Genomic DNA, 57671 nt, shown 5'->3' with positions numbered 1-57671 from the left:
CCAATGGGGGCTGTATCCGGTCTGTTCCTGATTGGCTATGGCGCATTCCGTATTATCGTCGAGTTCTTCCGTCAGCCGGATGCGCAGTTTACCGGCGAGTGGGTACAGTACATCAGCATGGGGCAGATCCTCTCCATTCCGATGATTGTCGCGGGTGCCATTATGATGATTTGGGCGTATCGTCGTCGTCCACAGCAACAACTTTCCTGAGGAACCATGAAACAGTATCTTGAATTGATGAAAAAAGTGCTTGATGAGGGCACGCCGAAAAATGACCGCACCGGTACCGGTACGCTCTCCATTTTTGGCCACCAGATGCGCTTCAATCTGCAAGAAGGCTTCCCGCTGGTGACGACAAAGCGCTGCCACCTGCGCTCGATCATTCATGAACTGCTCTGGTTCCTGCAAGGCGATACCAACGTTGCGTATCTGCACGAAAATAACGTCTCCATCTGGGACGAATGGGCAGATGAAAACGGCAACCTGGGCCCGGTTTACGGCAAGCAGTGGCGCGCGTGGCCAACGCCTGACGGCCGCCACATTGACCAGATCACCACCGTGATGAACCAGCTGAAAAACGATCCGGACTCGCGCCGAATCATCGTTTCCGCCTGGAACGTGGGCGAGCTGGATAAAATGGCGCTGGCACCGTGCCACGCGTTCTTCCAGTTCTATGTGGCGGATGGCAAGCTCTCCTGCCAGCTTTATCAGCGTTCTTGCGACGTGTTCCTCGGTCTGCCGTTTAACATCGCCAGCTATGCGCTGTTAGTCCACATGATGGCGCAGCAGTGTGACCTGGAAGTGGGCGATTTCGTCTGGACCGGTGGGGACACCCATCTCTACAGCAACCATATGGAACAGACGCATCTCCAGCTGACGCGCGAACCGCGTGCGCTGCCGAAACTGATTATCAAACGCAAACCGGCGTCAATCTTCGATTACCGCTTTGATGATTTTGAGATTGAAGGTTACGACCCGCACCCTGGCATCAAAGCACCTGTTGCTATCTGATGCGATAAAGCGTGACACAACCGGTGCTTTTTAGCGCCGGTTTTTTTTCGTCTTCATCCCGTTTCCCGAAGCGCTATCCAGAAAGCGTGCAACGCGCTGCAACTCTCCCAATTCTGCGGATAACGCCTCGTAAAACGTTAATTCGCTGCTCGTCATGTCCACGGCGCTTCGCCACACTCCCGGTATGAAAAAAGAGAACGGTTTTACGCTTATCGAAACGCTGGTCGCCATTTCCCTTGTCGTTATCCTGAGCGCCTCAGGACTGTCCGGCTGGGACAGCTGGCAACGGCAGCAGCGGCTGTGGCAAACCGCCTGTCAGGTGCGAGATTACCTGCTGTTTCTGCGCAACCATGCCAACCGGTACAACCGCGACCACCAAATTACCCTTCTGCGGGAGGGGGGAAGAGACTGTCTGGTGAGTTCTGCTGTGCAAGGCTGTGAGAAAGGCAGCCCCTTTGTACTGATCCCGCTCTGGCCTGACGTCAACGTGAGTGAGTCAACGCCGTCTCTCGGGTTCTATGGATTAAGGGATACTGCGTGGGCAGGGCGGATACGCGTTCAAAGCCGGGCAGGAGAATGGCTGGTTATTGTCTCAAACGGAGGGCGCATCAGGATGTGTAAGGTCTCAGAGGGAGGTTTATGTTGAGGAGACAGCGCGGTTTCTCACTGACTGAGGTTCTGATTGCCACGGCGATAAGCAGCCTTTTATTGATAAGCGCATCGCGATTTTTACCCGGACTCCAGCGGGCTGTATTACTGCAATCCGGCCAGCGAGAGCTGGAAGAAGAGGTCTGGCAACGCTTGTTTGCCCTCGGAAAACAGCTTCAGCGCGCGGGATACTGCGCGGGTAACTGTCAGGGACAAGCGCTGGTGACGGCAAGGCAGGGCAGCTGCGTCATTGTGCGGTGGGACGCCAACAGCAACGGCAAATGGGATAGCACAGCATCAGAAAATGACAGCACCGGTTTTCGTCTGGAATCAGGCGCGCTGGAAACCCTGCGTGGCGCAACGTCGTGTGAAGGAAAAGGATGGGAAAAGCTCACTGATCCGGACAGGCTTGCCATCACGCGCTTTGTGGTGAGCAAAGTTGAGCATGCCGGTTTTGCGCCAGAGCTGAATATCGACCTGGCTGCCATTCGTAAAGGCGAACAGGGGGAACCCTGGCAGGCGTGGTACACGGTTACGGGGTACAACCTGTGAACCGACAGCGCGGGATGTCCTCGCTGGCTCTGGTTCTGCTTTTACTGGTGCTCGGTACCCTGATCCTCACCGGACTCAGCCAGCAGCTTACAACGTTTAGTGCGCTCGTTGGCGGTGAGAGTCGCTCGCTTCAGCAACAGGCGTCTGTGCAGTCGGTGCTTGAGTGGGGACGCGTTCAGCGCTGGTCAGCAGAGCCGCAGGTTCAGTGCAAAAAAGCATCTTCGGGGCGGGTCTGTTTGCGGCGACTGAACGAGGCACAGGTGTTACTGATTGCCGGAGACAACGACCTGCAGCTCTGGCGCGCAGGAGAGAGTGTGAACGGGGAAATTCGCTTTTCGCCTCACGGCTGGAGTGATTTTTGTCCACTGAAGGAGAGCGCGTTATGTCAGTTGCCGTAAGCCGAGAAAAGGGGTTTAGCATGGTAGAGGTGCTGCTGGCGATGATGCTGCTGGTGGTGGTCGTGACGGCGCTTTCGGGTTATCACCGGGCGCTGGCAGCGCGGTTTACCGTGTTTAACCAGTATCGCCAGCTCTGGCATCATGCCTGGAATCAGTCACAGCTCTCAACAAATGTTCTCCCCGCAGGCTGGCAGGCCAGTCGGGGGCAGACAACGCACGCCGGATGTGTCAGCATCACGGTTACACTTATTTCTCCTCTGGGGCGGCGCGGTGAGTTAACGCGTCTGCATTGCCCGGTTAGCCAGTAGTCGGGAGCGTCTATGTTAAGGGTTTACCACTCAAATCGTCTGGATGTGCTGGAAGCACTGATGGAATTTATCGTTGAGCGCGAGCGGCTTGACGATCCTTTTGAGCCTGAGATGGTGCTGGTGCAGAGCACCGGTATGGCACAGTGGCTGCAAATGTCGCTCTCCCGTAAATTTAGTATAGCCGCGAATATTGATTTCCCGCTGCCCGCGAGCTTTATCTGGGAGATGTTTGTCCGCGTATTGCCGGACATCCCGGAGCAAAGCGCCTTTAACAAGCAAGGCATGAGCTGGAAGCTTATGGCGCTGCTGCCAGAAATGCTGCAGCATGATGAGTTCGCCATGCTGCGCCACTACCTCAATGACGATACCGATAAACGCAAGCTGTTCCAGCTGGCCTCGCGCACTGCCGATCTATATGACCAGTATCTGGTTTACCGCCCGGAATGGCTGACCCGCTGGGAAGCCGGCGAGCTTGTGGAAGGATTACCGGAAGCGCAGATCTGGCAGGCCCCTCTGTGGAAAGCGCTGGTGGAACATACGGAGAAACTTGGTCAGCCTAAGTGGCACCGTGCCAACCTCTATCAACGGTTTATCTCCATTTTGCAAAACTGCAATGAACGGCCGGCGCGGCTGCCCTCTCGCGTGTTTATTTGCGGTATTTCGGCGTTGCCGCCGGTTTACCTGCAGGCGCTGAATGCGCTGGGTAAGCATATCGACATTCATATTTTATTTACGAATCCATGTCGCCAGTACTGGGGAGATATTCAGGATGGCCGCTGGCTTTCCCGGCTTGTGACCCGCCAGAGGCGACGCCTTTTTGAAGAGCGTACCGTGCCTCTGTTTAAAGACGGAGCCTCTGCCGCGCAGCTGTTCGATGAAAACGGTATCCAGAACCTGCCGAATCCACTGCTTGCCTCATGGGGAAAACTGGGGCGTGATTACATTCACATGCTCTCAGACATTACGTCCTCAGGTGAAGGGGACGTGGATGCCTTTGTCGAGATTGCCCCGGATAGCCTGCTGCACAATATTCAGTTAGATATTCTGGATCTGGAAAACCGTGCCGTCATGGGCGTGACGGCGAACGAGTTTGAACGCAGCGACAGGAAACGGAAGCTGGAGGTTGACGATCGCAGTATCAGCCTCCACGTTTGCCATAGCCCGCAGCGTGAGGTTGAAGTGCTTCACGACCAGCTGCTGGCGATGCTGCAGGATGATCCTGAGCTGACTCCGCGCGATATCGTGGTGATGGTGTCGGATATCGACAGCTACAGCCCCTTCATTCAGGCCGTCTTTGGCAGTGCGACGGGCGAGCGATACCTGCCTTACGCCATTTCGGACCGTCGCGCCCGTCAATCTCATCCGGTATTACAGGCGTTTATCACCTTGCTGTCCCTGCCGGATAGCCGGTTTATCTCCGAGGATGTCCTGGCGTTACTGGATGTTCCCGTGCTGGCCGCCCGCTTCAACATCAACGAAGAAGGGTTGCGCTACCTTCGCCAGTGGGTGAATGAGTCCGGCGTGCGTTGGGGCATTGACGACGATAACGTCCAGGAGTTCGAGCTTCCCCCAACCGGGCAACACACGTGGCGATTTGGCCTGACCCGTATGCTGTTGGGCTACGCCATGGAAAGCAGCCAGGGCGAGTGGAACGAGGTTCTGCCTTACGATGAGTCCAGCGGGTTAATTGCTGAACTGGTTGGGCATTTAGCGTCGCTACTGATGCAGCTTAACCGCTGGCGACGCGAGCTGATGCAGCCGCGCCCGCTTGAAGAGTGGCTCCCGATTTGCAGGGCATTACTCACTGATTTCTTCCTGCCGGACAGCGACACCGAAGCGGCGATGGCGCTCATTGAAACGCAGTGGCAGGCTATCGTCGACGAGGGCGTAAATTCCCACTATCACGAGGCGATTCCTCTGTCGCTGCTGAGAGATGAGCTGACGCAGCGGCTTGACCAGGAGCGAATCAGCCAGCGTTTCCTGGCCGGCCCCATCAATATCTGCACCCTGATGCCAATGCGTTCTATCCCGTTTAAAGTGGTCTGTCTGCTGGGCATGAATGACGGCGTTTATCCACGCGCGCTGGCGCCGCTGGGTTTTGATTTGATGAGCGCAGATCCAAAGCGGGGCGACCGTAGCCGCCGCGATGATGACCGCTACCTCTTCCTTGAAGCGCTCATTTCCGCACAGAACACGCTTTATATCAGCTACATCGGCCGTTCCATTCAGGACAACAGCGAGCGTTTCCCTTCCGTTCTGGTGCAGGAACTGGTGGATTATATCGGCCAGAGCCACTACCTGCCGGGCGATGAAGAGCGCAACTGTGATGAAAGCGAGCAGAGGGTGAAAGCCCATATCACCTGTTTCCACAGCCGCATGCCGTTTGACCCGGTGAACTACGTTGCCAGCGAGCGCCAGAGCTATGCGCAGGAGTGGCTACCGGCGGCGAAAAAAGAGGGGAGCGCGCATACCGATTTCATTCAGGAACTTGACCCGCGGCCGATTGATACCCTGACCTTCGAACAGCTTCAGCGGTTTTGGGCGCATCCGGTGCGCGCTTTCTTCCTGCAACGATTGCAGGTTAACTTCCGTTCTGAAGAAAGCGAAATTCCTGAGGCAGAACCCTTTACGCTGGAAGGGCTGGAGCGCTATCAGTTAAATCTGCAGCTGTTGAATGCGCTGGTTGAAGAGGAAGACGCTGACAAACTCTACCGCCGCTACCGTGCGGCAGGGCAACTGCCGTATGGGGCGTTCGGGGAGATCGTCTGGGAGGCACAGTGCCTGGAGATGACCGCTCTGGCCGAGCGCGTGAGAGAGTGCCGTCAGCCCGGGAAAAGTCTTGAAATCGATCTCATGTGCAACGGTGTACAGCTCACGGGCTGGTTAACCCAGGTTCAGCCGGACGGGCTGCTGCGCTGGCGGCCCTCTATGCTGAGCGTTTCACAGGGGCTGCAACTCTGGCTGGAACATCTTGTCTACAGTGCGGGTGGTCATAAAGGCGAAAGCCGGATTTTCGTGCGCAAAGAGGGCGAGTGGCGCTTCCCGCCGATGGAGGCGGAGCAGGCGTTAAGTTACCTGTCTTTGTACATTGAGGGCTACCGTCAGGGAATGAACAAACCGCTCCTGCTGCTGCCGGAAAGCGGCGGTGCCTGGATAAAAGCCTGTTATGACGCGCAGAATGATGCGATGTTAACGGACGAGGCGTCACTGCAGAAAGCGCGCAGTAAATTTATGCAGGCCTACGAAGGAAACATGATGGTGCGGGGGGAAGGTGAAGATGTCTGGTATCAGCGCTTATGGCGCACGCTTGAGCCAGAGTACTTCGAGACCATCAAGGAAGAGGCGCAACGCTATCTGTTACCGTTGTTCAAATTTAATCAGTCCTGAGTGCTGTATAAAAATTGCGCAGCACAGGGGGTTCATTTATGATGCACTTCTTATCACGGACTGATGTACCCAAAGAAAGAGATGCTGGCGTGTCCAGCACGCAGTTTGTTAATGATGTAGCCGTGATAAAGAGGTCGTAATGCCAGGCAGCACCTTGTTTAAAGCGTTGGTTTTGTTTGTCGCCCTTTGGGCACCTGTCACTCAGGCAGACTCCGGTTGGCAACCCGTTAAGGAAACTATCCGGAAGAGCGAAAAAGATACCCGTCAATATCAGGCTATTCGCCTTGATAATGGGATGACCGTGCTCCTGGTTTCCGACCCACAGGCGGTAAAGTCCCTCTCGGCACTGGTGGTGCCTGTTGGGTCGCTGGAAGATCCTGAAACCCATCCTGGGCTTGCACACTATCTGGAACATATGACGCTGATGGGGTCAAAAAAATACCCGCAGCCAGATAGCCTGTCCGAATTTCTCAAGATGCATGGCGGCAGCCACAATGCCAGTACGGCACCGTACCGCACGGCCTTCTATCTCGAAGTCGAGAACGATGCGCTGGAAGGGGCGGTCGATCGTCTTGCTGACTCCATCGCCGCCCCGTTGCTGGATAAAAAATACGCCGATCGTGAGCGCAATGCGGTGAATGCCGAGCTGACCATGGCCCGCTCGCGGGACGGTATGCGCATGGCGCAGGTGAGCGCCGAAACCATCAACCCTGCGCACCCGGGTTCTCGTTTCTCCGGCGGTAACCTGGAGACATTGAGCGACAAACCGAACAGCCCGGTACTTGATGCGCTGCACGCGTTTCGCGATAAATACTACTCCGCCAACCTGATGAAAGCGGTTATCTACAGTAATAAACCGCTGCCAGAGCTGGCCGGCATGGCGGCCAAAACGTTTGGTCGGGTGCCAAATAAAAATATCGACCAGCCGCAAATAAATATTCCGGTGGTGACGGAGGCGCAGAAAGGCATCGTGATCCACTACGTGCCCGCCCTGCCGCGCAAAGTGCTGCGCGTTGAATTCCGCATTGATAACAACACGGCGCAGTTTCGCAGTAAAACCGATGAGCTGGTGACCTATCTGATTGGTAACCGTAGCCCGGGTACGCTTTCTGACTGGCTGCAAAAACAAGGGCTGGTAGAAGGCATTCGCGCCGACTCCGATCCGGTTGTTAACGGCAATAGCGGCGTGCTGGCGATATCCGCAACCCTCACCGATAAAGGGCTGGCAAACCGTGATGAGGTGGTGGCTGCTATCTTCAGCTATCTCACCCTGCTGCGTGATAAAGGCGTCGACAAGCGCTACTTCGATGAGCTGGCGCACGTGCTGGATCTCGATTTCCGTTATCCGTCTATTACCCGCGATATGGATTACGTGGAGTGGCTGGCGGACACCATGATTCGCGTGCCGGTGGAGCACACCCTTGACGCGGTGAATATTGCTGACCGGTATGATGCCGAGGCGGTAAAAGCGCGCCTGGCGATGATGACGCCGGAGAATGCCCGTATTTGGTACATCAGCCCGGACGAACCGCATAACAAAACGGCTTATTTTGTCGATGCCCCGTATCAGGTGGATAAAATCAGCGCTCAAACCTTCACCGACTGGCAGAAGAAAGCCGGAGAGATAGCGTTGCAGCTGCCTGAGCTGAACCCCTATATCCCGGATGATTTCTCGCTGATCAAAACCACGAAGGACTATCCGCACCCGGCGCTTATCATTGATGAGCCGACGCTGCGCGTGGTGTATACCCCAAGCCGCTATTTCGCCAGCGAGCCAAAAGTCGATGTCAGCGTGGTGCTGCGTAACCCGAAAGCAATGAATAGCGCTAAAAACCAGGTGATGTTTGCGCTCAACGACTATCTCGCCGGTATCGCGCTCGACCAGCTTAGCAACCAGGCGGCCGTAGGGGGAATCAGCTTCTCGACCAATGCCAATAACGGGTTGATGCTCAATGCAAACGGCTACACCCAGCGTCTGCCTCAGCTGTTCCAGGCACTGCTGGAGGGCTATTTCAGCTATACGCCTACGGAAGAACAGTTTGAGCAGGCCAAATCGTGGTATGCGCAAATGATGGACTCTGCGGAGAAGGGCAAAGCTTACGACCTGGCACTCATGCCGGCGCAGATGCTGTCGCAAATTCCCTATTTTCAGCGTGAAGATCGCCGCGCCTTACTGCCCTCTATCACGTTAAAAGACGTGCTCGCTTACCGTGACGCGCTGAAAACCAATACGCGCCCGGAGTTCCTGATTGTCGGTAACATGAGCGAGGAACAGGCCAAAACGCTGGCGGAGAACGTGCGCACTCAGCTCGGCTCGAAAGGCGACGAGTGGTGCCGCAACCAGGACGTACTGGTTGAGAAAAAACAGAATGTGATTTTTGAAAAGGCGGGAAACAGCACGGATTCCGCCCTGGCTGCGGTATTTGTGCCAACGGGGTATGATGAATTCTCCAGTTCAGCGCAGAGTGCCGTGCTGGGCCAAATTATTCAGCCGTGGTTCTATAACCAGTTACGCACGGAAGAGCAGCTTGGCTACGCGGTGTTCGCTTTCTCCATGAATGTCGGTCGTCAGTGGGGGCTGGGTTTCCTGCTGCAAAGCAGCGATAAGCAGCCGGCGTATCTCTGGCAGCGTTATCAGGCCTTCTTCCCGCAGGTGGAAGCAAAACTGCGCGCGATGAAGCCGGAAGAGTTCGCCCAGATCCAGCAGGCCGTTATCGCGCAGGTGATGCAGCCGCCGCAGACGCTGGGTGAAGAAGCCTCACAGCTGAGCAAAGATTTCGATCGCGGTAATCTGAAATTTGATTCGCGTGATAAAGTAGTGGCCGAGATAAAACAGCTGACGCCGCAGAAGGTTGCCGACTTCTTCCATCAGGCGGTGATTAAGCCGCAGGGAATGACCATCCTTTCTCAGGTTTCCGGTAGCCAGAACGGGAAAATGGAGTACGTTAACCCGCATGGCTGGAAAGTCTGGAAGAGCGTCAGCGCGCTGCAGCAATCTATGCCCTGGAGTAAGAAAGAATGACCGATACCGCTGAGTCCCTTGATCCCTTACGTTTACCTCTGCAGGGTGAACGATTGATTGAAGCCTCAGCGGGAACGGGAAAAACCTTCACCATCGCCGCGCTCTATCTGCGCCTGCTGTTAGGGCTCGGTGGCAACGCCGCTTTTCCTCGTCCATTGAGCGTGGAGGAACTGCTTGTGGTGACCTTCACCGAGGCCGCCACCGCAGAGCTGCGCGGCCGTATTCGCGCCAACATCCACGAGCTGCGCATCGCCTGTCTGCGTCAGAGTTCAGATAACCCCCTTTATGCCAGTCTTCTGGAAGAGATTGCCGACAAGCAGCAGGCCGCACAGTGGCTGCTTCTGGCCGAGCGGCAGATGGACGAAGCGTCCGTCTTCACCATTCACGGTTTTTGCCAGCGCATGCTGAGCCTGAATGCGTTTGAGTCCGGCATGCTGTTTGAACAGCAGCTCATTGAAGATGAAACCGTGCTTCGCTATCAGGCCTGTGCGGACTTCTGGCGTCGCCACTGCTACCCGTTACAGCGCGATATCGCCGAAGCGGTACACGCGCTGTGGAAAGGCCCTGAGGCGCTGCTGCGCGCGATCGATCGCTATCTTCAGGGAGAAGCGCCGGTAATCAAATCTCCGCCGCCGGCGGATGAAACCCTGGCGTCACGCCATGAAAAAATCATCGCGCGAATTGTCGACATCAAGCAAAAATGGATTGAGTCAGTCGGCGAAATTGACGCGATCATTGAAAATTCCGGGATTGACCGTCGCAAGTTTAACCGCGGCAATCAGGCGAAATGGATCGACAAGATCAGCGCCTGGGCGCAGGAAGAGACGCGGGGCTACCAGCTCCCGGACGCGCTGGAGAAATTCTCCCGGCGTTTCCTCGTTGAGCGAACCAAACCCGACGGGATTGTGCCCGAGCATCCCCTGTTTGTGGCGATTGAAACCCTGCTGGCTGAGCCCTTAACGCTCAACGATCTGATGATCACTCGTGCCATGACGGAGATCCGCGAAGCCGTCGCCCGCGAGAAACGCCGCCGGGGCGAACTGGGGTTCGACGATATGCTAAGCCGCCTTGATGCAGCGTTGTGCAGTGAAAATGGCGAGGCGCTTGCCGCCGCTATTCGCACCCGCTTCCCGGTGGCGATGATTGATGAATTTCAGGATACCGACCCTCAACAGTACCGTATTTTTCGCCGTATCTGGCGCCAGCAGCCCGGCACCGCGCTGTTGTTAATCGGCGATCCTAAACAGGCCATCTACGCCTTCCGCGGTGCGGATATTTTCACCTACATGAAGGCCCGCAGCGAAGTTGAGGCGCACTACACGCTGGATACCAACTGGCGTTCATCTCCCGGCATGGTGGAAAGCGTCAACGCGCTGTTCAGCCGCATGGATACGGCGTTTATGTTCCGGGAGATCCCGTTCCAGCCGGTAAAGTTTGCTGAGAAAAATGCCTCGTTGCGCTTCGAACTGAACGGCGAGACGCAGCCTGCCATGCGCTTCTGGCTGCTGGATGGGGATGGCTGCGGCGTCGCCGACTATCAAAATGCCATGGCCCAGCACTGTGCCGCGCAAATCCGTGACTGGCTCAGCGCGGGCGCACGCGGCGAGGCGGTACTCTGGAAAGGCCAGAATGCCAACCCCGTAAAGGCATCGGATATCACGGTGCTGGTGCGTAGCCGTCAGGAGGCCTCGCTTATCCGTGATGCCCTGACCTTACTGAATATTCCCTCCGTATACCTTTCAAACCGCGACAGCGTCTTCGAAACGCTGGAAGCGCAGGAGATGCTATGGCTGCTGCAGGCCGTACTTGCCCCGGAGCGGGAAAGCACGCTGCGCAGCGCATTAGCCAGCGCGATGCTCGGGCTGAACGCGCGTGATATCGATGCGCTCAACAATGACGAGGCCGCGTGGGATGCCGTGGTGGAAGAGTTTGTTCGCTACCGGGATAAATGGCAGAAGCGCGGCGTGATGGCAATGGTGCGCGAGCTCATGGCACAGCGCCACATTGCGGAGAATATGCTGGCTACAGCGGGCGGTGAGCGCCGGCTGACCGATATCTTACATATCAGCGAACTCTTGCAGGAAGCGGGCACGCAGCTGGAAAGCGAGCACGCGCTGGTGCGCTGGCTGGCGCAGCAGATTGCCGACCCGAACAGCAATTCGTCCAGCCAGCAGATGCGGCTTGAGAGCGATAAGCATCTGGTGCAGATCGTCACCATTCACAAGTCAAAAGGGCTGGAGTATCCGCTGGTCTGGCTGCCGTTTATCGCTAATTACCGCGTGCAGGATCAGGCTTTTTACCACGATCGCGAGTCGTTCGAGGCGGTGCTCGATCTCAGCAACGCGGAATCCAGCGTTGAGCTGGCAGAGGCCGAGCGTCTGGCGGAAGATTTACGCCTGCTCTACGTGGCGCTGACCCGTTCTGTCTGGCACTGCAGCCTGGGCGTTGCCCCTTTGTTCCGACGTCGTGGCGAAAAAACCGGGGAGAGCGATTTTCACCTGAGCGCGCTGGGGCGGTTAATTCAGCACGGCGAACCCAAAGACGCAGCGGGTCTGCGCCAGTGTATCGAATCCCTTTGTACAGAGCATGTTGCCCTGCATATTCCGGCACAGCCTGATAATAGCCGCTGGCTAATGCCGGACCCGCGTGAGGCAGAGCTGCATGCCCGCCAGGTTGTCCGCACGATTGCCGATGACTGGCGCGTCACCAGCTACTCCGGTTTACAGCAGCACGGACAGAGTATTGCGCTGGATCTGATGCCAAAACTGGACGTGGATGCATCGGGGACCGGTAGCGTTCCCGTTGAGCCGGTGCTAACGCCGCACCAGTTCCCGCGCGGTGCTTCTCCGGGCACGTTTTTGCACAGCCTGTTTGAAGAGCTGGATTTTACCCAGCCTGTCTCTGAAGAGTGGGTGCTGAAGATGTTGCAGAGTGGGGGCTATGACCCTCTATGGGTGCCGGTTCTGCGTGACTGGATCCACGCGGTTCTGCACGCTCCGCTCACGGAGCAGGGGATCGCCCTCAGCCAGTTGACCGCCAAAGATAAACAGGTGGAGATGGAGTTTTACCTCCCCATCGCCAGCCCGCTCAGGGCCGAGGCGCTTGATGCGCTGATCCGCGAGTACGATCCGCTATCCGCGGGCTGCCCGCCGCTGAACTTTCGTCAGGTGCAGGGGATGTTAAAAGGCTTTATTGACCTCGTTTTCCGCCATCAGGGGCGCTATTACCTGCTGGATTACAAATCGAACTGGCTGGGCGAAAACAGCGAAGCCTATACCCAACAGGCGATGGCGTCGGCCATGCAAATGCATCGTTACGATCTGCAGTACCAGCTTTATACCCTGGCGCTGCACCGTTACCTGCGCCATCGCATTGCCGATTACCGTTACGAAGACCATTTTGGCGGCGTAATTTACCTGTTCCTGCGCGGCGTGGATGCGAGCGACCCGCGATCCGGCGTGTTTAGTACGCGGCCTGCTGCGGAACTGATTGAAAAAATGGATAACCTGTTTGCTGCAAGCACGGAGGAGGTGGCATGACGATGCAGGCGCTACTGCTGGAAGCGGTTGAACAACGATTACTGCGCCACCTTGACGTGCAGTTCGCCATGATGGTGGCGGGCGAAGAGCCTGCCGTGATGCTCGCCGCCGCCATTCTGAGTAAAGACGCGGGGGAAGGTCACGTGTGTCTGCCGCTGTCGCGTCTGGCGGTGGACGAGAAAATGGCTCCGGCTTTACAGGCGTGTTTCGCTTTGCTGGGTGAAAACGTGGACTGGGAAGCGATATTGCTAAGTTCGCCTGCTGTTAGCGGAACCGATACCGGGACGCCAATGATCCTTATCGGCGAGCGTTTGTATCTTAACCGGCTGTGGCGTAACGAACTGACGGTGGCGCGCTTCTTCAGCGAGACGAATGCCCCGCTTCCCTGCGATGAAGCGCAGCTTCGGCACGTGCTGGACACGCTGTTTACCTCTGACGATGAAACAGACTGGCAGAAAGTGGCGGCAGCCGTGGCGTTAACGCGACGGATCTCGGTCATTTCTGGCGGCCCTGGCACCGGGAAAACGACCACCGTGGCAAAGCTGCTTGCGGCCCTGATTCAGCTTTCGGGCGAACAAAAGTGTCGTATTCGCCTGGCGGCCCCTACCGGTAAAGCGGCGGCTCGTCTGACGGAGTCGTTAGGCGGGGCGCTGCAAAAACTGCCGCTTACCGGGGAGCACCTTGCGCTTTTCCCCAACGAAGCCAGCACGCTGCACCGGTTGCTTGGCGCGCAGCCGGGCAGCCAGCGTCTGCGTTATCATGCCGGTAACCCCTTGCACCTTGATGTGCTGGTGGTGGATGAAGCGTCGATGATTGACCTGACGATGATGTCGCGTTTGATCGATGCGCTTCCGCCTCACGCGCGCGTCATTTTTCTCGGCGATCGCGACCAGCTTGCCTCCGTGGAAGCGGGCGCCGTACTCGGCGATATCTGCACGTATGCCAGCCTGGGGTACACCGCTGAACGCGCGCAGGAGCTGGCCCGTCTGACCGGATGTTCGCTCGTCTCAGAAAACCATTCCCTTGCGGGTGCGCTGCGCGACAGCTTGTGTCTGCTGCAAAAAAGCTACCGTTTCGGCAGCAGCTCCGGCATCGGCCAGCTTGCGGCAGCGGTGAACCGCGGTGACCGGCACACAACCTGTGCGGTATTTGACGGTACCTTTACGGACATTGAGAAGAAATCGCTGCAAAGCGGAGAAGAGTATCAGGCGATGCTTGATGATGCCCTGCTGGGGTATCAGCACTTCCTGACGGGCGTACAGCAGCAAAGCACGCCGGAGCGGGTGATTGCCGCGTTTGGCGAATACCAGCTGCTCTGTGCGCTGAGGGAAGGGCCATTTGGCGTCAGCGGCCTGAACGACAGACTGGAACAGCTGCTGGCGCAAAAGCGTAAAATATACCGTACCCCGCATTCGCGCTGGTATGAAGGGCGTCCGGTGATGATCTCCCGCAACGACAGCACGCTGGGGTTATTTAACGGGGATATCGGGATTGCGCTCGATCGCGGTCAGGGCCTGCGCGTCTGGTTCCAGATGCCGGACGGCAGCGTGAAGTCTTTCCAGCCCAGCCGTTTGCCCGAGCATGAAACCGCGTGGGCGATGACGGTGCATAAATCCCAGGGCTCCGAGTTTAACCATGCGGCGCTGATCCTGCCCACGCAGCTTTCACCCGTCATTACCCGCGAGCTGATTTATACCGCCATCACGCGCGCGCGTCAGCGCCTGTCGCTGTATACCGACGAGCGCGTGCTGGTGCAGGCGATTGCCACCCGCACGGAACGCCGAAGCGGGCTGAGCGCGATATTTGAGTCCCTCTGAACCACGTCAGAAATGCAGGCCGGGTAAGCGCAGCGCCACCCGGCAAGCGTTGTATTAGCCCAGGTCAGCCATCAGCACTTTTGAGCGGCGCTGATAGTTGTACATCTCTTTCTTCGTTTCCGGCAGAGAGTCAATATCCACAGGCGTAAATCCGCGCTCCTGGAACCAGTGAATGCTGCGCGTCGTCAGAACGAACAGCTTGCTCAGGCCCATCTGGCGCGCCTGTGCTGCCACGCGCTCAAGCAGCATTTCGCCGCGCGATGAGCTTCGGTAATCAGGGTGCACCGCCACGCAGGCCATTTCACCGATCTTCTCTTCCGGGAACGGATAGAGGGCGGCGCAGGCAATAGTCAGGTTATCGCGCTGAATAATAGTGAATTTGTCGATCTCCATCTCCAGCTGCTCGCGCGAGCGACGCACCAGAATTCCCTGCTGTTCGAGCGGGCGGATCAGCTCCAGAATGCCGCCGATGTCATTGATGGTGGCGCGGCGTATCTGCTCCGCGCTCTCCATCACGATCTGGGTGCCGATGCCGTCGCGGGAGAACAGCTCCTGCAGCAGGGCCCCGTCTTCCTGATAGCTGATCAGGTGGCTACGGCGCACGCCGCTGCGGCAGGCCTTCACCGCACCGCGCAAAAAACGCACGGTGCCGGAGTGGTAGTCTCCTTCTTCTTCCAGCGCTTCAACGCGGGCCTGGGCTTCATTCGGGAAGAGTTCCGGCACAATCGCTCCTTCAGCGTTCACGACCCCCTGGGAGGAGCAAAACCCAATCATTTTCTCCGCCTTCAGCTTGATTGCCAGCTGCGTGGCAATCTCTTCTGAGGTGAGGTTAAAGCTTTCACCGGTGACGGAAACTGCCACCGGGCCCATCAGCACGATGGCACCGCTGTCCAGCTGGCGGTGAATGGCTTCTTCATCAATACGACGAATGCGGCCGCTGTGGCAATAGTCGACGCCGTCGTCCACGCCGAGCGGCTGGGCAATGATAAAGTTGCCGCTCACGACGTTGATATGCGCCCCCTGCAGCGGCGTGTTGTTCAGGCTCATCGACAGGCGCGCCGTAATATCCAGCTGCAGCAGACCCGCCGCCTGCTTCACCAGCTCAAGGGTTTTCGCATCGGTAACACGGGTATGTTTGTGGTAAATCGGCTCGTGGTGATGAGCGGCCAGGTTGGCATCAATCTGCGGACGTGCGCCATAGACCACGACCAGGCGGATCCCGAGGCTGTGCAGCAGACCAATGTCATTGACGATGCTGGAAAAATTTTCATGCTCAATGGCTTCGCCGCCAAGCATGATGACAAACGTTTTTCCCCGATGGGCGTTGATATAGGGAACAGAATGGCGGAATCCCTGGACCAGTTCGGTTCTACGTTCCTTCACCATGGCACAACCCTTAATGAATGTTTATTCGTAATTTCTGTATTTTTATTCGATTGTGCGCGCGTGTGCAAGCGCAAATTTTCCGCGACCCACAGAAAATGATAAGTAATCCGTGCGTTAGCGTATGATTGTTTACCCTTTTATAGATGACAGTTTATGCGTCATTCGTTAAAGTTTTCGGTCAATCTGGACATTTTGTATATCAGTCAGTGTTCTTGCTCGGGAGAAGCATGTCGGGATCCAATTCAGCAATAAGCCGCCGCCGTTTGTTAAAAGGGGCCGGGGCAATGTGGTTGCTTAGCGTCAGTCAGGTCGGCCTTGCCGCCACGAGTCAGGTTGTCGCGGTGCGCGTCTGGCCGTCTTCGACCTATACGCGCGTGACGGTCGAATCGAATCGCGTGCTGAAATATAAGCAATTTGCCCTCAGCAACCCTGAACGTGTGGTGGTGGATCTCGAAGGCGTTAACCTCAACTCCGTGCTTAAAGGAATGGCGGCGCAGATCCGCGGCGACGATCCGTTTATTAAATCGGCGCGCGTCGGGCAGTTTGATCCGCAAACCGTACGCATGGTGTTTGAGCTGAAGCAGAACGTTAAGCCGCAGCTGTTTGCCCTTGCGCCTGTCGCCACGTTTAAAGAGCGTCTGGTGATGGATCTCTACCCGGCAAATGCGACGGATATTCAGGATCCGCTGCTTGCGCTGCTGGAGGATTACAACAAAGGCGATCTGCAGCGTCAGGTTCCGCCTGCGCAAAGCGGTCCGCAGCCGGGGAAAGCAGGGCGCGATCGTCCGATTGTGATCATGCTCGATCCAGGCCACGGCGGCGAAGACTCCGGTGCGGTGGGGAAATATCGCACGCGTGAAAAAGACGTGGTGCTGCAAATTGCCCGTCGTCTGAAGGCGTTGATTGATAAAGAAGGCAATATGCGCGCCTATATGACGCGTAATGAAGACATCTTTATTCCGCTCAAGGTTCGGGTGGCGAAGGCGCAGAAGCAGCGCGCAGATTTGTTCGTGTCGATCCATGCGGATGCGTTTACCAGCCGTCAGCCAAGCGGCTCGTCGGTGTTTGCACTCTCAACTAAAGGCGCGACCAGTACCGCCGCGAGATACCTTGCGGACACCCAGAACGCCTCGGACCTTATTGGTGGCGTGAGCAAAAGCGGTGACCGCTACGTCGACCACACCATGTTCGATATGGTGCAGTCGTTGACCATCAACGACAGCCTGAAATTTGGTAAAGCGGTGCTGGGCAAGCTGGGCAACATCAATAAGCTGCATAAAAACAGCGTGGAACAGGCCGGGTTTGCGGTACTTAAGGCACCTGATATCCCGTCTATTCTGGTAGAAACCGCGTTTATCAGTAACGTTGAAGAGGAGCGTAAGCTCAAGACGGCAAAATTCCAGCAGGAGGTAGCGGAGTCGATTCTGGCAGGGATACGTGCGTATTTCTCAGACGGGGCGACGCTGGCGCGACGCGGGTAAATCTTTCAGGCCGGGTGAACGCCCGGCAGTTTCACAAACGACAAAAACAAAAAAACACCCTTGAGGGTGTTTATTGTTTTAGAAGTGTTGGTTGCGGGGGCCGGATTTGAACCGACGACCTTCGGGTTATGAGCCCGACGAGCTACCAGGCTGCTCCACCCCGCGTCCGTCTTTCTACTCTTGTAGAAACTTACTTCTTCAAATTTGATTGGTTGCGGGGGCCGGATTTGAACCGACGACCTTCGGGTTATGAGCCCGACGAGCTACCAGGCTGCTCCACCCCGCGTCCGTCTTTCTACAATCGTAGAAGATACTTCATCAAATTTTAATTGGTTGCGGGGGCCGGATTTGAACCGACGACCTTCGGGTTATGAGCCCGACGAGCTACCAGGCTGCTCCACCCCGCGTCCGTGGATGCGCACTATACTCGGATAGGTTTGTGATGCAACCCCTTTTTCACATAAATCATGATTTTGTATGCAAATTGAACGACATGGCATTGTTTGGGCTATTTTTTGCGCAAAATTTGCCAAAGGGCATGCGATTGCATTTCATTAGCCCTGGCGGTTTGTTATCTTCATCACGCGGAAATGGGCAACTTAAAGACGAGATATAATGAAAGGACGTTGGGCGAAGTATCTGATGACGGGCGCAATGGTAGCCATTCTTGCGGCCTGCTCTTCTAAACCGACCGATCGCGGTCAACAGTATAAAGACGGGAAGTTATCCCAGCCTTTCTCTTTAGTTAATCAACCTGATGCCGTTGGCGCACCGATTAACGCCGGCGATTTCTCCGAGCAGGTTTACCAGATCCGCAACGCGTCGCCGCGTCTGTATGGCTCTCAGAGTAGCGTCTATAGCGCGGTCCAGGACTGGCTGCGGGCGGGCGGTGATACGCGCAATATGCGCCAGTTTGGTATCGATGCCTGGCAGATGGAAGGGGCGGATAACTACGGCAACGTCCAGTTCACCGGGTATTACACGCCTGTGATTCAGGCGCGACACACGCGTCAGGGCGAGTTCCAGTATCCTATTTATCGCATGCCGCCAAAGCGGGGGCGCCTGCCGTCCCGCGCCGAGATTTACTCCGGAGCGCTGAGCGAAAATTACGTTCTGGCCTACAGTAACTCCCTGATGGATAACTTCATCATGGACGTTCAGGGCAGCGGCTACATTGATTTTGGCGATGGTTCGCCGCTTAACTTCTTCAGCTATTCCGGTAAAAACGGCCACGCCTACCGCAGCATCGGCAAGGTGTTGATCGACCGCGGCGAAGTGAAGAAAGAAGACATGTCGATGCAGGCGATCCGCGAGTGGGGAGAAAAACACAGTGAAGCCGAGGTGCGCGAGCTGCTGGAGCAGAACCCGTCGTTCGTCTTCTTCAAACCGCAAAACTTCGCGCCGGTGAAAGGGGCCAGCGCCGTTCCGCTGATTGGCCGGGCGTCGGTGGCATCGGATCGTTCCATTATCCCTGCGGGCACTACGCTGCTGGCGGAAGTGCCTCTGCTGGACAACAACGGCAAATTCAACGGTCAGTATGAGCTGCGTCTGATGGTGGCGCTGGATGTCGGCGGAGCGATTAAAGGCCAGCACTTCGATATCTATCAGGGCATTGGCCCGGATGCCGGCCACCGTGCGGGCTGGTATAACCACTACGGACGCGTATGGGTGCTGAAAGCGGCGCCTGGCGCCGGAAACGTATTCAGCGGCTGATTGTGGTATTCTGAGCGGAATACGGATTACTGTTCAGGGTGAGGAAAACCTCACCCTTTTTACATCTGAGGTTTTATGTCTGTGGTAATCAGCGATGCCTGGCGCCAGCGTTTCGGCGGCACGGCACGTCTCTATGGTGAAAAAGCTCTGCAGCTGTTTGCGGATGCGCACGTCTGCGTCGTGGGCATTGGTGGTGTGGGGTCGTGGGCGGCAGAAGCGCTGGCGAGAACCGGTATTGGCGCCATCACGCTGATTGATATGGATGACGTGTGCGTCACCAACACCAACCGTCAAATCCATGCCCTGCGTGATAGCGTCGGCCTGGCAAAATCTGAGGTCATGGCGGAACGTATTCGCCTGATCAACCCGGAATGTCGGGTCACGGTGATTGATGATTTTGTGACGGCAGATAACGTCGCCGAATACATGAGCAAAGGCTATAGCTATGTGATTGACGCCATCGACAGCGTGCGGCCAAAAGCGGCGCTGATCGCGTACTGTCGTCGTTACAAGGTCCCGCTGGTGACCACCGGCGGCGCGGGTGGGCAAATCGATCCGACGCAGATCCAGGTGGCCGATCTGGCGAAAACCATTCAGGATCCGCTGGCGGCCAAGCTTCGCGAACGCCTGAAGAGCGACTTTAACGTCGTGAAGAACAGCAAAGGCAAGCTGGGCGTTGACTGCGTGTTTTCGACCGAAGCGCTGGTCTACCCGCAGGCGGATGGTTCAGTCTGCGCGATGAAAAGCACGGCGGAAGGACCAAAACGAATGGATTGCGCCTCAGGCTTTGGTGCGGCCACCATGGTGACCGCTTCCTTTGGCTTTGTGGCGGTGTCTCACGCCCTGAAGAAGATGATGGCGAAGGCGGAACGTCAGGCCTGAACCTGACGTGCGGCTTCCTGCACGGCTTCGCTTAGTGCGATAAGGCCCTGGCCGCGCGAGGCGCTCAGCTGCGCGCGCAGTCCCAGCTCATCAAAGAGCGCCAGCGGCGAGCGCGTAAGCAGCTCCGCCGCGCTTTTTCCCTCGATGGCGGTTAACAGTACCGCCAGCAGCCCGCGTACGATACGTCCTTCGCTGTCGCCAAAGAAATGCAGCTTCTCGCCCGTGACGCTTACGCCCAGCCAGACGCGGTTCTCACAGCCCGCGATCTCTTTTGCCTGCGCTTTAAGCTCGTCAGACAGGGTCGGTAGCTGCTTACCGAGAAGAATAAGCTGGCGATATTTATCCTCCCACTGCGAAAGCGGGGCGAAGGTCTGCTTTAAGGTCTCTTCTGTGATGACGGTGCCAAACGGATGTCCGGCTAAATCTGCGTGTGTCATTAATCCACCAGTATTTCAAGGGCGCGATCGACGGCGGCAACCAGCGCGTCGACGTCGCTTGGCGTATTGTAGGGCGCAAACGAGGCGCGCAGCGTACCGCTCACGCCAAGCGCCGCCAGAAGCGGCTGGGCGCAGTGCTGGCCGGCGCGAAGGGCAATGCCATACCCGGCCAGCAGCGTCACCATGTCGCTATGGTGCACGCCCGCAAAATCAAAGGCGAGCAGGCTCGAGTCCTGCACGCGGAACGAGCGGAAACCCGGGCGCTTTTTGAGTTCTTCCTCTGCCAGCGTCGCCAGCCCCCGGCTCCAGCTTTCAGCCTGAACAATGTCTGTTTCAGCCAGCCACTCGAGCGCGGCGCTCAGGCCAATGACGCCGGCCACGTTCGGCGTCCCCGCCTCAAGACGGTAAGGTATTTCCTGAGTTTTAAAGCCCTCGAAGGTCACTTCGGTAATCATTTTGCCGCCGCCGAGCCACGACGTCATTTGCTCCAGCAGTTCCGGTTTACCGTACAGCGCCCCGATACCGGTTGGCCCGTAGAGCTTATGTCCTGAGAAGGCATAAAAATCGATATCAAGCGCCTGCACGTCAGCCGGGAAATGCACCACGCCCTGCGCGCCGTCGACCATCACGACCATGCCGCTGGCATGCGCGATGCGAATGGCCTGCGCCAGGTCCGGGCAGCCGCCGGTAACGTTCGACATCTGCCCGAGCGCCAGAATGCGGCTGCGGGGGGTGATCAACTCTGGTAGGTGGGCCACGTCGGGCAGAAGGTTTGCACCCAGAGGGAGTTTAACCACGCGTGCACCCGTTTGCTCGGCTACCATCAGCCACGGCACCAGGTTTGCGTGATGCTCCGCCTCGCTGACGATGATTTCGTCGCCCGGCTGAAGCAGTGGGCGCGCGTAGCACTGGGCCACCATATTGATGGCCTCGGTCGTGCCGCGCGTCCAGACGATGTTTTTCCCGCTTTCGGCATTGATCAGGCGCGCGACCTGATCGCGTGCGGCTTCATAGCGCGCGGTTAATCGCTGCGCTTCGGCAAACTGGCTGCGATGCACGTTGCCGGCGCTCAGGCTGTAGAACTGCTGCGTCGCCTCAATCACCGCCTGTGGCTTAAGGGCGGTGGCGGCGCTATCAAGGTAAATACCGGCATCGGCCAGCGCCGGAAACTGGGCGCGGAACTGCGCAGGGCTGAAAGCGTTCATGGGATTCCTCGTATCAATAATGCGATCGTCGCGCAATTTCAGCTGCAGGGCAAGGAGGTTGATATCTATCAGAATTGTCTGCTTATCCATATGACCCTGAAAAAGCAGGTTATGCTAAATAGTGTTAGGCGGATGTTTTAGCCTGTTATAAATCGAGGTTTGAATAGCATTAATTGCTAAAGGAGAATAATCATGAATAAGACAGCTGCAATCATTTCTGCCTGTGCGTTTACTTTTGCCCTGAGCGCCTGTTCTGGTAACAACTACGTCATGCACACCAACGATGGTCGTTCCATCGTTTCGGAAGGGAAACCGACAACCGATAACGATACCGGGATGATTTCATACAAAGATGCTAACGGGAACAAGCAGCAGATCAACCGCACGGACGTGAAAGAGATGAAAGAGATCGAGCATTAACAGATCGATAAGCAAAAAAAAGCACCGCAAATTGGCGGTGCTACATTAATCACTATGGACAGACAGGGTAAATGTACAGGAAGTGAAAAATTGGTAGCGTTGCTACCGTGGTCTGAATCGCAGACCAATTGCAAACACAACAACACAACATCACAACCGTAAGCCAAAAGCCCTTCAGAACACGCATTCCGAAAAAAGCTCTTCGTTCCGGCTCAGGAAGTGCCGCCACTATAGGTATTTGCTGGTAGTTCCTCAACGGACAAATTATAATGGCTCAGATAAAAAAAACTAATAGGTTAAACGTTGTTTCCTGTTTGTTAAAATCCGTTAACATCTAAGCCAGATAACCATGTCAAAGCGATTGCCACCCCTCAATGCATTACGTGTTTTTGATGCAGCAGCACGTCACCTGAGCTTTACCCGCGCAGCAGATGAGCTTTTTGTGACACAGGCCGCAGTAAGTCACCAAATCAAGTCTCTGGAGGATTTTCTGGGCCTTAAGCTGTTTCGCCGACGCAACCGTTCGTTGCTGTTAACCGAAGAGGGGCAGAGCTATTTTCAGGATATTAAAGAGATTTTTTCCCAGCTAACTGAAGCCACGCGCAAGCTTCAGGCCCGCAGTGCAAAAGGTGCCCTGACCGTCAGTTTATTGCCCAGTTTTGCCATTCAATGGCTGGTGCCGAGACTCTCAAGCTTTAACTCAGCTTATCCGGGGATCGACGTTCGAATCCAGGCAGTAGATCGTCAGGAAGACAAGCTGGCCGATGATGTGGACGTCGCTATTTTTTATGGTCGCGGTAACTGGCCGGGCTTGCGCGTCGAGAAATTATACGCAGAATATCTCCTGCCGGTCTGTTCTCCGCTGCTGTTAACGGGCGACAAGGCGCTGAAATCACCCGCTGACCTGGCTAAGCATACGCTTTTGCATGATGCTTCTCGCCGCGACTGGCAAACTTATACCCGTCAATTAGGTCTTACTCATATAAACGTGCAGCAGGGACCCATTTTTAGCCACAGTGCGATGGTGTTACAGGCTGCCATTCACGGACAGGGCGTGGCGTTGGCGAACAACGTGATGGCGCAGTCCGAAATTGAGGCAGGCCGTCTGGTTTGCCCTTTTAATGATGTACTGGTCAGCAAGAATGCGTTTTATCTGGTTTGTCATGACAGTCAGGCAGAACTGGGTAAAATAGCCGCTTTCCGGCAGTGGATACTGGCGAAGGCGGCAAGCGAGCAAGAAAAATTCCGCTTCAGGTATGAACAATAACGTTTGTGTGCCGGGCACGCATCAATTCAGGACTTAAACATGACCAGCCGATTCATGCTGATTTTTGCCGCGGTGAGTGGCTTTATTTTTGTTGCACTGGGCGCTTTTGGCGCACATGTTTTAAGCAAATCTTTGGGCGCAGTAGAGATGGGCTGGATCCAGACCGGCCTTGAATATCAGGCGTTCCATACGTTGGCTATTTTTGGGCTGGCGGTGGCGATGCAGCGCCGTATTAGCATCTGGTTTTACTGGAGCAGCGTCTTTCTGGCGCTGGGCACGGTGCTTTTCAGCGGCAGCCTTTACTGTCTGGCACTTTCGCATTTACGCCTGTGGGCGTTTGTTACACCTGTCGGCGGCGTCAGCTTCCTGGCGGGTTGGGTATTAATGTTTATCGGAGCTATCCGTCTGAAACGCAAGGGCGTTGTTCATGAATAAGGTTGTTTTATATTGTCGCCCGGGGTTTGAGAAAGAGTGCGCCGCGGAAATTACCGATAAAGCGGCGAAGCGCGAAGTCTTCGGCTTTGCCCGCGTTAAAGAGAACGCAGGCTATGTGGTATTCGAATGCTATCAGCCTGAAGATGCAGATAAGCTGGCGCGCGAACTGCCGTTCAGCTCATTGATCTTCGCCCGCCAGATGTTTGTTGCGGGCGAGCTGCTGAAGGATCTTCCGCCGGAAGATCGCATCACGCCAATCGTCGGCATGCTGCAGGGCGTGGTGGAGAAGGGCGGCGATCTGCGCGTTGAAGTCGCGGATACCAACGAAAGCAAAGAGCTGATGAAGTTCTGCCGCAAGTTTACCGTGCCGCTGCGCGCGGCGCTGCGCGATGCGGGCGTGTTGACGAACTACGAAACGCCGAAGCGTCCGGTGGTGCATATCTTCTTTATTGCGCCGGGCTGCTGCTATACAGGCTACTCGTATACCACCAACAACTCTCCATTCTTTATGGGCATCCCGCGTCTGCGCTTCCCGGCCGATGCGCCAAGCCGATCCACCCTGAAGCTGGAAGAGGCATTCCACGTCTTTATCCCGGCGGATGAGTGGGATGAGCGTCTGGCAAACGGCATGTACGCCGTCGATCTCGGCGCGTGCCCGGGCGGCTGGACCTATCAGCTGGTGAAACGCAATATGTGGGTTTCCTCTGTCGATAACGGCCCTATGGCGCAAAGCCTGATGGACACCGGGCAGGTTACCTGGCTGCGTGAAGACGGCTTCCGCTATCGCCCGAACCGTAACAACATCTCGTGGATGGTGTGCGATATGGTTGAGAAACCGGCAAAAGTGGCCGCGCTGATGGCCTCCTGGCTGGTGAACGGCTGGTGTCGCGAGACCATTTTCAACCTCAAGCTGCCGATGAAAAAGCGCTACGAGGAAGTGTCGCAGAACCTGGCCTATATTCAGGAGCAGATGGACGAACACGGTATTAACGTGGTCATTCAGGCGCGTCAGCTGTATCACGATCGTGAAGAGGTGACGGTGCATGTTCGTCGCTGGTGGGCGGCCGTGGGTGGGCGTCGCGACGAGCGATAGTGCGTGCTTTGTTTTGCCCGGTGGCGCTGCGCTTACCGGGCCTACAAAACCGTATAGTCGTTTTAGCGTTCTAACCGCAACTGCTGTAAATTCCCGTCTAGCTGCAAATCTGTCTGTAGCGTCGCCACATCCCGGCAGATAAACGCCATCTCTTTATGCGCTTCCAGCTTTTTGCGCCATTTTTCCGGTACCTCATCCAGCCTGGTGTATATCCCCTCCAGGCTCTGAAAATCCGTCAGCAGCTGGGCGGCACTCTTCGGCCCTATGCCCGCCACACCCGGTACCTTCGAGCTACTTATCCCCGCCAGACCCCAGTAGTCGGGCAGCTGCTCAGGCGAGACGCCAAACTCACCGGCGATGAAGGGGGCGTCAAGCCAGCGTTTCTGGAAGTAATCGCGGATACGGATCGTGGGAGAGAGGAGCTGACAGTAGCCTTTATCGGTTGAGACGATTGTCGCCTGATGCCCGGCGCTGGCAATCTTTACCGCAAGCGTAGCCGCCAGGTCGTCAGCCTCATTGCCGTGCGCGCCCCAGCAGGGGACACCGCGTTGTTCAAAGGCGGCGCGGATAACGGGCATTTCGGCATGCAGGTCGTCCGGCATCGGCGCACGTCCTGCCTTATAGTCCGGGAGGCGCTGATGCCGCCAGCCGCTGTTGCGCGCTTCGTCATCAAACACGGCCACGGCATGCGTCGGTTCGCTGTGGCGAATGAGTTGCTCCAGCGCGTGCAGGCAGGTGTCCTTACAGGGCGTGCCCTGTACCGCATGGATCCGGCGAATCAGGTTGAGCGCGTCGACGATAAGCAAATGAACAGCCACAGATAATCTCCCTAAAATCTAATGGGTAAAGGGTATCATTGTCGGCAGGAGGAAACGAATAGCGTGAGGAAAAACAGGAAGAAGCCTCGCAAAACGAGGCTTCCTGAGAGGCTTAATCGCAGGTAACGATCTTCATTGCCAGGCCGCCGCGAGAGGTTTCGCGGTATTTGGCGTTCATATCCTTACCGGTTTCGTACATGGTTTCGATAACCTTATCGAGACAGACGCGCGGCTCGCTGGTGCGGCGCAGCGCCATACGCGCCGCGTTCACCGCCTTCACGGAGGCAATCGCGTTACGCTCGATGCACGGTACCTGTACCTGTCCGGCTACCGGGTCACAGGTCAGCCCCAGGTTGTGCTCCATGCCGATTTCGGCCGCGATGCACACCTGCGCTGGACTTGCGCCCAGGAGCTCTGCCAGACCCGCCGCCGCCATGGAGCATGCCACGCCGACTTCACCCTGACAGCCCACTTCCGCACCGGAAATGGACGCGTTCATCTTATAAAGCGAACCAATCGCGCTGGCGACCAGCAGGTAGCGCGCCAGAGAGTTCGCGTTTACTTCGCGGATAAACTTGTCGTAGTACGCCAGCACTGCCGGAACAATGCCGCAGGCACCGTTGGTCGGTGCTGTCACAACGCGGCCGCCTGCGGCGTTCTCTTCGTTCACCGCCAGGGCGAACATGTTGATCCAGTCCACAACGGCCATCGGGTCCGTGGTCGTTTTGTCGGTGCTGACCAGCATACGGCGCAGTGCAGCCGCACGACGCGGCACGCGAAGCTTGCCCGGCAGAACGCCTTCGGTGGTGATGCCGCGCTCAATACCGCCGCGCATCACTTCCCAGACGCTGGTGAAGTGCTGTTCCAGCTCTTCTTTACTGTGCAGGGCCAGCTCGTTTTTCATCATCAGGCCGGAGAGGGACAGGCCCGTCTCCTGGCAGTGACGCTGGAGGTCCGCCGCCGTTTTGTACGGATATGGCACCTCGACGGACGAGGTATTGGTTTGACCAAAGTGGTCTTCGTCGACGATAAAACCGCCGCCGATAGAGTAGTAAGTCTGGCTGTATACCGCTTTGTCGCCGGCCAGCGCGGTGATACGCATACCGTTTTCGTGCAGCGACAGGTTGTCCGCATGGAAATTCATGCAGTGGTCAACCGGGAATTCCACTTCGTGTTCGCCGTTTGCCAGCAGCAGGCGACCGTGGGTATTGACGTCCTGGATGAAGCCAGGGATCGCATCAATATCAACGGTATCCGGCAGGTTTCCCGCCAGGCCCATGATAATGGCGATATCGGTATGGTGGCCTTTCCCGGTCAGGGAAAGCGAGCCGTACACATCGACAACCACGCGGGTGATGTCGTGCAGGATGCCGCGTGCAATCAAGTCATCCGTGAACTGCTTACCGGCTTTCATTGGTCCGACGGTGTGAGAGCTGGAAGGACCAATACCGATTTTGAAGATATCGAATACGCTAATCATGATGCGTCCATTGCTTTCAGTCAGAGAGGTAGGAGTGCGCCGTCCGGGGACGGCGCGGGTGATAATCAGAACATGGTGTACAGGGAGTAGAAGATCGCAGAGATAGCGATAAGCCCCATGATAACCACAAAGACGTTGCTGACATGGCCGCTGTACTTACGCATAGCAGGGACTTTCTGAATCGCGTACATCGGCATCAGGAACAGAATCATCGCGATGATCGGGCCGCCCAGGGTTTCAATCATGCCCAGGATGCTTGGGTTCAGCGTTGCTACCGCCCAGGTGGTAAGCAGCATGAACAGCGCAGTGATTTTGTTCAGCTTGTTGATTTCAATGCTCTTGCCTTTACCGCGCAGAGATTTAATCACCATACCGTTGAAGCCTTCACGCGCGCCCAGATAGTGGCCGAGGAAGGATTTGGTGATAGCGATAATCGCGATGATAGGAGCCATCCATGCAATAACCGGTGCGTTAAAGTGGTTCGCCAGGTAAGACAGAATAGAGATGTTCTGCTCTTTCGCTGCCGCCAGATCCGCCGGAGAGAGGCTCAGTACGCAGCTGAAGACGAAGAACATAACGGTCAGTACCATCATGATGTGAGCGCGTGCCAGGATGCTGGAGCACTTCTTCTCTGCGCCATTACCGTACTCTTCACGTTTCGCAACGGCGAAGGAAGAGATGATTGGGGAGTGGTTGAAGGAGAAGACCATCACCGGAATTGCCAGCCAGAGGGTCATCAGCAGGCCGTTGCCGGTTGCAGATGCGCTGCTCAGGGACAGGGTTTCCAGCGCTGCACCGTTCCACTGTGGGATCAGGTAGCAGGCCAGCACCATCAGTGCAATCACGAACGGGAACACCAGTACGCTCATCGCTTTCACGATCATCTGCTCACCGAAGCGTACGATGGTCATCATGCCCACAATCAGGATCAGAGAAAGAATGGCACGCGGAGGCGGCGTCATGTGCAGCTGGTGCGCCATGAAGCTTTCTACGGTGTTGGTGATCGCCACGCTGTAAACCAGCAGGATTGGGTAAATTGCGAAGAAGTAGAGCAGGGTAATCAGTTTACCAGCGCCAACGCCGAAATGTTCTTCAACAACTTCAGTGATGTCTTCGCCCGGATTTTTACCGGACAGCACGAAGCGGGTCAGACCGCGGTGTGCGAAGAAGGTCATCGGGAAAGCAATGATAGCCATAATGATCAGCGGGATCAGACCGCCGACGCCTGCGTTGATAGGAAGGAACAGTACACCAGCGCCGATTGCTGTGCCGTAAAGGCCAAGCATCCACATGGTATCCGTTTTGCGCCAACCACTTCGGGATTCAATCGAAGCAACGGTGCTGGTTTGAGTGGTTTCCATCTGTATCTCCTGGAGGAAGCGAATTGTCAGGTTTTTTAGTCAAATCCGATGAAAAAGTGCCTGACGGTAATATGAAATTCGTTCAGTGACGGTTTTTTAATAATTTTCGCCCGTAACTATTGGCGGGCGGAAAGATACATTCTCGTTATGAATCTATCAGTGATCCCGATCCCAAATGCAATAATCCACTTATGATGTGGGCATCTTTAGACCATTTATCTGTTAAAAAAACATCAAAGAGAATTTACGGGCGCGAAGGCTACCACTAACGACATGTGGGCTGAAAGACAGACCCGTGATATAGGTGTCTTTGGCTGTAAAGAAATGGGTTTTTAGTATTTTCTGGCAGGTAATTTGGATTAAGGCTGATAATTTACGGTTGTTAAAACTAGGCAATCGTTTGCTTTTGTGAAAAAATTGTAAAAGACATAAGTGATGCCTATGAATTGCTTCAGTAATAAAAAAAGCCGGGACGCGCGACAGGGCGGCCCGGCTTTGATGAGACGCTGCTAAGCGCTATGTGCAGATTTCGTAGCAAGGAATATAGGCTGAGCCCGGGAGCTTCATGCGGTGCTGAGCGACGAAGCCCTGCAGCATGTCATCCATACGGCGCATCATCTCCGGGTCGCCGTGAATCTTGTACGGACCGTACTGCTCAATTGCGCGGATGCCGACTTCTTTGACGTTGCCCGCCACAATCCCGGAAAAGGCGCGACGCAGATCGGCCGCCAGGACTTCCACCGGCTGGTCCGGGTAGAGTTTCAGGTTCGCCATATTCTCGTGCGAAGGCTCAAACGGGATCTGCAGGTCCGGCGCAATACGGATGGACCAGTTAAAGCTGTAGGCATCGCCAGTATCACGGCGGTTCTCTTTCACCAGCGGCATCGTTTTTTTCATCTGACGCGCCACTTCCGCGGCATCATCAATGATGATGCGATAGTGACGACGCGCGGCTTCGCCCAGCGTGTGCACGATAAACTCGTCCAGCACGCGGAAGTAGTCTGCGCTCTCTTTTGGCCCGGTCAGGATCAACGGCAGAACCTGATCTTTGTTGGCCGGGTTCATCAGAATCCCCAGCAGATAGAGCAGCTCTTCCGCTGTCCCTACGCCGCCCGGGAAGATGATAATGCCGTGGGCGATACGGACAAACGCCTCAAGACGTTTCTCGATATCCGGCATGATGATCAGCTCGTTTACCAGCGGGTTAGGTGGCTCAGCGGCGATGATAGACGGCTCGGTCATGCCGATAAACCGCCCCTCTTTATAACGCTGCTGCGCGTGCCCGACCGCCGCACCTTTCATGGGGGCTTCCATCGCACCCGGGCCACAGCCGGTACAGATATTCAGCTCGCGCAGGCCGAGCTGCGTCCCCACCCGACGGGCATAGAGATACTCGGTTTCGTTAATGGAGTGACCGCCCCAGCAAACGACCATGTTCGGGGCTTCGCCGACGTGCAGGGCGCGGGCGTTGCGCAAAATAGAGAACACCAGGTTGGTAATATGGACCGAGCTTTCCAGGTCGAGATGCTGGAAACGTCCTGCGTTGTGGATCTGCCCGTTAACAAACAGGATGTCACGCAGCACGGCAAACAGGTTAGCCTGAAGTGAACGAATGATGCGCCCGTCGACGAAGGCGTCTTCCGGCGGGTTGATGACTTCAAGCTTCACGCCACGCTCGCGGCGCAGCACGTTGATATCAAAGCTTTCGAAGCGGGACAGCAGTTCTTTACTGTTATCTGTCAGGCTTCCGGAGTTCAGTACGGCAAGTGAACAGTTACGAAACAGTTGATAAAGATCGCTGCTGGCCGTGCGTTTAAGCATGTCCACTTCCAGCTGCGACAACATATCCATTGAGCCAAGCGGGCTAATATGTGTAATCAAGTGAGCTCCTTACGGGACGATTATCGTCTTTCCCTGTTGATTACAATAGCCCTGCCGCGTGACGTTTCACAACCTAAAGCGCGGAAGATACCGCGCATATTGTGAAAATATTTATATTACTGGCGTACCAGCCGACCTGTCGCAGGTACAAATTCGGTATTGGTCCGCCACGGGTTGATATCCAGACCGCCGCGTCGGGTATAGCGCGCGTAAACGCTCAGCTTTTCTGGCTGACAGAAACGCTGAATATCGCTAAAGATGCGCTCCACGCACTGCTCGTGGAATTCGTTGTGATGGCGGAACGACACCAGATAGCGCAGCAGCTTTTCCCGGTCGATTTTCGGGCCGCGGTACTGGATCTGCACTGAACCCCAGTCCGGCTGGTGGGTAATCAGGCAGTTGGACTTCAGCAGATGGCTGACCAGTGTCTCTTCGACCACCTTTCCGCTTGCCGCGTTTTCGAGGTAATCGGCGCTGAATTCATAGTTCTTCACCTCGATATCCTGATCGTCGATGCAGGTTCCGTTGAAGTGGGCAATTGGCTGGCCCTCCAGCTCGTGCAGGCGATACAGTGAAACGCTCACCTTGCCCTGCGCGCAGGCGCTTAAGTCGCGCTCCAGCGTGTGCTGAACGTCGTCCCAGCTGTTGAACGTAGTCTGGTTAAAGCTGTTGAGATAGAGCTTGAAGCTTTTGGATTCCACAAGATTCTGGCTGGCGTAATCCAGCTCAACGTGGCCCACCGCCACCTGCGGCAGCCCGCGCGCGTTGAGCCACGAGAGTTCGTACAGCGTCCAGATATCACCGCCGATAAACGGCAGCGCGTCCGCATGCAGGCCCAGAGGATCGCGATTCAGGCTGCGCGGCACGCCCTGCAGCAGGCTTGCATCGTAGGTATCGCGGTAGTCGGTCGATTTACCCAGCGTTAAGCCGGTTAACGCCTGATGATTTTCGTAAGACATGTTTCATAGCCACTTTACAGGTACACTTATGCCCTGAGTTTATCCTGTCTGACAAGAAGAGAGAAATCGGTGGACATCGAAACGGCAAATGCCCTTACTACCTTCACAACCCGCTATTGCGACGCATGGCATGAAAAGCAGGGCACGTGGCCGCAAAGCGCTGATTTATATGGCGTACCCTCGCCGTGCATTATCTCTTCATCCGACGATTACGTTATCTGGCAACCAAAGCCCAATGCCGGTGCGCAAAATGTAAATGCGGTTGAACGGGCGATGGACATTGTGGTACAACCAGCAGTTCATGCGTTTTACGCCACGCAGTTTGCAGGGGATATGCCCGCGCGATTTGCTGATATCGCGCTGACGCTGTTGCAGACCTGGAGCGAAGACGATCTGCAGCGTGTTCAGGAAAACCTGATTGGTCATCTGGTCACGCAAAAACGCCTTAAGCTTTCTCCGACGCTCTTTATCGCCACGCTCGACAGCGAACTGGACGTTATCTCCGTCTGTAACCTGTCCGGCGAAGTCATTAAAGAGACTATCGGCACCCGCAATCGCGAGACCCTCGCCCCCTCACTTGCGGATTTCCTTACCCGACTTGAGCCACTTCTGTAATCCATGATGCTACAGCGAGTGTGAGAGATCTCTTACACGGTTTGTGAGAGATCGCTGGAACATTCAGTATCGCCTCATTTAATTAAGATTAATATCACGCTGTTTTTCAATGGATTACTTGTTGTTAACCGCACTTTTAGGAATATCTGACGGCTTACAACCCTGACAGGGTGGGTTGTAAGACGAAGCGGAATAGCGGATTCTATCTCCGTCGACAGGAAGCCGACACGAGAAACGAACATCAGGATGATGGCGTTTCTTACTCAGGACTCGTCAGGATGGCGCTGCAGGAAGGCTTCAGGATGAAGCAAGTGGATAACGCAGGATGCGTAAGGGACACCTCCAGGAAGGAGAATGAGAACCGGTCAGGATGGTCGGTGGGTCAGGAAGACCAGGACGTTTCAGGATGAAACAAACACGTCAGGATGATGTGTGCAGGATGCACAGGTTTACGGATGACCAGGCCTTCGGGCTTCAGGAAAAGTTGTCACGGATGAGCAGGGAGCACGAATTGTAGCTGGAATGCTGCGAAACGAACCGGGAGCACTGTTTTTACAGTGCTCCCTTTTTTTATTTCTGCCTTCCGCAATGCTATGCTGCGCGCCGTTCACTTTTTCAGTTGAGGTTACCATGACGCAACACGATAGCGTTCGTGCTCAGTTGCACGCCATCGAAGCCCTTTTGCGCCAACATCAGCTGTGGCAGGAGACCGCGCCGCAGCCAGATGCGTTCGCAAGCACCCAGCCCTTCTGCCTGGATACGCTGGCCCCGTTTGAGTGGCTGCAGTGGGTGTTAATTCCGCGCATGCACGCCCTGCTTGAGGGCGGTCACCCGCTGCCGCAGGCATTTGCTGTCTCTCCCTATTATGAAATGGCGCTGGAGGCGACGCACCCCGCGCGCGACGTGATGCTGGCCGAACTGGAAAAACTGGACTCCCTGTTTGCCGGTGAAGATGCATGACGCTTGAGATCCTCTATCAGGACGAGTGGCTGGTGGCGGTGAACAAACCGTCAGGCTGGCTGGTGCACCGAAGCTGGCTCGATCGCGACGAGAAAGTGGTGGTGATGCAAACGGTACGCGACCAGATTGGTCAGCATGTTTTTACCGCCCATCGTCTCGACAGGCCGACCTCCGGCGTGCTGCTGATGGGGCTGTCCAGCGAAGCCGGCCGTCTGCTGTCGCAGCAGTTCGAACAGCACCAGATCCAGAAACGCTACCACGCAATCGTCCGCGGCTGGCTGACCGACTCCGCCACGCTGGACTACCCGCTGGTGGAGGAGCTGGACAAAATCGCCGATAAATTTGCCCGCGATGACAAAGGCCCACAGCCCGCAGTGACGGATTATCGCGGCATGGCAACGACCGAAATGCCGGTGGCCACCAGCAAATTTCCGACCACACGCTACAGCCTGGTTGAGCTGTTGCCCAAAACCGGGCGTAAGCACCAGCTGCGACGCCATCTTGCGCATCTGCGTCACCCAATTATTGGCGACAGCAAACATGGGGATCTGCGTCAGAACCGCAGCGCGGCCGAGCATTTCGGCTGCGGCCGTCTGATGTTACACGCGAGCGAGCTCAGTCTGACGCACCCGTTTACCGGTGAACCGCTGACTATCCACGCGGGGCTGGACGACGTCTGGATGCAGGCGCTGTCACAGTTTGGCTGGCTGGGGCAACTCCCCAAAAATGAAAGGGTTGAGTTTGTATCGGGCAACGTTCAGGATGAACGGTAAGCGCATTCATTATGGGAAAATTACATGGCTGAAGTAGGCATTTTTGTCGGCACAATGTACGGCAACTCGCTGCTGGTAGCGGAAGAGGCTGAGGCAATACTCGCCAGCCAGGGTCATAAAGCCACGGTCTACGAAGACCCGGAACTGGCGGACTGGGAAAAGTATAAAGATAAATACATTCTGGTGGTGACCTCCACCACCGGGCAGGGCGATCTGCCGGACAGCATTGTGCCCCTGTTCCAGGGTATTAAGGACCAGCTTGGCTATCAGCCGGACGTGCACTACGGCATCATTGCCCTGGGCGACAGCTCTTACGCCAACTTCTGCGGCGGCGGAAAGCAGTTCGATGCGCTTCTGCAGGAGCAGAGCGCCCAGCGCGTCGGCGAGATGCTGCTGATTGACGCGGGTGAACACCCTGAACCCGAAAGCGAATCGAACCCGTGGGTGGAGAACTGGGCCTCACTTCTCAAATAACGCTCTGCCCGGCGGCGCTTCGCTTGCCCGGGCCTACGGGTTTTCCAGAGGCCGGGTCAGGCGGAGCCGCCACCCGGCAATACACCCCGCACCAAACGCCAATTCCGTGAACCACCTTCCACTATCCTGGGCTTATGCCATAAACAACCTCTCATACACCCTTAAATACTGTGTTTCTGCACGGTGAGGTGAAGAGGCACTCCTTCATATACTTTCCCGGTCACTATAAAACGGCTTCAAGCCGTACCAAAACGACAAACACAAATCTCATTCTGATTACCCTACGGTGCTGTACAGAGTGAACCTGGCGAAAGCTATGTTTCAGGAGTGCAACAATGAGTACATTAAGCCACGCAGCGAGCGGCGCTGAAAAGCGCACCAATGCCCGCTACTGGATAGTGGTGATGCTGTTTATCGTCACGTCCTTTAACTATGGTGACCGCGCCACGCTGTCGATTGCTGGTTCGGAAATGGCAAAAGATATCGGCCTTGATCCCGTGGGCATGGGTTACGTTTTCTCCGCATTCTCATGGGCCTATGTCATCGGGCAAATTCCTGGCGGCTGGCTGCTGGACCGCTTTGGCTCTAAGCGCGTCTATTTCTGGTCCATCTTTATCTGGTCGATGTTTACCCTGTTGCAGGGCTTCGTCGATATCTTCAGCGGCTTCGGCATTATCGTGGCGCTCTTCACGCTGCGCTTCCTGGTGGGCTTAGCGGAAGCACCTTCCTTCCCGGGCAACAGCCGCATTGTGGCGGCATGGTTCCCGGCGCAGGAGAGGGGAACGGCGGTAGCGATTTTCAACTCCGCACAGTACTTCGCAACGGTGATCTTTGCGCCAATCATGGGCTGGCTGACGCATGAGGTGGGCTGGTCGCACGTCTTCTTCTTCATGGGCGGGCTTGGGATCGTCATCAGCTTCGTCTGGCTGAAAGTGATCCACGAACCCAATCAGCATCCTGGCGTGAACAAAAAAGAGCTGGAGTACATCGCGGAAGGTGGAGCGCTGATCAACATGGATCAGAAATCCGCAAAAGCAAAAGTCCCGTTTAGCCAGAAATGGGCGCAGATCAAACAGCTCGTCGGCTCGCGCATGATGATCGGCATCTATCTGGGCCAGTACTGTATTAACGCTTTAACCTACTTTTTCATCACCTGGTTCCCGGTGTACCTCGTGCAGGCTCGCGGCATGTCGATTCTGAAAGCGGGATTTGTTGCCTCGGTTCCGGCAATCTGCGGCTTCGTCGGTGGCGTGCTCGGCGGGGTGATTTCCGACTGGCTGATGCGCCGCACGGGGTCACTGAACATCGCGCGTAAAACGCCGATTGTGCTCGGCATGCTGCTCTCCATGACTATGGTGTTCTGTAACTACGTCAGCGCGGAGTGGATGATTATCGGCTTTATGGCGATGGCCTTCTTCGGTAAAGGCATTGGTGCGCTGGGCTGGGCGGTGATGGCGGATACGGCGCCGAAGGAAATCAGCGGCCTGAGCGGCGGCCTGTTCAACATGTTCGGCAACATCTCCGGCATTGTGACGCCAATCGCTATCGGTTACATCGTCGGTACCACCGGCTCTTTCAACGGCGCGCTGATTTACGTGGGTGTGCATGCGCTGGTGGCGGTACTGAGCTACCTGGTGCTGGTGGGAGATATTAAACGCGTCGAACTTAAACCTGTAGGGGAGCGTGGATGATGACAACGCAATCAAGCCCTATCGTCACCGAGATGAAGGTCATTCCGGTGGCCGGACAGGACAGCATGCTGCTCAACATTGGCGGCGCCCATAACGCCTGGTTTACCCGTAATATCGTCGTGCTGACAGACAGCGCAGGGAATACCGGCGTGGGCGAAGCGCCGGGCGGAGAGGTGATTTACCAGACGCTGGTCGACGCCATTCCGCAGGTGGTGGGCCAGGAGATTGCCCGTCTGAACAAGGTGGTTCAGCGGGTGCATAAGGGCAATCAGTCGGCAGATTTTGACACGTTCGGTAAAGGTGCCTGGACGTTCGAACTGCGCGTCAACGCGGTTGCCGCGCTGGAGGCGGCCCTGCTCGATTTACTGGGCCAGGCGCTGAATGTCCCGGTCTGCGAGCTGCTGGGGCCCGGCAAACAGCGCGATGCGGTGACGGTGCTGGGATACCTGTTCTACGTAGGCGACCGTAATAAAACCGATCTGCCTTATCTGGACCGTTCGCCGGGCAACCATGAGTGGTATCACCTGCGCCATCAGGAGGCGCTGACCGGCGAGGCGGTGGTGCGTCTGGCGGAAGCCGCGCAGGATCGCTACGGCTTTAAGGATTTCAAGCTGAAGGGCGGCGTGCTGCCCGGCGAGCAGGAGATTGAAACGGCCCGGGCGCTGAAGAAGCGCTTCCCGGATGCGCGCATCACCGTTGACCCGAACGGCGCATGGCTGCTGGATGAAGCGATTAGCCTGTGCAAAGGGCTGGGGGATGTCCTGACCTATGCGGAAGACCCCTGCGGCGCGGAGCAGGGCTTTTCGGGCCGCGAAGTGATGGCCGAGTTCCGTCGTGCCACCGGGCTGCCGGTGGCGACCAATATGATCGCCACCAACTGGCGCGAAATAGGCCCTGCGGTGATGCTCAACGCCGTCGACATTCCGCTGGCGGACCCACACTTCTGGACGCTCTCAGGCGCGGTGCGTGTAGCGCAGCTGTGCGATGAGTGGGGCCTGACCTGGGGCTGTCACTCGAATAATCATTTCGATATTTCGCTGGCGATGTTTACCCACGTTGGCGCGGCAGCGCCGGGTAACCCGACCGCCATCGACACCCACTGGATTTGGCAGGAGGGGGAAGCCCGCCTGACGAAAAATCCGCTGGAAATCAAAAATGGCAAGATTGCCGTACCGGATGCACCGGGCCTGGGCGTGGAGCTTGACTGGGATCAGATCCATAAAGCCCATGAGGCGTATAAAAAATTGCCGGGCGGCTCGCGTAACGACGCGGGTCCGATGCAGTACCTTATTCCCGGCTGGACATTTGACCGTAAGCGCCCTGTTTTTGGACGTCACTAATAAAAGGATTGAACGATGAGTACTTTTTCTACCCCTGTAGTCACCGCCATGCGGATCGTTCCGGTTGCGGGCCATGACAGCATGTTGATGAACCTGAGCGGCGCGCATGCGCCATTCTTTACCCGCAATATTGTGATTATTAAAGACAATGCCGGCCATACCGGCGTGGGTGAAATTCCGGGCGGGGAGAAGATCCGTAAAACGCTGGAAGATGCCATTCCGCTGGTGGTGGGCAAAACGCTGGGTGAGTACAAAAATGTTCTCAATACCGTGCGCAACACATTTGCCGATCGCGATGCCGGTGGCCGTGGCCTGCAGACCTTCGATCTGCGCACCACAATCCACGTGGTGACCGGTATTGAATCCGCCATGCTGGATCTGCTGGGCCAGCATCTGGGCGTTAACGTTGCGTCGCTGCTGGGCGAAGGGCAGCAGCGCAGCGAGGTCGAAATGCTGGGCTATCTGTTCTTTGTCGGCGACCGCAAGCTGACGCCGTTGCCGTATCAAAGCCAGCCGGACGACCAATGCGAATGGTACCGGCTCCGCCACGACGAGGCGATGACCCCGGATGCGGTGGTACGTCTGGCTGAGGCCGCGTACGAAAAATATGGCTTCAATGATTTCAAACTGAAGGGCGGCGTGCTGGCCGGTGAGGAAGAGGCGGAAGCCGTCACCGCGCTGGCAAAACGTTTCCCGCAGGCGCGCGTAACGCTCGATCCGAACGGGGCATGGTCCCTTAATGAAGCGATCGCGATCGGCAAGCAGCTGAAAGGCGTGCTGGCCTACGCGGAGGATCCGTGTGGGGCTGAGCAAGGCTTCTCTGGCCGGGAAGTGATGGCGGAATTCCGTCGCGCCACGGGGCTGCCGACCGCGACGAATATGATTGCCACCGACTGGCGTCAGATGGGACACACCCTGTCATTACAGTCTGTCGACATTCCGCTGGCTGACCCGCACTTCTGGACGATGCAGGGGTCGGTGCGCGTAGCGCAGATGTGCCACGAGTTTGGCCTGACCTGGGGCTCGCACTCCAACAACCACTTCGACGTGTCGCTGGCGATGTTCACTCACGTTGCCGCCGCCGCGCCGGGCAAGATTACCGCTATCGACACGCACTGGATCTGGCAGGAAGGTAACCAGCGCCTGACCAAAGCGCCGTTTGAGATAAAAGGGGGCATGGTGCAGGTGCCTTCAACGCCGGGGCTGGGGGTTGAGCTGGATATGGACCAGGTCATGAAGGCCCACGAGCTGTATCAAAAACACGGCCTGGGCGCACGCGACGACGCGATGGCGATGCAGTATCTGATCCCGGACTGGACATTCGACAATAAACGCCCGTGCATGGTACGATAAACGCATTGGGACCGCTCCCATGAGCGGTCTTTTACGTGGTGTATGCTTAACGTAACGACTATGCGTAAGGATGGCTTATGAAAATTGTTATCGCACCGGACTCGTATAAGGAAAGTTTGAGTGCGCTTGAGGTTGCGACAGCGATAGAGCGTGGTTTTCGCGAGATCTTTCCCGAGGCGGTTTACGTCAAACTGCCGGTCGCGGACGGTGGCGAAGGGACGGTTGAGGCGATGATCGCGGCAACGCAGGGACGCATTGTGCATGTTCCGGTGACCGGCCCGCTGGGTGAGTGCGTGGAAGGGTTTTATGGCTTATCCGGTGACGAGCAGAGTGCTTTTATTGAAATGGCGGCTGCAAGCGGCCTGGAGCTGGTCGTCCCTTCGCAGCGTAACCCCCTGAAAACGACCTCCTGGGGCACGGGCGAACTTATTCGCCACGCGCTGGACGCAGGCGTTAAGCATATCATTATTGGCATTGGCGGCAGTGCGACCAATGACGGTGGCGCAGGGATGGTGCAGGCGCTGGGGGCAAAGCTGCTGGACGACAGCGGGCAGCCCCTAGGACAGGGCGGGGGCGAGCTGGGAAAACTTGTCCGTATCGACCTGAGCGGGCTGGACAAACGTCTGGCGGAGTGCCGGATAGAAGTCGCCTGTGATGTGACGAACCCGCTCACCGGAAAGGATGGCGCGTCAGCCGTATTTGGCCCGCAAAAGGGGGCCACGCCTGAGATGATCGTAACCCTGGACAACGCGCTCGCACAGTATGCAAGAGTCATTGCCCGGGATCTGGATATCGATGTGCTAAACCTTGCGGGCGGCGGTGCGGCGGGTGGCATGGGGGCAGCGCTGTACGCCTTTTGCGGCGCGCAGCTGCGTCAGGGCATTGAGATCGTGACCGATGCGCTACACCTGGCTGACCAGGTGGCCGATGCGGATCTGGTGATCACGGGAGAAGGTCGCATCGATAGCCAGACGATCCACGGTAAAGTCCCGGTGGGCGTGGCGAAAGTGGCGAAACGCTTTAACAAACCCGTCATCGGGATTGCAGGTAGCCTGACGGCGGACGTTGGCGTGGTGCACGATCACGGTATTGATGCGGTGTTCAGCGTGATCTACACCATCTGCTCGCTGGAAGATGCGCTGGAAAATGCCAGCGAGAACGTCAGAATGGCCGCAAGGAATATCGCGGCGGTGCTGAAAGTCGGGCAGGGGATGTAGTTCTCCCTCTCCCTTGAGGGAGAAGGCTGGGGTGAGGGGGAACATACGGCTCTGGTGGTCATTCCGTTCACTTCATGTTTCTTGCTACTCTGTAACGGCATGACCTGTGAACGTGCCAGGGTGGCTCACTCGCCACCACCCTGGCAACCCGGGCTCCCGGCGGTAAATCGCCGCTTCGCGGTTCCCTCAGCTTATTCCTTCAGGCTATCGGGTCGGGCATGAGCCTGCATCCCTGCAGGCCACGCCCTCTCGGCGCATCCCTGCGCCTCGCCCCGGCCTTACGGAAACGCCTCGGCGATTTACAGCCGGACCAGGGCATCGCTGTAAACCATTCATTTTCCTGAAGCAACATTCACCGCTTCCGGTTAAAAATTACTGGTGATTCCGGACCCCTGTGGGAGAGGGGCGGGGTGAGGGCATCAGGCCGCACCTGCAATTGTAGGCCCGGTAAGCGTAGCGCCACCGGGCTTTTACCTCAGTTCCCTAACACCTTCATCGCTTCCCGCGTCACGTTATCCATCTCATCCAGCAGCTCCAGAAACTCCGGTTCAAGCTCCGATTCCGGGGTACCTGCACGCAGCTGCTGCTCCAGCAGCTGGCAGAGGTTTTTCAGCCGCGGTACGCCGCTGTATCCGCAGCTACCGTGCAGCTTGTGGATCGCTTCCAGCAGTTCTTCCGGGTTTTCACCCACCAGCTGCTCTTCTACCTTGTTGCGAATTTCCGGCAGAAACGCGACCAGCATTTGCAGCATTTCGCGGGCCAAATCGGGTTTACCTGCCGCCTGGCGCAGCGCGAGCTGCCAGTCAAAGGTCGCGTTCTGATTGACGCTGATTTCAACCGGCTCACTGGACACCGTGTACGTCCCGCCAATATGACCCGGCTTATAGCGCAACAGCAGGTTATGAAGCTTCTCTTCATCGATTGGCTTCGCCAGATAGTCATTCATCCCGGCGCTCAGCAGCTTCTCTTTCTGGCCGGCCATCGCATGCGCGGTAACCGCAATAACCGGAGTTTGCTGCTGGTGCGGCAGCTGGTGGATCAGCTCGCAGGCCCGAATGCCATCCATGCCCGGCATCTGAATATCCATCAGGATTAAATCGAGCTGCATCTGCTTAGCCTGCTCGACCGCCTGCGCGCCGCTGGTGCACAGCTCAACGTGCTGAACCTGGTCCTCAAGCAATGCGCCAATGAGCTTCAGGTTTGCCGGATTATCATCCACCGCCATTACGCTCATCGGTAATTTTTGCTCGTCGTTAATCAGCGGGAGGGCATGCTGGCTAAGACGGCAGTACTCCGTGAGCGCGGGCAGCAGGCGGGTTGAAGTGAGCGGTTTAAGCAGACACGCGGCGGCCCCGTCATTTTTCAACTCTTCTGCATTGAGCTGGGCGTGGCAAGGCAACGCCAGCAGCAGATAGTCGGTCATCGACGCGGCTTTCGCCAGCCGCTCCTGCTGCATGGTCAGTTCGCCGGTGAAGGTGACCGGGATCCCCATCAGCAGAATGTCGTAATGTTCAACCGCAAGGGCTGAGAAGGTGGGGCTGTAGACCACCTCCAGCGGCGTGGTGCTTAAGATATCGAGCGCGCACTGCGCTGCCGCCGCGTTCGGTTCAACGTAAGCAAGACGCTTGCCTTTCAGGCAGTCCGTCACCGGGCCATCGGTCAGCACGTTCGGATTGAGATCCAGATTAATATGGAACCAGAAGGTTGAGCCGCGGTTCGGCTGGCTGTGGAAAGAGATATCGCCGCCCATCTCGTTCACCAGGCGTTGCGTGATCACCAGCCCCAGGCCGGTACCGCCATGACGGCGGGAGATGCTGGCGTCCGCCTGACGGAACGCCTGGAACAGCCGCGACTGATCCCGCTCCGGAATACCGATACCGGTATCGCGGATCTGAACTTCAATCTGGACCTTATTGCTGCTGATGGAGCGTTTCTCTACCAGAATGTCGATGTTACCGCTTTCGGTGAATTTAATGGCATTCCCGACAAGGTTGGTAATGACCTGCTGCAGGCGCAGCGGATCGCCAATGACGTTATCCGGCACGTCGTTTTTAATGTTGAGCGTCAGCTCAAGGCCTTTGTCGTGCGACGAGTGCGCGAGCAGCGTCACCACTTCATCGAGCGTGCTGCGCAGCGGGAACGGAATGCTTTCCAGGATAAGCTTGCCCGCTTCCAGCTTGGAGAAGTCCAGCACGTCGTTAATGATCGCCAGCAGGTTGTTGGCCGAGCGCTCAATGGTGTGCAGATGATCCCGCTGAGTAGGGTTCAGCTCGCTTTTCAGGGTCAGGCGGGTAAAGCCGATCACGCCGTTGAGCGGCGTACGCAGCTCGTGCGACATATTGGCAAGGAATTCAGATTTAATACGCGCCGCTTCCTGAGCGCGCTTTTTCGCCAGATCCAGCTCAACGTTCTGAATCTCCATCTGCTCGAGCGTTTCGCGCAGGTCGGACGTGGCCTGGTCGACGTTATGCTGCATCTCTTCGTGGTACGCCGCCAGCGACATGGCCATCGAGTTGATGCCGTTTTTCAGCATATCCAGCTCGCCCAGCATAAATCCTTCCACGCGGCTGTCGAGCTGTCCCCGGCGGATGCGGTCAACCGTGTTGACCATGTTGCGGATAGGCCCCGTCACGTCGCGCATCAGGCGCCAGCCAAAGATGAGCGCAATACCAATGCAGAACAGCATCATTACGCCAGAGATAAAGATTTCTTTGTACTGCTGCAGTCGGACCGACTTGAGATCCAGCTCCAGCGCCACATATCCCAGCATGTTATCGCTGGATTTGGCGTCCGATTGCGCGGACTCATCGGGTGAATAGCTTTCCGAAACGATCGGCGTGCGCAGAATCATGATATCGCCGCGCCGCAGCACGGTGAGGTGGCGCGGGAAAGGCGTTCCGTCCGGGATCTTCAGGGCAGCCGGATCGAGATGAAAATTCGAGGTCACAAACAGGCGGTTATGTTCATCGTACACGGAGATGGCGCGGACGATATCCGAATGACGGCGGTGGAGTACGCTGATTAACTGACCAATGGATTCGCGATTTTGCAGGTTCATGCCGTACTCGCTGGAGACGGCAAGCGGTTCGATAATGCTGGCTCCCGCATCTTCCAGCTGCCGCTGCAAATCGTTATAGCGGTGCACCACAAAGAAGATACTCAGCAGCAAACCGATGAGAACGGTGGGGGCGAGGATCAAAATCATCATGCGCGCGCGCAGGCTGTAGTTGGTCATGGCGTTCCGTTATGGGACAATTAAGATAATTATGTTTATTTGAGAAAAATCTCGGCGATGGCGCAATTCTACTCTGCAAAGCGACGCGTGACGACGCGTGAAATCATAACCGTTGAAGCCACGGACCTCGATCCTTTCGGTCAGGGGGTGGCGCGTCACAACGGTAAGGCTCTGTTTATAACAGGTTTGCTGCCAACAGAACGAGCAGAAATTACGCTGACGGAAGATAAACGCCAGTTCGCGCGCGGGCAGGTTAAGCGTCGCCTCAACGACAGCCCGGAGCGCGTCATGCCCCGCTGTGCGCATTTTGGCGTTTGCGGAGGCTGCCAGCAACAGCATGCGAGCACAGAATTACAGCAAAAAAGCAAAAGCAGCGCCCTGGCGCGCCTGCTTAAACATGACGTTAATGAGATCCTCGCCGACGAGCCCTGGGGCTATCGCCGTCGCGCGCGCCTGAGCCTGAGCTATCAGCCCAAAACGGCGCGGCTGGAGATGGGATTCCGCAAGGCCGGCTCCAGCGACATCGTTAATGTGAAGCAGTGCCCCATTTTGGCGCCCCATCTTGAGGTGTTGCTTCCGGACGTGCGCACCTGCCTTTCTGAACTGGACGGCGTTCGCCACCTTGGGCACGTGGAACTGGTTATGGCAAACAATGGCCCGCTGATGGTCCTGCGCCATACCGCGCCGCTGTCGAAAAAAGATCGCGAAAAACTGGAACGCTTTTCGCATTCCCACGACCTGGCGCTTTTCCTGGCACCACAAAGCGAGATACTTGAGCAGGTTACCGGCGATGCGCCCTGGTATGCGTCAAACGGGCTACGCTTAACGTTCAGCCCGCGGGATTTCATTCAGGTAAATGACGGCGTTAATCAGCAGATGGTTGAGAAAGCGCTGGCGTGGCTGGACGTTCAGAAAAGCGATCGGGTGCTCGACCTGTTCTGCGGAATGGGCAACTTCACGCTGCCGCTGGCGCGAGTGGCAGCCAGCGTCGTCGGCGTGGAAGGCGTTGACGCGCTGGTGGCGAAAGGGCAGGAGAACGCACAACAGAACGGCTTGCAAAATGTGACATTCTTTCATCAAAATCTTGAGGAAGATGTGACTCAACAGCCGTGGGCAAAGCAGGGCTTTGATAAAATTCTTCTCGACCCGGCGCGTGCAGGTGCCCCGGGTGTAATGCAGCATATAATTAAACTCGCGCCGAAGCGTGTGGTCTATGTTTCCTGTAACCCGGCAACGCTTGCCCGCGATAGCGAGGCATTACTTAGCGCGGGTTACCAGATTCAGCGTCTGGCAATGCTGGACATGTTCCCGCACACTGGGCATCTGGAATCGATGGTGTTGTTCGAGCACATTTAATGAGTTTGGCTTGTCGACTTCGACAGGCCCTGGTCCCTAAAGGAGAGGACAATGGTTGCGGTAAGAAGTGCACATCTGAATAAAGCTGGGGAATTTGACCCACAAAAATGGATCGCAAGTCTGGGAATTTCCAGCCAGCAGTCGTGTGAACGCTTAACCGAAACCTGGGCCTATTGTCTGCGCACCACGCAGGGGCATTCCGACGCCGATCTTCTCCTGTGGCGCGGCGTGGAGATGGTTGAAATCTTATCCATGCTGAACATGGACATCGAAACCCTGCAGGCCGCGCTTCTGTTCCCTCTCGCGGATGCGGACGTGGTCAGCGAAGACGTGCTTGGCGACAGCGTTGGGAAATCCGTCGTTGCGCTTATCCACGGCGTGCGCGATATGGCGGCCATTCGTCAGCTTAAAGCCGCGCATACCGATTCCGTCTCCTCAGAACAGGTCGATAACGTTCGCCGGATGCTGCTGGCCATGGTGGATGATTTCCGCTGCGTGGTCATCAAGCTTGCCGAGCGTATCGCCCACCTGCGTGAAGTGAAGGATGCGCCGGAAGACGAGCGCGTGCTGGCTGCCAAAGAGTGTACGAACATTTATGCACCGCTGGCGAACCGCTTAGGGATTGGTCAGCTGAAGTGGGAGCTGGAAGATTACTGCTTCCGCTATCTGCACCCGGCGGAATACAAGCGCATTGCTAAACTCCTGCACGAGCGTCGTATCGACCGCGAACACTATATCGATGAATTTGTCGGCGGTTTGCGCCAGGCGATGAAAGAAGAGAACGTGCGTGCCGAAGTCTACGGTCGACCAAAGCACATCTACAGCATCTGGCGCAAAATGCAGAAAAAACATCTCGCCTTTGACGAGCTGTTTGACGTGCGCGCCGTGCGCATCGTGGCAGAGCGTCTGCAGGATTGCTACGCCGCGCTGGGGATAGTTCACACTCACTTCCGCCATCTGCCGGATGAGTTCGATGACTATGTCGCCAACCCGAAACCTAATGGCTATCAGTCTATCCATACCGTTGTGCTTGGCCCTGGCGGCAAAACGGTCGAGATTCAGATCCGCACCAGGCAGATGCACGAGGACGCAGAGCTGGGCGTCGCCGCGCACTGGAAATACAAAGAAGGCACCTCCGGCGGGGCGCGTTCAGGCCATGAAGACCGCATTGCCTGGCTGCGTAAGCTGATTGCGTGGCAGGAAGAGATGGCCGACTCCGGCGAGATGCTCGACGAAGTGCGCAGCCAGGTCTTTGACGACCGGGTGTATGTCTTTACCCCGAAAGGGGACGTTGTCGACCTGCCGGCAGGCTCCACGCCGCTCGATTTTGCCTACCACATCCACAGCGATGTGGGGCACCGCTGCATCGGGGCGAAAATTGGCGGGCGTATCGTACCGTTTACCTATCAGCTGCAGATGGGTGACCAGATTGAAATCATTACCCAGAAGCAGCCCAACCCGAGCAGGGACTGGCTTAACCCGAACCTGGGTTATGTCACCACCAGCCGAGGGCGCTCGAAAATTCACGCCTGGTTCCGTAAACAGGATCGTGACAAGAATATCCTGGCCGGTCGCCAGATCCTGGACGACGAGCTGGAGCATATCGGGATTAGCCTGAAAGAGGCGGAGAAATTCCTGCTGCCGCGCTACAACTTCAACGAGCTTGACGAGCTGTTAGCGGCCATTGGCGGCGGTGATATCCGTCTGAATCAGATGGTGAATTTCCTGCAGGCGCAGTTCAATAAGCCAAGTGCCGCAGAGCAGGACGCGGCGGCGCTGAAGCAGCTGCAACAGAAAACCTACGCGCCGCAGCAGCGCAGCAAAGACAACGGTCGCGTGGTCGTCGAGGGCGTGGGCAATCTGATGCACCACATTGCTCGCTGCTGCCAGCCGATTCCGGGGGACGACATCGTCGGCTTTATCACTCAGGGGCGCGGGATCTCGATTCACCGTTCCGACTGCGACCAGCTTGCCGAGCTTCAGTCTCATGCGCCGGAGCGCATCGTGGAAGCGGTTTGGGGTGAAAGCTATTCCGCCGGTTACTCGCTGGTGGTTCGCGTTACCGCGAACGACCGCAGCGGTCTGCTGCGCGATATCACCACGATTCTCGCCAACGAGAAGGTCAACGTGCTGGGCGTCGCCAGCCGCAGCGATACCCGCGAGCAGCTTGCCACCATCGATATGACCATCGAAATCTATAACCTGCAGGTGCTGGGCCGCGTGCTTGGCAAACTGAACCAGGTGCCGGATGTGATTGACGCGCGTCGTCTGCACGGCGGTTAACTGCACTTTCTTATGTAGGCCGGGTAAGGCTTTGCCGCCACCCGGCTTGTTTTTTAATGGAACAGATTATGACTCAAATCGACCGCCTGCTCGGCATCATGAAACGTCTTCGCGACCCGGAAAACGGCTGCCCATGGGACAAAGAGCAGACTTTTGCCACCATCGCCCCGTATACCCTCGAAGAGACCTATGAGGTGCTGGACGCCATTTCCCGCGAAGATTTTGACGACCTGCGCGGCGAGCTGGGCGATCTGCTCTTCCAGGTGGTGTTCTATGCGCAAATGGCGCAGGAAGAGGGGCGCTTTAACTTTGACGATATCTGCGCTGCCATCAGCGATAAGCTGGAGCGCCGTCATCCCCATATTTTCGGCGATGCCACCGCAGGGAACAGCACCGAGGTGCTGGCCCGCTGGGAGCAAATTAAAAGCGCCGAGCGCGCAGAAAAATCCCAGCACTCCGCGCTGGATGACATCCCGATGAGCCTGCCCGCGCTGATGCGCGCGCATAAAATTCAGAAACGCTGCTCCGCCGTGGGGTTTGACTGGACCTCCCTCGGCCCGGTGCTGGACAAAGTGCACGAAGAGATTGATGAAGTGATGCACGAAGCGCAGCAGGCGGTAGTGGATGAAGCGAAGCTCGAAGAAGAGATGGGCGATCTGCTGTTTGCAACCGTCAACCTTTCGCGCCACCTGGGTGTAAAAGCGGAAACGGCCCTGCAAAAAGCCAACATAAAATTCGAACGACGCTTTCGCGAAGTTGAGCGGATTGTGGCCTCGCGCGGCCTGAAAATGACCGGAATCGACCTCGAAGCCATGGAAGAAGTCTGGCAGGAAGTAAAACGCCAGGAATCTGATCTCTAACGGAATTTTGCGATCAAGCGCAATTTGTGTGATTTTTTAAATGACAAGCGCTTGATTTGCGTCAAAAACATTTACCCAAAAGGGGCTATTTTCTCACTCCTTATGTTTGTCATGGCCTGGAATGGAGACGGAGAATGAAAGTTTGTGGCGCTCGCCTTGTTCGGGTATACTACTTTCCCGTCCTGGTTATTCCATCGTTTCACCCTAACTTCTCAGGTTCAGCATGACAACGAACTATATTTTTGTGACCGGCGGGGTCGTATCCTCTCTGGGTAAAGGCATTGCCGCAGCCTCCCTCGCAGCCATTCTTGAAGCCCGTGGCCTCAATGTGACCATGATGAAACTGGATCCGTACATCAACGTCGATCCGGGCACCATGAGCCCAATCCAACACGGGGAAGTGTTCGTTACTGAAGACGGCGCTGAAACCGATCTGGATCTTGGCCACTACGAGCGTTTCATCCGCACTAAAATGACCCGTCGTAACAACTTCACGACTGGCCGCATCTACTCCGACGTTCTGCGTAAAGAGCGCCGTGGTGACTATCTGGGTGCAACCGTTCAGGTTATCCCGCACATCACTAACGCAATCAAAGAACGCATTGTTGCGGGTGGCGAAGGCCACGACGTGGTGCTGGTGGAAATCGGCGGTACCGTAGGTGATATCGAATCCCTGCCATTCCTGGAAGCGATTCGTCAGCTGGCGGTCGATATTGGACGTGAACACGCGCTGTTCATGCACCTGACGCTGGTGCCTTACATGGCAGCCGCAGGTGAAGTGAAAACCAAGCCGACTCAGCACTCTGTGAAAGAGCTGCTCTCTATTGGTATTCAGCCAGACATCCTGGTTTGCCGCTCCGATCGCGCCGTTCCGGCGAACGAACGTGCGAAAATTGCATTGTTCTGTAACGTGCCTGAAAAAGCCGTTATTTCAATGAAAGACGTCGATTCCATTTATAAAATCCCGGGCCTGTTGAAATCTCAGGGCCTGGACGATTATATTTGTAAACGATTCAGCTTGAACTGTCCGGAAGCTAACCTGTCTGAATGGGAACAGGTTATTTACGAAGAAGCCAATCCGGCTGGTGAAGTGACTATCGGTATGGTCGGCAAGTACATTGAACTGCCGGATGCCTATAAGTCAGTGATCGAAGCGCTGAAACACGGCGGTCTGAAGAACCGTGTCTCCGTGAACATTAAGCTGATTGATTCACAGGACGTTGAAACGCGTGGCGTTGAAATCCTGAAAGATCTGGATGCTATCCTTATCCCTGGCGGCTTCGGCTACCGTGGTGTAGAAGGCAAGATCGCCACCGCGCGCTATGCGCGTGAAAACAATATTCCATACCTCGGCATCTGCCTGGGTATGCAGGTTGCGCTGATCGAATTTGCGCGCAACGTAGCGGGAATGGAAAACGCGAACTCTACGGAATTTGTGCCAGACTGTAAGTACCCTGTAGTGGCGCTTATCACTGAATGGCGTGACGAAGAAGGTAACGTCGAAGTCCGTACCGAGAAGAGCGATCTGGGTGGCACCATGCGTCTTGGCGCACAGGCTTGCCAGCTGTCTGACGATAGCGTGGTTCGCAAGCTGTATGGCGAGCCGGTCATCACCGAGCGCCATCGTCACCGCTATGAAGTCAACAACATGTTGTTGAAACCAATTGAAGCCGCGGGCCTGCGTGTTGCGGGCCGCTCCGGGGATGATCAGTTAGTCGAGATCATTGAAGTGCCAAACCATCCGTGGTTTGTCGCCTGCCAGTTCCACCCGGAATTTACTTCTACGCCACGTGACGGGCATCCGCTGTTTGCAGGCTTCGTGAAGGCCGCCAGCGAGTACCAGAAGCGTCAGGCGAAGTAAAAAAAGTTAGAACGGCAACGCGTACCTTTGGTACGCGTTGTTTGTCTGGAGTTTTAGTTTAACTTGTACTGAGGAAAATCTAATGTCCAAAATCGTTAAAGTCATCGGTCGTGAAATCATCGACTCCCGTGGTAACCCGACCGTTGAAGCCGAAGTTCACCTGGAAGGTGGTTTCGTTGGTATGGCTGCTGCTCCATCAGGTGCTTCTACCGGTTCCCGCGAAGCGCTGGAACTGCGCGATGGCGACAAATCCCGCTTCCTGGGCAAAGGCGTACTGAAAGCGGTTGGCGCTGTAAACGGTCCTATTGCTCAGGCAATCATTGGCAAAGACGCCAAAGACCAGGCTGGCATCGACAAGATCATGATCGATCTGGACGGTACTGAAAACAAATCTAACTTCGGTGCGAACGCAATCCTGGCTGTTTCCCTGGCGAACGCCAAAGCAGCAGCTGCAGCGAAAGGTATGCCACTGTTCGAGCACATCGCTGAACTGAACGGCACCCCAGGCAAATACTCCATGCCTGTACCAATGATGAACATCATCAACGGTGGTGAGCACGCAGACAACAACGTTGATATTCAGGAATTCATGATTCAGCCAGTTGGCGCGAAATCCCTGAAAGAAGCGGTACGTATGGGTTCTGAAGTGTTCCACAACCTGGCTAAAGTACTGAAAGCTAAAGGTATGAACACTGCTGTTGGTGACGAAGGTGGCTATGCGCCAAACCTGGGTTCTAACGCAGAAGCACTGGCTGTTATCGCAGAAGCTGTAAAAGCGGCTGGCTACGAGCTGGGCAAAGACATCACCCTGGCGATGGACTGTGCAGCATCTGAATTCTACAAAGACGGTAAATACGTTCTGGCTGGCGAAGGCAACAAAGCGTTCACCTCCGAAGAGTTCACCCACTTCCTGGAAGACCTGACCAAACAGTACCCAATCGTTTCTATCGAAGACGGTCTGGACGAGTCTGACTGGGATGGTTTCGCATACCAGACTAAAGTACTGGGCGACAAAATCCAGCTGGTTGGTGACGATCTGTTCGTAACCAACACCAAGATCCTGAAAGAAGGCATCGAGAAAGGCATCGTTAACTCCATCCTGATCAAATTCAACCAGATCGGTTCTCTGACCGAAACTCTGGCTGCGATCAAAATGGCGAAAGACGCTGGCTACACCGCTGTTATCTCTCACCGTTCTGGCGAAACTGAAGACGCTACCATTGCCGACCTGGCTGTGGGTACCGCTGCAGGCCAGATCAAAACTGGTTCTATGAGCCGTTCTGACCGTGTTGCTAAATACAACCAGCTGATTCGTATCGAAGAAGCCCTGGGCGAAAAAGCACCATACAACGGTCGTAAAGAGATCAAAGGCCAGGCATAATTGCTTAAGCCTTAAAATGAAAATGCCAGTCGAATGACTGGCATTTTTTTTGGCTATTTAAAATCGACCGCCATTTGCTCCGGAATGGTCAGCCCCTGGGTGGTTTGCACGCAGCGGGCGATGTAATCCGTAAACCGAGGGGGCTTTGGCATCCCCATGCTCAGCAGCTTATCGTTGCTGAAGCGCACGTTAAGCGTGGCAAACGCGCCGTATAGCCGCATGGCTTTCAGCATCAGACGCTCGTTGCACGGGCCAAAAATAGTTTTCAGCTCGCGGCGCATTCTGACCAGCGTTTCGTAGCTGACCTGCGCGTATTTGTCACCGACAGGTGCTTTCTCCAGCGCTTGCGCCATCGCCTGATCGATATCGGAAAAGCGAACGCTGTTCTCTTCACCCGCAGAAATGTGTACCACTTCCCCCGGACGCGCGTCGCTGGTGAGCAGCATTAACAGCGCATCGGCGCAATAATCCACCGGAACAACGTCGATCCGGTCTTCCATTGAGCACATAAACTTTTGCAGCATTAGGCCCATGCTGAAGACCCAGAAAATGCTGCTCGACGGCGTGCAGCCGTGACGGGTATGGCCGACAACGATGGACGGACGGGCGATAAGCAGCGGCAGGTCAGGACACTCCTGGCGCATCAGTTGTTCGATGGTTGACTTCGACAAGGTGTATTCCACCAGGTGTTCAGCATTCTCTCTGAATTCAGCGCTTTCGGCGACCAGGGAATCCTGCTCCGGCGTGCATGACATTGCTGTGCCAACGTGGAGGAAACGCTGTAGTCCTGTGACCTGCTCCATACGGCGCGCCAGCGCGAGCGTACCTTCAACGTTGACCTTCCAGATCAGTGGGTTATTACCAAATGAGGCAACGGCCGCACAGTTAACGACATGCGTTACCTGGTCCAGTCGAGGATCGTTCAGAAAGGCTTCAGGCTGGCTGAGATCGCCAATGAGTATGTTATCCACGCTCAGGGAAGCCAGCTTGTCTTCGGGAACGTTGAACTTGCGCATATTCTCCAGCACGCGCTCCAGCCCGCTTTGCGGATCGCCGGCGCGCGCGAGCAAAAGAAGTTTTACGGATCGATCGTGGGTCAGGATTTTTTCAAGTACTGCACCGCCTAGAAATCCGGTCACGCCTGTAATCAATAACATCTTCATTAATACCGTCTCATTATGATTGATGAGGCGGATTGTAGGCGTGCAAAAGTAAACGGCATTTAAATAATAAAACGCCGAAACCGACAGCGTCTTAAGCTTATTTTAAGGAAAGGAAATCAGGTGGATTTATTGGACACTGCAGGCAGGATAAAAATTCAATTTATTAATATTTATATTTTAACTTGTTGATTTTTATTGTTTTTAAGGCTGTTGCTCAGCGAGAAAATAGTAATTCAGAATGTAATAAATATAATACTTTGTTACACCAATCATTTACCGAATAAATGATTTAAATACCACTTAACTAAAATCAAACGACGTGAATCGCAGGCTATTTTATTTAGCCTGCGAAGGATTTTTAGAGCAACAGGGGAAGCGTGGCGCTGGCCGTTTGCTGGCTAACGTCACCGTAACGGCCGTCCAGCGCAATCATGGACGTGGTCAGCAACTCAACCAGCAGCATAACCCCAACCTTCGCATTGAGCGCGCCTGCGCTCAGTGGCCCTTCTGGCTTGGCGGCAACCAGCTGCATATCGCTCAGAGACGCCAGCGGGCTGCGGGGCGTATTGCTGAGCGCCAGAACCTTAACGCCGCGCTTGCGGGCAAGTTTCACTACGTGGAGTAAATCCCGCGTTGAACCCGAGCTGGAGATGGCCACGACCAGGGTCTCCTGCGAAAGCGTTGTCGCATTCATGGCCGCGCGGTGCATATCGCTAAACAGCTGCGCGGGTTTTCCCAGCCGCAGCAGCTTGTAGTGCAGATACTCCCCGAGGATCGCGCTGGCCGCGACGCCGTAAATCTGCACGGACTGCGCCTGATGCAGCGCCAGCGCGGCCTTTTCAAGCAGCGCACGGTCGAGGAGTCTGGCGGTATCCTGCAAAGCCTGCACCGACTCATCCACGACGTTATCAATGTCATCTCCCGACTGACGCGCGGGCTGGCCCTGCTGAATATCCAGCGCAAGCGCCATTTTGAATTCGTTATAGCCCTTGCAGCCCAGCGTCCGGCAAAGACGCGTGACGCTGGCCTCGCTGGTGTGGCTCTCGCGCGCCAGCTCGGTGATCGTCAGGTAGAGCACCCGGGCAGGATCGCTGAGGACAAACTCGCCGAGTTTTTGTTGCGTTGGGCTGTATCCGGAAGCCTCCTGGCGGAGCTTCAGCAGCAGGTTTTCATGGTCCGACATGCCAGGTCCTTAATGTGTTTCTCTGCGCCTAGTGTGGCGGAAAGCGGGGGAAAGATGCCAGTCATTTTGAAAAAGTATGATCGGGCTCCTGGTTTTTGATGATAATTTTCACTATTAAATATTAATGTGGTAAAAATTTTCATCGTCAAATGGGGGAATGAAAAAATGATGCAAATGTTCAGTGGGGCTTCTTCGGGCGGATGGTTTGAAAAAGCGCAGCGCTTCGGCAAATCCTTTATGTTGCCTATCGCCGTATTGCCCGCGGCGGGTCTGCTGCTGGGGATAGGCGGCGCGTTATCCAATCCCAATACGCTGACGGCTTATCCATTTTTAGACGTGGGTTGGCTGCAGGCGATTTTCACCATCATGAGCAGCGCCGGTTCAATTGTGTTTGCGAACCTCTCGGTGCTGTTTGCCGTTGGGGTGGCCGTCGGGCTGGCAAAAAGCGATAAGGGCACGGCTGGGCTGGCGGCGCTGCTCGCGTTTCTGGTGATGAATGCCACCATCAACGCGCTGCTGATCCTTACCGGCAAACTGGTGCATGAGAACCCGGGTGCCGTGGGGCAGGGCATGACGCTGGGTATTCAGACGCTGGAAACCGGCGTGTTTGGCGGTGTAGTGATTGGGCTGGTGACCTGCGCGCTCCATCATCGGTTTAATAAAATTGCGCTTCCGCAGTTTCTCGGGTTCTTTGGCGGCTCGCGCTTTGTCCCCATTATCAGCTCCCTGGCAGCGATACTCGTCGGGGCGGCAATGACCGTGGTCTGGCCGCATTTCCAGAAACTGATTTTTGGTCTCGGCGGGCTGGTGGATGCCACCGGCTATCTGGGTACTCTGCTGTACGGCTTTATTCTACGCATGCTGGGTCCGTTTGGTTTGCACCACATTTTCTATCTGCCTTTCTGGACCACCGCGCTTGGCGGCAGTGAAATCGTCAACGGTCATTTGGTTGAGGGCACACAGCGGATCTTCTTCGCCCAGCTGGCCGATCCCACCACGCGCCAGTTCTACGAAGGCACGTCACGCTTCATGTCCGGGCGCTTTATTACGATGATGTTTGGCCTGCTCGGCGCGTGTCTGGCGATGTACCACACGGCAAAACCAGAGAACAAAAAACGCGTGGCCGGGCTACTGCTCTCTGCGGCGTTAACCTCGTTCCTGACGGGGATTACCGAACCCATCGAGTTCTCCTTCCTGTTTATTGCGCCAGTGCTCTACGTCATCCATGCGCTGTTTGACGGGCTGGCCTTCATGCTCGCGCACATGCTGCATATCACCATCGGGCAAACCTTCTCCGGCGGCTTTATCGACTTCGTGCTGTTCGGCATTTTGCAGGGCGAGGCCAAAACTAACTGGATGTTCGTTCCGCTGGTCGGCGTGCCGTGGTTCTTCCTTTACTACTTTACGTTCCGCTACCTGATTAACCGCTTCGATTTCGCCACGCCGGGCCGCGAAAAGGAGGCGGTGGCTGACGAGGTGACCCTCCCGCAAAGCGAACGCGCCGCGGCGGTGATCGCCGGATTAGGCGGAAAAGAGAATCTGGAAGAGGTGGACTGCTGCGCCACGCGTCTTCGCGTCACGGTCAAAGACGGCAGCAAGGTGAATGATGCGGCGCTGAAGGCCACCGGCGCGCGCGGCGTTATCGTGCGCGGTAACGGTGTACAGGTCATTTATGGCCCGCACGTCACGATTATCAAAAACGAAGTGGAAGAGATCTTATCGTAATGAAAACTGTACTGGATAACCTGAAGGGAAAACTGGTCGTCTCCTGTCAGGCGCTGGAAAACGAACCGTTACACAGCCCGTTTATTATGTCGCGAATGGCGCTGGCGGCGGCACAGGGCGGAGCCGCCGCCATTCGCGCCAACAGCGTGGTGGATATCGCGGCCATTAAACAGCAGGTGTCGCTGCCCGTTATCGGCATCATCAAGCGGGATTATCCTGAGAGCGAGGTGTTTATCACCGCGACGATGAAAGAAGTGGATGAGCTCATGACCGTCTCCCCTGAAATCATTGCCCTTGACGCGACGGCGCGGACACGCCCTGGCGGTGAAGCCCTGGGCGCGCTGGTCGCGGGCATCCGCTCACATTATCCCTCGGTGCTGCTGATGGCGGATATTGCCTCCGTGGACGAGGCCGAGACGGCGCAGGCGCTGGGTTTTGATTGCATCGGCACTACGCTTTATGGCTATACGGCGGACACCGCGGGCCATTCGCTTCCGGAGAATGACTGCGCGTTCTTGAAGGCAGTGCTGGCAGCGGTTACGGTTCCCGTGGTTGCCGAGGGCAACGTGGATACCCCAGAGCGTGCGGCCAGATGCCTGGCGCTGGGCGCGCATACGGTTGTTGTCGGCGGCGCAATCACCCGTCCCCAGCAAATTACCGAACGGTTTATGGCGGCGATAGGCGCGCAAAGCACCGATGGAGCATGACCATCCGGCGGGGATCTGCGATACTTATCGTTTATCCCCTTTACTGAGATGACTATGCAGTACCCGATTAACGAGATGTTCCAGACCCTGCAAGGCGAGGGTTACTTTACCGGCGTTCCCGCTATCTTTATCCGTTTACAGGGATGCCCGGTTGGCTGTGCCTGGTGTGATACCAAACATACGTGGGATAAGCTCGCAGATCGGGAAGTGTCGCTGTTTAGCATTCTGGCGAAAACCAAAGAGAGCGATAAGTGGGGCGCGGGCAGTTCAGAAGATCTGCTGGCCATTATTGGTCGTCAGGGCTGGACGGCGCGCCACGTGGTGATCACCGGCGGAGAGCCCTGCATCCACGATCTGACCCCGCTGACCGAGCTGCTCGAAAAGAACGGCTACAGCTGCCAGATTGAAACCAGCGGCACCCATGAAGTGCGCTGCTCGCACACCACCTGGGTGACGGTATCGCCAAAAGTGAATATGCGCGGCGGGTACGATGTGCTGTCTCAGGCGCTGGAGCGCGCGGATGAGATTAAGCACCCTGTCGGGCGCGTGCGTGATATCGAAGCGCTGGATGAACTGCTGGCGACGCTGACGGACGAAAAGCAGCGGGTGATTGCCCTGCAGCCTATCAGTCAGAAAGAGGACGCGACGCGCCTGTGCATTGAAACCTGTATTGCACGTAACTGGCGCTTATCAATGCAGACGCACAAGTACCTGAATATTGCCTAAAAAAAAGCCCGGTGGCGCTAGCGCTTACCGGGCCTGCGGTTCGAGGCGTTTGTAGGCCGGGTAAGGCGAAGCCGCCACCCGGCAAGCATCACTCGCCGCGATACACGCAGCCTGCCGTACAGGTCTCTTTGATCATCACCGCGCTCAGCAGCGGTACCAGCGGTTTCATCTGATCCCAAATCCATTTCGCCAGAACTTCGCTGGTCGGGTTTTCAAGGCCCGGGATATCATTCAGGTAGTAATGATCCAGACGATCGTAGGTCGGCTTAAACGCCGCCTTTAGTTCAGCAAAATCCATGATCCAACCGGTATGCGGATCAACTTCACCGGTGATCTCAAGACGCACCATAAACGAATGCCCGTGCAGGCGGCCGCATTTATGTCCTTCAGGAACATGCGGAAGGTGGTGGGCGGCTTCGAAGGTGAAATCTTTAAACAGTGTGGTGGACATGATCGCTCTCAGTAATGCGGAAAAAACCGCCGCATAGTACCGGAAAGCACAATTTTTAGCATTAACTAAAACGGCTCTGAAGCCTGAACGTCCGTTAAACGGCGTTTTTCTCGGTTTTTCTTAATAAATTTCAAAGCGTTAATTAATCGGTTTTATCGCTAAGAATGATGACTAAAACAGGTTAGTCCATTTGGTTATTTATTATTTCCATCCCTTCTTTAATTGTTATTATCCTCGCCGTTAACCTTATCTCTAGTTTGGTCTTTTTGCATAAATTCCGCTTTGCTACTGGAACATAACAACGCATGACAACACAGGCCCCACCTTCAAATTTGCTTCCCCTGAACCCGGAGCAACTGGCGCGCCTTCAGGCAGCCACCTCTGATTTTTCTCCCACTCAGCTTGCCTGGGTCTCCGGTTATTTCTGGGGAATGCTCAACCAGCAGCCTGGCGCTGTGGCAGGGGCACCGGCAACGGCCGTTGAAATTCCGGCCATTACCCTGATTTCCGCCTCGCAGACTGGCAATGCCCGCCGCGTGGCCGAAGCGCTGCGTGACGACCTGCTGGCCGCCAAACTGAACGTGAACCTGGTCAACGCCGGGGATTATAAATTCAAGCAAATCGCGTCGGAAAAACTGCTGGTGGTTGTCGCCTCTACCCAGGGTGAAGGTGAGCCCGCTGAAGAAGCGGTGGCGTTGCACAAGTTCCTGTTCTCGAAAAAAGCGCCAAAACTGGACGGCACCGCGTTTGCCGTCTTTGGCCTGGGCGATACCTCCTATGAATTCTTCTGCCAGTCCGGTAAAGACTTCGACAGCAA

At 56.2% G+C, this 57671-nt stretch carries 46 protein-coding genes and 3 tRNA genes (2 of these 49 cut by a window edge); 34 read left to right on the top strand and 15 right to left on the bottom strand.

Translation table 11 applies throughout. The features are described 5' to 3' along the window. The 10 genes from lgt to recD form a co-directional block, all read left to right on the top strand. Positions 1–210, top strand: partial view of a prolipoprotein diacylglyceryl transferase gene (gene lgt, locus ACWHWP_RS18905; RefSeq protein ID WP_047347987.1) — the end only. The gene continues 666 nt to the left of window position 1, outside the view; 210 of the gene's 876 nt are visible here — the last part of the coding sequence; the start codon falls outside the window, past its left edge; its stop codon occupies positions 208–210. A 6-nt stretch (positions 211–216) separates the two neighbouring features. Further along, entirely contained in the window at positions 217–1011 is a 795-nt protein-coding gene (thyA, locus tag ACWHWP_RS18900; protein WP_014885081.1) for a thymidylate synthase, read from the top strand. Positions 1012–1195: 184 nt separating this feature from the next. Then, positions 1196–1657: a prepilin peptidase-dependent protein gene (locus ACWHWP_RS18895; protein ID WP_063429853.1), complete on the top strand. Its 462-nt coding sequence runs from the start codon at positions 1196–1198 to the stop codon at positions 1655–1657. Beyond that, positions 1651–2211 (top strand): prepilin peptidase-dependent protein, encoded by a 561-nt coding sequence (locus ACWHWP_RS18890; protein WP_059311713.1) that lies wholly within the window; start codon positions 1651–1653, stop codon positions 2209–2211. The genes ACWHWP_RS18895 and ACWHWP_RS18890 overlap by 7 nt, the downstream gene beginning before the upstream one ends. Then, complete coding sequence (locus ACWHWP_RS18885; RefSeq protein ID WP_059311714.1) at positions 2208–2609, top strand: DUF2509 family protein; 402 nt, start codon at positions 2208–2210, stop codon at positions 2607–2609. Before ACWHWP_RS18890 ends, ACWHWP_RS18885 begins: the two co-directional genes overlap by 4 nt. Next, positions 2594–2917 carry a prepilin-type N-terminal cleavage/methylation domain-containing protein gene (locus ACWHWP_RS18880; RefSeq protein ID WP_059311715.1) on the top strand — a complete coding sequence of 108 codons (324 nt, stop codon included), beginning with the start codon at positions 2594–2596 and terminating at the stop codon, positions 2915–2917. The genes ACWHWP_RS18885 and ACWHWP_RS18880 overlap by 16 nt, the downstream gene beginning before the upstream one ends. 12 nt (positions 2918–2929) lie before the next feature. Continuing rightward, on the top strand, positions 2930–6304 hold the full coding sequence (recC, locus tag ACWHWP_RS18875; RefSeq protein WP_447856150.1) for an exodeoxyribonuclease V subunit gamma: 3375 nt from the start codon (positions 2930–2932) through the stop codon (positions 6302–6304). 139 nt (positions 6305–6443) lie between these two features. Further along, complete coding sequence (gene ptrA / locus ACWHWP_RS18870) at positions 6444–9326, top strand: pitrilysin (RefSeq protein ID WP_447856149.1); 2883 nt, start codon at positions 6444–6446, stop codon at positions 9324–9326. After that, positions 9323–12865, top strand: coding sequence for an exodeoxyribonuclease V subunit beta (recB, locus tag ACWHWP_RS18865; RefSeq protein WP_447856148.1), 3543 nt, complete (start codon positions 9323–9325; stop codon positions 12863–12865). The genes ptrA and recB overlap by 4 nt, the downstream gene beginning before the upstream one ends. Further along, positions 12862–14682, top strand: coding sequence for an exodeoxyribonuclease V subunit alpha (gene recD / locus ACWHWP_RS18860; protein WP_447856147.1), 1821 nt, complete (start codon positions 12862–12864; stop codon positions 14680–14682). Before recB ends, recD begins: the two co-directional genes overlap by 4 nt. A gap of 54 nt (positions 14683–14736) precedes the next feature. Here recD and argA read toward each other — a convergent pair whose 3' ends face one another. After that, a complete protein-coding gene (gene argA / locus ACWHWP_RS18855) occupies positions 14737–16068 on the bottom strand; it encodes an amino-acid N-acetyltransferase (RefSeq protein ID WP_059311720.1) in 1332 nt (443 codons plus the stop codon). 227 nt (positions 16069–16295) lie between these two features. Here argA and amiC point away from each other — a divergent pair, with 227 nt between their 5' ends. Then, positions 16296–17549: an N-acetylmuramoyl-L-alanine amidase AmiC gene (gene amiC / locus ACWHWP_RS18850; RefSeq protein ID WP_023309036.1), complete on the top strand. Its 1254-nt coding sequence runs from the start codon at positions 16296–16298 to the stop codon at positions 17547–17549. Between the two features lie 88 nt (positions 17550–17637). On the opposite strand, the gene ACWHWP_RS18845 is transcribed toward amiC, so the two are convergent. The 3 genes from ACWHWP_RS18845 to ACWHWP_RS18835 all read right to left on the bottom strand — a co-directional run bounded on the left by ACWHWP_RS18845 (position 17638) and on the right by ACWHWP_RS18835 (position 17956). Further along, positions 17638–17714: transfer RNA gene (locus ACWHWP_RS18845), tRNA-Met, on the bottom strand. 44 nt (positions 17715–17758) lie between these two features. Further along, positions 17759–17835 (bottom strand) — tRNA-Met (locus ACWHWP_RS18840). Between the two features lie 44 nt (positions 17836–17879). Continuing rightward, positions 17880–17956, bottom strand: a tRNA-Met gene (locus ACWHWP_RS18835). A 208-nt stretch (positions 17957–18164) separates the two neighbouring features. On the opposite strand from ACWHWP_RS18835, the gene mltA reads away from it, so the two are divergent. Both mltA and tcdA read left to right on the top strand, forming a co-directional pair. Beyond that, positions 18165–19262, top strand: a complete 1098-nt coding sequence (mltA, locus tag ACWHWP_RS18830) for a murein transglycosylase A (protein ID WP_059311721.1) — start codon at positions 18165–18167, stop codon at positions 19260–19262. 75 nt (positions 19263–19337) lie between these two features. Continuing rightward, positions 19338–20144, top strand: coding sequence for a tRNA cyclic N6-threonylcarbamoyladenosine(37) synthase TcdA (tcdA, locus tag ACWHWP_RS18825; RefSeq protein ID WP_008499651.1), 807 nt, complete (start codon positions 19338–19340; stop codon positions 20142–20144). On the opposite strand, the gene csdE is transcribed toward tcdA, so the two are convergent. Both csdE and csdA read right to left on the bottom strand, forming a co-directional pair. Beyond that, positions 20135–20581, bottom strand: coding sequence for a cysteine desulfurase sulfur acceptor subunit CsdE (csdE, locus tag ACWHWP_RS18820; RefSeq protein WP_429056125.1), 447 nt, complete (start codon positions 20579–20581; stop codon positions 20135–20137). The two genes, tcdA and csdE, sit on opposite strands and share 10 nt — an antisense overlap. Continuing rightward, entirely contained in the window at positions 20581–21786 is a 1206-nt protein-coding gene (gene csdA / locus ACWHWP_RS18815; RefSeq protein ID WP_447856711.1) for a cysteine desulfurase CsdA, read from the bottom strand. The genes csdE and csdA overlap by 1 nt, the downstream gene beginning before the upstream one ends. 192 nt (positions 21787–21978) lie before the next feature. On the opposite strand from csdA, the gene ACWHWP_RS18810 reads away from it, so the two are divergent. The 4 genes from ACWHWP_RS18810 (at position 21979) to rlmM (ending at position 25001) form a co-directional block, all read left to right on the top strand. Continuing rightward, positions 21979–22206, top strand: a complete 228-nt coding sequence (locus ACWHWP_RS18810) for a YgdI/YgdR family lipoprotein (protein ID WP_008499648.1) — start codon at positions 21979–21981, stop codon at positions 22204–22206. A 349-nt stretch (positions 22207–22555) separates the two neighbouring features. Continuing rightward, positions 22556–23473 carry a glycine cleavage system transcriptional regulator GcvA gene (gene gcvA, locus ACWHWP_RS18805; RefSeq protein WP_047347998.1) on the top strand — a complete coding sequence of 306 codons (918 nt, stop codon included), beginning with the start codon at positions 22556–22558 and terminating at the stop codon, positions 23471–23473. 39 nt (positions 23474–23512) lie between these two features. Then, positions 23513–23908 (top strand): DUF423 domain-containing protein, encoded by a 396-nt coding sequence (locus tag ACWHWP_RS18800; RefSeq protein ID WP_008499646.1) that lies wholly within the window; start codon positions 23513–23515, stop codon positions 23906–23908. Then, complete coding sequence (gene rlmM / locus ACWHWP_RS18795; RefSeq protein WP_047347999.1) at positions 23901–25001, top strand: 23S rRNA (cytidine(2498)-2'-O)-methyltransferase RlmM; 1101 nt, start codon at positions 23901–23903, stop codon at positions 24999–25001. The genes ACWHWP_RS18800 and rlmM overlap by 8 nt, the downstream gene beginning before the upstream one ends. Before the next feature lie 62 nt (positions 25002–25063). Here the strand turns inward: rlmM and xni are convergent, their stop codons facing one another. From xni to queF, 5 genes are all read right to left on the bottom strand, one after another. After that, positions 25064–25819: a flap endonuclease Xni gene (gene xni / locus ACWHWP_RS18790; RefSeq protein WP_059311723.1), complete on the bottom strand. Its 756-nt coding sequence runs from the start codon at positions 25817–25819 to the stop codon at positions 25064–25066. Between the two features lie 112 nt (positions 25820–25931). Beyond that, positions 25932–27299 carry an L-serine ammonia-lyase gene (locus ACWHWP_RS18785; RefSeq protein WP_059311724.1) on the bottom strand — a complete coding sequence of 456 codons (1368 nt, stop codon included), beginning with the start codon at positions 27297–27299 and terminating at the stop codon, positions 25932–25934. Between the two features lie 65 nt (positions 27300–27364). Next, complete coding sequence (locus ACWHWP_RS18780) at positions 27365–28660, bottom strand: HAAAP family serine/threonine permease (protein ID WP_047348002.1); 1296 nt, start codon at positions 28658–28660, stop codon at positions 27365–27367. 516 nt (positions 28661–29176) lie between these two features. Next, positions 29177–30541, bottom strand: a complete 1365-nt coding sequence (gene ppnN / locus ACWHWP_RS18775) for a nucleotide 5'-monophosphate nucleosidase PpnN (RefSeq protein ID WP_447856146.1) — start codon at positions 30539–30541, stop codon at positions 29177–29179. 116 nt (positions 30542–30657) lie between these two features. Further along, positions 30658–31500 carry an NADPH-dependent 7-cyano-7-deazaguanine reductase QueF gene (queF, locus tag ACWHWP_RS18770; protein WP_447856145.1) on the bottom strand — a complete coding sequence of 281 codons (843 nt, stop codon included), beginning with the start codon at positions 31498–31500 and terminating at the stop codon, positions 30658–30660. Between the two features lie 69 nt (positions 31501–31569). Between queF and syd the strand changes: the two genes are divergently transcribed. The 8 genes from syd (at position 31570) to ACWHWP_RS18730 (ending at position 39923) form a co-directional block, all read left to right on the top strand. Continuing rightward, entirely contained in the window at positions 31570–32115 is a 546-nt protein-coding gene (syd, locus tag ACWHWP_RS18765; RefSeq protein ID WP_447856144.1) for a SecY-interacting protein, read from the top strand. A gap of 630 nt (positions 32116–32745) precedes the next feature. Continuing rightward, positions 32746–33075: a YqcC family protein gene (locus ACWHWP_RS18760; protein WP_059311758.1), complete on the top strand. Its 330-nt coding sequence runs from the start codon at positions 32746–32748 to the stop codon at positions 33073–33075. Then, the gene (truC, locus tag ACWHWP_RS18755) at positions 33072–33848 is read left to right on the top strand and encodes a tRNA pseudouridine(65) synthase TruC (protein ID WP_059311728.1); all 777 of its coding nucleotides are present in this window, start codon (positions 33072–33074) and stop codon (positions 33846–33848) included. The genes ACWHWP_RS18760 and truC overlap by 4 nt, the downstream gene beginning before the upstream one ends. 24 nt (positions 33849–33872) lie before the next feature. After that, positions 33873–34322 (top strand): flavodoxin, encoded by a 450-nt coding sequence (locus ACWHWP_RS18750; RefSeq protein ID WP_023294459.1) that lies wholly within the window; start codon positions 33873–33875, stop codon positions 34320–34322. Between the two features lie 335 nt (positions 34323–34657). Then, a complete protein-coding gene (gene gudP, locus ACWHWP_RS18745) occupies positions 34658–36013 on the top strand; it encodes a galactarate/glucarate/glycerate transporter GudP (protein ID WP_059311729.1) in 1356 nt (451 codons plus the stop codon). After that, positions 36013–37353: an enolase C-terminal domain-like protein gene (locus ACWHWP_RS18740; protein ID WP_447856709.1), complete on the top strand. Its 1341-nt coding sequence runs from the start codon at positions 36013–36015 to the stop codon at positions 37351–37353. Before gudP ends, ACWHWP_RS18740 begins: the two co-directional genes overlap by 1 nt. 15 nt (positions 37354–37368) lie before the next feature. Continuing rightward, entirely contained in the window at positions 37369–38706 is a 1338-nt protein-coding gene (gene gudD, locus ACWHWP_RS18735) for a glucarate dehydratase (protein WP_447856143.1), read from the top strand. A gap of 77 nt (positions 38707–38783) precedes the next feature. Continuing rightward, the gene (locus ACWHWP_RS18730; protein WP_447856142.1) at positions 38784–39923 is read left to right on the top strand and encodes a glycerate kinase; all 1140 of its coding nucleotides are present in this window, start codon (positions 38784–38786) and stop codon (positions 39921–39923) included. 475 nt (positions 39924–40398) lie between these two features. Here ACWHWP_RS18730 and barA read toward each other — a convergent pair whose 3' ends face one another. Then, positions 40399–43158, bottom strand: a complete 2760-nt coding sequence (gene barA / locus ACWHWP_RS18725; RefSeq protein ID WP_134348883.1) for a two-component sensor histidine kinase BarA — start codon at positions 43156–43158, stop codon at positions 40399–40401. A 57-nt stretch (positions 43159–43215) separates the two neighbouring features. Between barA and rlmD the strand changes: the two genes are divergently transcribed. From rlmD to eno, 5 genes are all read left to right on the top strand, one after another. Further along, a complete protein-coding gene (gene rlmD / locus ACWHWP_RS18720) occupies positions 43216–44514 on the top strand; it encodes a 23S rRNA (uracil(1939)-C(5))-methyltransferase RlmD (protein ID WP_447856141.1) in 1299 nt (432 codons plus the stop codon). Between the two features lie 51 nt (positions 44515–44565). Continuing rightward, positions 44566–46797, top strand: coding sequence for a GTP diphosphokinase (gene relA, locus ACWHWP_RS18715; RefSeq protein WP_047348011.1), 2232 nt, complete (start codon positions 44566–44568; stop codon positions 46795–46797). Positions 46798–46865: 68 nt separating this feature from the next. Then, positions 46866–47657 carry a nucleoside triphosphate pyrophosphohydrolase gene (mazG, locus tag ACWHWP_RS18710; protein ID WP_447856140.1) on the top strand — a complete coding sequence of 264 codons (792 nt, stop codon included), beginning with the start codon at positions 46866–46868 and terminating at the stop codon, positions 47655–47657. Positions 47658–47880: 223 nt separating this feature from the next. Next, complete coding sequence (gene pyrG, locus ACWHWP_RS18705) at positions 47881–49518, top strand: glutamine hydrolyzing CTP synthase (protein WP_047348013.1); 1638 nt, start codon at positions 47881–47883, stop codon at positions 49516–49518. 82 nt (positions 49519–49600) lie between these two features. Continuing rightward, positions 49601–50899: a phosphopyruvate hydratase gene (gene eno, locus ACWHWP_RS18700; protein ID WP_045330584.1), complete on the top strand. Its 1299-nt coding sequence runs from the start codon at positions 49601–49603 to the stop codon at positions 50897–50899. A gap of 53 nt (positions 50900–50952) precedes the next feature. Here eno and ACWHWP_RS18695 read toward each other — a convergent pair whose 3' ends face one another. Together ACWHWP_RS18695 and ACWHWP_RS18690 are read right to left on the bottom strand one after the other, a co-directional pair. Further along, the gene (locus ACWHWP_RS18695) at positions 50953–52062 is read right to left on the bottom strand and encodes an SDR family oxidoreductase (protein ID WP_447856139.1); all 1110 of its coding nucleotides are present in this window, start codon (positions 52060–52062) and stop codon (positions 50953–50955) included. A gap of 358 nt (positions 52063–52420) precedes the next feature. Further along, on the bottom strand, positions 52421–53245 hold the full coding sequence (locus ACWHWP_RS18690; protein WP_063430509.1) for a MurR/RpiR family transcriptional regulator: 825 nt from the start codon (positions 53243–53245) through the stop codon (positions 52421–52423). 165 nt (positions 53246–53410) lie between these two features. On the opposite strand from ACWHWP_RS18690, the gene ACWHWP_RS18685 reads away from it, so the two are divergent. The 3 genes from ACWHWP_RS18685 to queE are packed head-to-tail and all read left to right on the top strand — an operon-like array spanning position 53411 to position 56403. Next, the gene (locus tag ACWHWP_RS18685) at positions 53411–54970 is read left to right on the top strand and encodes a PTS transporter subunit EIIC (protein ID WP_063957267.1); all 1560 of its coding nucleotides are present in this window, start codon (positions 53411–53413) and stop codon (positions 54968–54970) included. After that, entirely contained in the window at positions 54970–55677 is a 708-nt protein-coding gene (locus ACWHWP_RS18680) for an N-acetylmannosamine-6-phosphate 2-epimerase (RefSeq protein WP_447856138.1), read from the top strand. The genes ACWHWP_RS18685 and ACWHWP_RS18680 overlap by 1 nt, the downstream gene beginning before the upstream one ends. A 54-nt stretch (positions 55678–55731) precedes the next feature. Next, positions 55732–56403, top strand: a complete 672-nt coding sequence (gene queE, locus ACWHWP_RS18675) for a 7-carboxy-7-deazaguanine synthase QueE (protein WP_023309006.1) — start codon at positions 55732–55734, stop codon at positions 56401–56403. Between the two features lie 88 nt (positions 56404–56491). Here the strand turns inward: queE and queD are convergent, their stop codons facing one another. Beyond that, positions 56492–56854: a 6-carboxytetrahydropterin synthase QueD gene (queD, locus tag ACWHWP_RS18670; protein WP_010434567.1), complete on the bottom strand. Its 363-nt coding sequence runs from the start codon at positions 56852–56854 to the stop codon at positions 56492–56494. Between the two features lie 305 nt (positions 56855–57159). Between queD and cysJ the strand changes: the two genes are divergently transcribed. Then, on the top strand, positions 57160–57671 hold the 5' end (the start) of the coding sequence (gene cysJ, locus ACWHWP_RS18665) for an NADPH-dependent assimilatory sulfite reductase flavoprotein subunit (RefSeq protein WP_447856137.1). 1294 nt of this gene lie beyond the right edge of the window; only the first 512 of its 1806 coding nucleotides appear in the window; the start codon lies at positions 57160–57162; its stop codon lies off the right edge, out of view.

Source organism: Enterobacter sp. WI-ESBL-E8, from assembly GCF_053364895.1.
Note: the sequence above shows the minus strand (reverse complement) of the source record. Positions and strands in the feature narration are given on the sequence as shown.

Coding starts and splice junctions, on each gene's coding strand:
- thyA (WP_014885081.1), top strand. CDS start 217: ATGAAACAGTATCTTGAATTGATGAAAAAAGTGCTTGATGAGGGCACG.
- ACWHWP_RS18895 (WP_063429853.1), top strand. CDS start 1,196: ATGAAAAAAGAGAACGGTTTTACGCTTATCGAAACGCTGGTCGCCATT.
- ACWHWP_RS18890 (WP_059311713.1), top strand. CDS start 1,651: ATGTTGAGGAGACAGCGCGGTTTCTCACTGACTGAGGTTCTGATTGCC.
- ACWHWP_RS18880 (WP_059311715.1), top strand. CDS start 2,594: ATGTCAGTTGCCGTAAGCCGAGAAAAGGGGTTTAGCATGGTAGAGGTG.
- recC (WP_447856150.1), top strand. CDS start 2,930: ATGTTAAGGGTTTACCACTCAAATCGTCTGGATGTGCTGGAAGCACTG.
- ptrA (WP_447856149.1), top strand. CDS start 6,444: ATGCCAGGCAGCACCTTGTTTAAAGCGTTGGTTTTGTTTGTCGCCCTT.
- recB (WP_447856148.1), top strand. CDS start 9,323: ATGACCGATACCGCTGAGTCCCTTGATCCCTTACGTTTACCTCTGCAG.
- recD (WP_447856147.1), top strand. CDS start 12,862: ATGACGATGCAGGCGCTACTGCTGGAAGCGGTTGAACAACGATTACTG.
- argA (WP_059311720.1), bottom strand. CDS start 16,068: ATGGTGAAGGAACGTAGAACCGAACTGGTCCAGGGATTCCGCCATTCT.
- amiC (WP_023309036.1), top strand. CDS start 16,296: ATGTCGGGATCCAATTCAGCAATAAGCCGCCGCCGTTTGTTAAAAGGG.
- mltA (WP_059311721.1), top strand. CDS start 18,165: ATGAAAGGACGTTGGGCGAAGTATCTGATGACGGGCGCAATGGTAGCC.
- tcdA (WP_008499651.1), top strand. CDS start 19,338: ATGTCTGTGGTAATCAGCGATGCCTGGCGCCAGCGTTTCGGCGGCACG.
- csdE (WP_429056125.1), bottom strand. CDS start 20,581: ATGACACACGCAGATTTAGCCGGACATCCGTTTGGCACCGTCATCACA.
- csdA (WP_447856711.1), bottom strand. CDS start 21,786: ATGAACGCTTTCAGCCCTGCGCAGTTCCGCGCCCAGTTTCCGGCGCTG.
- ACWHWP_RS18810 (WP_008499648.1), top strand. CDS start 21,979: ATGAATAAGACAGCTGCAATCATTTCTGCCTGTGCGTTTACTTTTGCC.
- gcvA (WP_047347998.1), top strand. CDS start 22,556: ATGTCAAAGCGATTGCCACCCCTCAATGCATTACGTGTTTTTGATGCA.
- ACWHWP_RS18800 (WP_008499646.1), top strand. CDS start 23,513: ATGACCAGCCGATTCATGCTGATTTTTGCCGCGGTGAGTGGCTTTATT.
- rlmM (WP_047347999.1), top strand. CDS start 23,901: ATGAATAAGGTTGTTTTATATTGTCGCCCGGGGTTTGAGAAAGAGTGC.
- ACWHWP_RS18785 (WP_059311724.1), bottom strand. CDS start 27,299: ATGATTAGCGTATTCGATATCTTCAAAATCGGTATTGGTCCTTCCAGC.
- ACWHWP_RS18780 (WP_047348002.1), bottom strand. CDS start 28,660: ATGGAAACCACTCAAACCAGCACCGTTGCTTCGATTGAATCCCGAAGT.
- queF (WP_447856145.1), bottom strand. CDS start 31,500: ATGTCTTACGAAAATCATCAGGCGTTAACCGGCTTAACGCTGGGTAAA.
- ACWHWP_RS18760 (WP_059311758.1), top strand. CDS start 32,746: ATGACGCAACACGATAGCGTTCGTGCTCAGTTGCACGCCATCGAAGCC.
- truC (WP_059311728.1), top strand. CDS start 33,072: ATGACGCTTGAGATCCTCTATCAGGACGAGTGGCTGGTGGCGGTGAAC.
- ACWHWP_RS18750 (WP_023294459.1), top strand. CDS start 33,873: ATGGCTGAAGTAGGCATTTTTGTCGGCACAATGTACGGCAACTCGCTG.
- gudP (WP_059311729.1), top strand. CDS start 34,658: ATGAGTACATTAAGCCACGCAGCGAGCGGCGCTGAAAAGCGCACCAAT.
- ACWHWP_RS18740 (WP_447856709.1), top strand. CDS start 36,013: ATGACAACGCAATCAAGCCCTATCGTCACCGAGATGAAGGTCATTCCG.
- gudD (WP_447856143.1), top strand. CDS start 37,369: ATGAGTACTTTTTCTACCCCTGTAGTCACCGCCATGCGGATCGTTCCG.
- ACWHWP_RS18730 (WP_447856142.1), top strand. CDS start 38,784: ATGAAAATTGTTATCGCACCGGACTCGTATAAGGAAAGTTTGAGTGCG.
- barA (WP_134348883.1), bottom strand. CDS start 43,158: ATGACCAACTACAGCCTGCGCGCGCGCATGATGATTTTGATCCTCGCC.
- rlmD (WP_447856141.1), top strand. CDS start 43,216: ATGGCGCAATTCTACTCTGCAAAGCGACGCGTGACGACGCGTGAAATC.
- relA (WP_047348011.1), top strand. CDS start 44,566: ATGGTTGCGGTAAGAAGTGCACATCTGAATAAAGCTGGGGAATTTGAC.
- mazG (WP_447856140.1), top strand. CDS start 46,866: ATGACTCAAATCGACCGCCTGCTCGGCATCATGAAACGTCTTCGCGAC.
- pyrG (WP_047348013.1), top strand. CDS start 47,881: ATGACAACGAACTATATTTTTGTGACCGGCGGGGTCGTATCCTCTCTG.
- eno (WP_045330584.1), top strand. CDS start 49,601: ATGTCCAAAATCGTTAAAGTCATCGGTCGTGAAATCATCGACTCCCGT.
- ACWHWP_RS18695 (WP_447856139.1), bottom strand. CDS start 52,062: ATGAAGATGTTATTGATTACAGGCGTGACCGGATTTCTAGGCGGTGCA.
- ACWHWP_RS18690 (WP_063430509.1), bottom strand. CDS start 53,245: ATGTCGGACCATGAAAACCTGCTGCTGAAGCTCCGCCAGGAGGCTTCC.
- ACWHWP_RS18685 (WP_063957267.1), top strand. CDS start 53,411: ATGATGCAAATGTTCAGTGGGGCTTCTTCGGGCGGATGGTTTGAAAAA.
- ACWHWP_RS18680 (WP_447856138.1), top strand. CDS start 54,970: ATGAAAACTGTACTGGATAACCTGAAGGGAAAACTGGTCGTCTCCTGT.
- queE (WP_023309006.1), top strand. CDS start 55,732: ATGCAGTACCCGATTAACGAGATGTTCCAGACCCTGCAAGGCGAGGGT.
- queD (WP_010434567.1), bottom strand. CDS start 56,854: ATGTCCACCACACTGTTTAAAGATTTCACCTTCGAAGCCGCCCACCAC.